The following is a 55304-nucleotide window of genomic DNA, read 5'->3' on the forward strand; positions in this document are numbered from 1 at the left end:
CGGCAGATCCACCGGTTCCGCGACCACGCGGAGATCGGGCTGGCGTACGCGAACCTGCCGTGTATCGGCGCGGAGGTCCAGTTGCCGTTCGGCGGCGTCAAGAAATCCGGCAACGGCTACCCCAGTGCCCGCGAAGTCATCGAAGCCGTCACCGAACGCACCGCCTTCACCCTCAACAACTCCAAAGAGATCGAAATGGCCCAGGGCCTCTCGGCGGACATCAAGACTGAGGGCGACGAGTAATCGGCGAGTACTGCAGAGCGTGTGCGAGCCGTGATCGCACCCGGAGACGGCGACGAGTGAGCGGTAAGAGCTGGTCGGGCCGTCACCGACCGGCGGTCTATCCTTCGTAGAATCCGACGGCTGAGCGGTGAAGACCCGAGCAAAGGTCGCGTCTGAACTGCGGTCTCGAACTCGCGGACAAAGAGAATCCACCGACGAGCACTGCGAAGGGCGTGCCAGCAATGCTCGTCCGACTCACGAGTCGGAGAGCTGCCAGGAGCGGACGGAGATGACCAAAATGACCAGATAGCTACGCACAGATGCGAACGCGCGGCGACCTCGCTCGATACCGCCGCCGGCGAAGTTACTCCGGGTCGTGTCGTACGGAAAGAGGACGAGGATGGAAGATGCGGTCGGGACGCCCCGGATCGGAACCGCCCGGGCGGTTCCGGAAGTGGACGTGGACGCGAGCGCGACGGGCTTGCCGGTTCGACGTGAAAAGCGTCGGATACCGGCATACAGGAGTACGGCATGAACCCCAATAAACCCACGGTCTTAGTCGCGGCGACGGTCGCGCAGGGCGGGGAACTCCGTTCGGACGCCTGTGACCGCGTCGGGGTCGGCGTTGGCGGTGACGAGCGTCGGATCGTCGTCGCTACTGGCGACCGGCGTGCCCCAGGGGTCGTAGACGGTCGACCGACCCAGTAGTTCCGCGTCGTCGAACGCGCCACTGCCGTTTATCGTCGCCACGTAGAACTGGTTCTCGATGGCGCGGGCCCGCGAGAGCGTCCGCCAGTGTTCGACCCGCGGATACGGCCAGGCGCTCGGGACGAGCGTGAGCGTCACGTCGTCGGCGAACTCGCGGTACAGCTCGGGGAACCGGAGGTCGTAGCAGGTGGTGACCGCGACCGTGTGGTCCTCGAAAGAGGCGACCTGGACGCGGTCGCCGGGGACGAGCAGTTCGTTTTCGGCGGATTCGTAGCCGAACAGGTGGTGTTTCCGGTAGACGAGGCGGCGCTCGCCGGAGCGGTCGAACAGGACGGACGTGTTGGCCAGCCCATCGTCGGCCGGGGTGTACGCTGTGTCCGTCGCTTCCAGGTCCTCAACGATACTCCCGGCGAGGACGCCGATGCCGTGGTCGTCGGCAGCGTCGGCTATCCGCGTGAGCGTCTCACCGTCGAGCGGCTCCGCGTGGCGGTGGTAGAGGTCGAAGGCGAAGTAGCCGACGTTGAAGATCTCCGGGAGCGCAACGAGGTCGGCGCCGTCAGCGGCGGCAGTCGCGATGGCCTGTTCGGCGCGCTCGACGTTGGCAGTCACCTCGCCGCTCTCGATCCGGATCTGTGCGAGCGCGACCTTCATGCTTCGACGCCGAAGTCGGCCCGGAGCGCCGTCTCCAGGTTGTCCAGTTCTTTGTCTAGGTTGCGTTCGAAGAAGCGCTCGACCCCGGGGAGGCGGCCGTCCACGATGAACGTGTTGATCAACCGGCTCCCGTTCTCGGTCGGCCGAATCTCGTGTTCGCCGCTAACGCGCATTATCTTGGACCGACCGACGAACTTCACGTACCGTGGCGGGTCCCGTTCGACGTCTTCCGTCCGAACCTTAGCCGACGCGTCGAGCAGGGGTATGGGGAGGTCGACGTACCAGAACGCCTCTCGGCCGTCGTTTTCTTTCAGTTCGAAGTCGGTGACGACGCTTATCGAGCGAGCGCGTTTCTCCGGGTCGGCGATGAATTTCCAGACGCGCTCGGGCGACACGTCGAACTCGAACGTCCGCTCAACCCGGACAGTCATGGTAGAAGGTCCGACCTGTAGTGATAAAAGTCCGCTGGAACGTTAGCTCTGGGTGACCTTCCACGTCGTCGAACGTGCCCGGCCCCACTTTTCGATATCGACCTCGTCGCTCTTCTCCGCGAGGCGCGGCAGACGCACACCGACCTGCTTCGCCGATAGCTCGATGGCGTCGGCGATGTTTTTCGCCCGGAAATACTGCTCACCCCGGGAGACGCTCTCGCGGAGGTAAGCGAGGATGCGTCGTTCCTCTTCGGTGTACTCAGTCATCGTATTCACTCCAATGTAGGGCAGTGATACGTATAACCATTTCTGTGGTTCGGACTCACCAGTAGAGGTGGATGTAAGCGATTGCGAGCGAAGCGAACAACATAGCGGCGGCAAAGCCCCAGGCGGCCGTCTGTTCCGGCGCTCCGGCGAACATGGCGACGGCCCCGCCCGCGGCGAGGAACGAGAACAACATCGCAAATCCGATCCCCTTGTCCGATACGACGGTATCTGTAGTCATACCCGTTCCTTCCAACGGCGGGAACTTAGTTCATACTATTGAGAAAGCATATACCGGACGGCGGCTATCCCCGGTACGATGGATAGTACCTGGCTCAAATCGGCGTTACTGGGTAGCAAAGCCCGGATCGCCGTGACAGCTGTCGGGGCTCTCGTGGTAGCCCTCGGTGCGACCGTCGGTCTCGGCGTGTTCGGGGTTCCGAGCCTCGAAAGCGTCGACAACGAGTTCGGCGAGACCAACGAGACGACGACGGTCGTCGCGACGGACCTCACGCTGGACAATCCCAACCCGTTCGGGACCGGGTTCGTGGGCGTCTCAGCCGAGTACGCGATTCGGATGAACGACGTGGAAATGGCGGAAGGAACGAAAGACGACATCGACATCTGTACCGGGAGGAGCACAGTTCATCTGGAGACGTACATGGACAACAAGCGGATCCCGGACTGGTGGGTCTCTCACGTCCGCAACGACGAGCAGACGGAGGTCGCTATCGACGCAGAGGTGCAAGCAGCAGGACAGGCCGTCCCCATCGAACGAGAGCGGACGATAAACACCAGCATGATAGAGCGGTTCAACTCCAACGAGACCCGTCCGATCAACGGTAGCACCCTGCTCGTCGACGACCCGGTGCTGTACGTCAACCAAACCCGCGGCGACTGGGGGGAAGTCACTGAATCGGAGACGCCTATCGATACGTCGTTCGTCGCGTACAATCCCAAATCCGTCCCCTACACCGTTACCGAGATGAGATACGAGATCACGATGAACGACGTGACGGTCGGCGAAGGGACGAGTCGGGAGGAGTACGTCATCGCGCCGGGAACGACCGAACGGATATCCACGCGCACCGCGATCCGGAACGAGAACCTCGACGACTGGTGGGTGACGCACGTCCGTAACGACGAGGTGACCGAACTCCGCATCGAGTTCGAGGCGACGGTCCAACTCGATGACCCGTCGTCGATAACTGGCGAGACGGTCGAAATCAGGGTGCCGCTGAACGAACTCACGCACGAAGAGACGATCGAAACGGACCTCCTCGGGAGCGAGAACGGAACCGACGACAGGACCGAAAACGTTTCGCGGAGTGTGCCCCGGGCGTAAACAACGGGCCGATAGAGTTTTAAGCATCCCCTCACGAACTACTGTTGCATGACACGGAGTACTTCCGCTCCTGATCGAGTTCTTCTCCGGCGATGAGGTATCGGTATCCACGACAGACGACGGCGAGTCGGTCGTAATCGAAGTCGACGACGACGAACACGAATTACCCCGTAGCGACGCTGTTGCGCTGCGAGAGGCCATCAGCGACGCGGTCACGGAGACCCGCGAGTTCTTCCGGACGGCGGGAACGTTCCGAGAGGACGGGTCCTACGAGGTGAGTCGCCGCAGTGCGGACTCCTCGGGCAACGCGAAAGTGTTCGAGAGCTTCGACGCCGTCAAACGCCTGTACGACCGCCTGCCCGACCAGTTCGACGCATCGGACGTCGAACACACCGGGATCACCGGGTCGCGCAGACACATGATGGTTCGGCATTTCGCCGAACATCCGGCGTTCGACTGCCAGATCGACCAGCGAAGCCCGCTGACCGCCGAAAAGACTGCCACGGAGTCCGACGAACCGACCGACCGATCGGACGCGGCGCAACCGAACGCGACGGCCGACTAGCCGTCACGCCGTTTTGCGGTGCGAGAGGAGAGCAGCGACTGGTAAAGAGAGCCAAACCACTCGGCCACGCTGGCGTCTGTGAGCGATAGCGAACAGCGCCAGCGGACGGGGAAGGGCAGGTACTCGGAGCGTGTCGCGGCGACCGCCGGCGTCTTCGCGAGCGGAGCGAGTGACGGTTCGGGAGAGCAACGCTCTCCCGGTGACTCGCGCAAACTGGCGGACCGTAGCGAGAATCACAAACCGATTTTCAACCGCCAGCCGCTCACGGGCTTTCTATGGCCAGTTCCCGGACTGCTCATACGCGTCCAGCACGCGCTGGATGGCGACGACGTAGGCGGCCGTTCGGAAGTTCGGAAGGTCGTGCGTCTCGAACGCGGTGGTCAGGTCGTCGAAGGCGTCGACGATGATCCCTTCGAGTTCGTCGTTGACCTTCTCCTCGGACCAGTAGAAACGCTGACGGTTCTGGACCCACTCGAAGTACGAGACGGTGACGCCGCCGGCGTTCGCGAGGATGTCGGGGACGACGGTAACGTCTTTCTCTGTGAGCACGTCGTCTGCCTCGGGAGTGAGCGGGCCGTTGGCCGCCTCAGAGATGAGATCGGCGGAGACCTCTTCGGCGAGGTCGCCGTCGATAGCGTTCTCGAGGGCCGCCGGAACGAGCAGGTCCACATCGAGGGTGAGGAGGTCGTCGTTGGAGATCTCCTCGTCAGCCTGGGGGAAGCCGACCACGCTGCCGGTCTCGCGCTTGTGGTCCTTGGCGGCGACGGGGTCGAAGCCGTCCTCGCTGTAGATACCGCCACTGGAGTCGGAGACGGCGACGACGGTCGCGCCGAGTTCGGCGACGAGCTTGGCCGTGATCCATCCGGCGTTCCCGTAGCCCTGGACGGCAACGGTGGCGTCCGAGATGTCGCGGTCGAGATACTCGAACGCCTCGCGGGCGGCGATGACAGTCGAGCGGCCGGTCGCCTCGACGCGGCCGGCGCTGCCGCCGCTGGAAATGTCCTTGCCGGTGATGACGCCCGGCGCGGTCGTGTTCTCCAGCGTCTCGTACGTGTCCTTGATCCAGTTCATCTCTCGCTGCCCGGTGTTTACGTCCGGAGCGGGGATGTCGCGGTCCTCGCCGATGAGCGGACGGAGTTCCTTCGCGAACGAGCGGGTGAGACGTTCCAGTTCGCTCTCGCTGTACTCGTTCGGGTCGATCGGGATTCCTCCCTTGCCGCCGCCGTACGGGATGCCGACGGTCGCACACTTGTACACCATCCACCCGGAGAGCGCCTTCACCTCGTCGCGGTTGACGCCCGGGTGGTAGCGGATACCCCCCTTGTACGGCCCGCGGTCGCCGTTGAACTGCGACCGGTAGGCGCGAAACACCTCGATGGACCCGTCGTCCATCTCGACGGAAAGGTTGGTCTCGAGGACGCGCTCCGGGTTTTTGAGGCGGGTTTGGATGCCCTCACTGATATCGAGATGCGCCGCGGCATCGTCGATTTGCTCCTGTAGACTTTCGAACGGGTTGGTTTCCCCTGTCATACTTTGATGGTCGGCCACTCCGGGTAAAAGGTATTGGGAACGCCATGAATATCGTACCTTCAACCCCAAATACGCATACCGGGACGTACGAGGTACAGAATCAATCAAAATCGACATCTCCGGCGGCGTGCGCCCGTTCGAGGACGCGTTCGGCTTGTTGTATAAGCGGTGCGTCGACCATCTCATCATCGACACGGACGACCCCGTCGTCCGCATCGCTCGTCGCCTCGACGATACGGCGCGCCCACTGAATGCGCCCCTCGTCCGGCGTGAACGCGTCGTTTATCGGGTCGACCTGCGACGGATGGATCGCCATCTTCCCGTCGTACCCCAGTTCGACGGCGAACTGCGTCGCCTCGCGGAGACCGTCGGCGTCCTCGATATCCGTGTGTACAGTGTCGATAGCGTCGATGCCGGCCGCGCTGGCGGCCAAGACTACGTGTTCACGAGCGTACAGCACTTCGGTCCCATCGCTCGTTCGCGTCGCACCCACGTCGGCGGACAGGTCTTCCGCCCCGAACAGTAACGCGTCCGTCGGGTCGGCAGCGGCGATCGACTCCGCGTGTAACACGCCGGCGGCCGACTCGACGAGCGCCATAACCGGCAGGGACCGGTCGTGTTCGTTCAGTATCCTGTCGAGCGTTCGCACGTCGTCTTCGTCGCTCACTTTCGGAAGCAAAACCCCGTCGACCCGTCCGATCGCCTCGTCGGAAAACACCGCTTCGATGTCGTCGTCGGCCTCCGTACCGACTGGATTGACGCGAACCCACACCTCACATTCGGGATCGAACTCCGGGTCGGCGAGAACGTCGTGGACTGCCGTTCGAGCGTCGGATTTCCTCGCCGGAGCGACGGCGTCTTCGAGGTCGAATACGACGACATCCGTGCCCGTTCCGGGCGCTTTTCGGAGAAGGTCTGGTTGGTCTCCCGGACTGAACAGGACGCTTCTTCGTGCCATATCTCCGATTCGCCGAGGAAGGCTATCAAACTATGCGGACTGTCGTGCGTTCTCGGACAGACATCGCAACTCAGCCAGTATAATTCCCTCCCCATTCTCGGATAAATCATCTCCGTTCATTATTAACAGATGAGGTATACTTACGTAGATCCGACACCTCAGTCTCGGTGAGATAGCAGACTGGCGAGGGTATCGAGCGACAGCGGGGGATTAAACGATATCAATGCCGCAGAGAGATAATGAGAGATACTAATTCGGCACAAATTTCGGACGACGGGACAGACCGGGCTACTGATACGATGACGACTGGCGGTGGCAGTTCCGTCGAATCGCTTCGGGACGCGGAACACGCACAGTCGTCAGTCATCGCTGTTGTCCTTCTCGTCGGTCTCACTGTTACCGGTGCCGCTACCGTCTTTCTCGTCGGGTCGACTGCGATATCGGAGTCGCAGGACGACGCGGAACTGGAGAACGCTGAGAACGCCCTCGCACAGATAGACTCCAAGGCGAACCGCGTCGCCGCGGGGTCGAACAACACGGAGGAGATTCAGGTCACGGACTCAGACGCCGGCGAGACGTGGGTCGAACCCCAGGCAGGCAGCGTAAATATCACCGTCGAAAACGAGACGACGGGCAATGTGAAACAGGTGCTACTCGACGAGGAACTCGGGCAGGTCGTTTACGAGATAGACGGCGAACGGATCGCCTACCAGGGCGGTGGCGTCTGGCGGTCGACTGAAAACAGCAGCCGAATGCTCTCCCGACCGGACATTCACTACGAGGGGGGCGAACAGGACAACCCGACCTCGACGATACCGCTGACGCTAATCGACGGGAACAGATCGTCGGGCGACTCGCTCACCATCTCCGATAACGGAACCGAACTCCGGTATCCGATTCGCGGTAACGAGAACCGCTCGAACCCCATCCTGAGCGGACAGATCAGACTCACCATCCAGAGCGAGTATTATCTGGCCTGGGGGGACTACCTCGAACAGTTGACCGGTGGGATCGCGGACTACGATCACGCAAACAAGGAGGTCAGTATCGTTCTCATTTCGCCTCGGGACCGCGATAGCCTCCAGCAGGGCCTGTTCCAGACCGGGTCGGACACGGACCTCACTATCGGTGCTGGGGGCGGGACTGCGACAGTCGACAGTTACAACTCCTCGAAAGCCACCTACGCCGCCCAGAACACTGAAAACGGGTCGATCCGGACGGCCGGCAACGTCGACGTCCAGAGCAACGGCGAGGTGTACGGAGACATCATCGTCGGCAGCGACATCGCGATCCAGGCGTCCGCCGCCACGATCACAGGAAACGTCTCCTACGGCGGCGTGAGAGGCAACAAGTTCAAGGCAGGTGCTGTGGACGGATGGATAGCGAACAACGCGTCGGTCAACAGCACCCCGACCATTCGAGCGTACGTGGAAGGTCGAGTCGACCAGTTCAGCAACGGGACAATCAACGACAACAACGAGGAAGGTTGGGCCTTTACGAGTAACGACCGACTCGACTTCGGGAACAACGGGGGCGATATAACGCTTCCCAGCGATCCTGACGGTCGGCGGTACTACGTCGACGGCGACCTGGCGATGAGCAACGGCGATAACCTGACCTTCGACACGACGGACGGCAACATCTACGTCGGCGTCGAGGACAGCCTCACGATGGACGAGGACGCGAACATCACCGTCGACGGTCAGGGAACCGTCCGCATCTACATCCTCGACGACTTGACGATGAACGATCAGGCGTCCGTGTACGTCCCCAAGGACAACTCCACCAAGATGTGGGTGTACGGAACGCCCGAGACGGACGTCGACTTCGACGGGAACGGGAACGGCAATAGCCCGGAGTACATCGGTGCGATCTACGCTCCGACGACCGGTGACGGATCCGGCGGCGTCAGCATCGACAACCACGTCGAAGTGTACGGCGGTATCGTGGGCGGTCAAGCGGACATCCGACAGGGATCCATTCACTTCGACGAGGCCCTGCGAGGCGTTGACCCCCTGCCGGTCGACGAGTCGATCCCGCGGGTCACTCACCTGCACCTGAGCATCAATCGCGTTCACGTCGAAGCCGACTGATTCTGTCGGCTCGTGATGACGGAGCCGTCACGGCGGAATCACTCACGGGCGGGCAACGGTATGAAAGTCGGTGCGCTTTTCTTCCCGGTTCCCGTCGGTCGGATCTATGCCCGGCCGGTACTACGAGCAGTTCGAGGTCGGCGAGACCATCGAACACGACAAGCGGCGGACGGTGAGCGAACGGGACAACCAGGCGTTCTGCGATATGACGATGAACCAGCAACCGCTCCATCTGGACGCCGAGTTCTCCGCGGACACGCAGTTCGGCGAACGCCTCGTCAACGGCCTGTATACGATGAGTCTCGCGGTGGGGCTGACCATCCCGGAAACGACCGACGGCACTATCGTCGCTAACCTCTCGTACGACGACGTAGAACATCCCGCTCCGGTTTTTCACGGCGATACGCTCCGCGTACAGTCGACGGTGACGGACAAACGGGAGACGAGCGACGGTGAGCGCGGCGTCGTCACCATGCACGTCGAAGCGTACGCGGTCAACCGCGAGGACGAACTCGTCTGTGAATTCGACCGGACCGTGCTGGCGAAAAAAGCGCCTGACGCCTGAGAGGGATCGTAATTCATCTCGGTCTTTCGCTGACCTGCATCGGGAATATCGGTCCACCGGTTTGCGACGCTCTGAGCGCCACTGACGAGTTCTCCGGACAGTTATGATCAGCGAGCGGTAGGTCCGCGATCTTTTCGCAGTCGGCGTGGTACTCGTACACCGCACCGAAAATGAGTGATCGACGGGAGGTACTGGCGGAGGAACGAGAGGCGATCGAGGAGATCGACCTCGACGAGCACGTCCCCTCGTTTCTCAGGTTAGAGGAGGAGACCGGGTTCCGGCAGTGGTTCCTGATCACGGGAAACCGCCTCGCCGTTGCACTCGTCTTGCTCGCCGTCGTGTTCATCTCGCTTTTCGCGTGGGGAATGTTCCGGCCGCTCGAGATGCGCACGCTACTGACCGAGACGACGACCGTCCAGACGCTGTTCAACACGATGCTTTCGGGGATCATCCTGCTGGTCTCCATCGTCGTCTCGGTCAACTCTATCGTCCTGTCACAGGAGCTAACGTCGCTGGAACAGCAACAGGGCCGGGTCGAATCGTCGATGGAGTTCAGCCGCAGTATCGAGGAGTACGTCAGCGAGGGCGTCGCGCCGACGACGCCGCCGGCGTTTCTCGACGTCTTGCTCGATACCCTCTCGGACCGGGTAACTGACCTACAGGAGATCTGCGCCGAGGTTCCGGACGACGAGCTACAGGCCGACGTTAACGCGTTCACCGCGAAAGTGCTCACTCACATCGACGAGGTGGATACCCAACTGGAAGGTGACTCCTCGGGCACGGCGGACATCCTTCTGGCCGGGTTGAGCTACGATTACTCCTGGCAGCTGTACGCGGTGCGACAACTACGCGCGAAACACGACGACGTTCTCCCGGAGGCAGCGGACGAGATAATCGGCGAGTTCCTCGAGGCGCTGAAGTATTTCGCGACCGGACGGGGGTACTTCAAGACGCTCTACTACGAGCAGGAGTTCGCGAACCTCTCGAACACGCTGTTGTACGTTTCGTTGCCCGCGATCGTCTTCCTGTCGCATTTCCTGCTTGCGCTCGACGCCGCCCAGATACCCGACGTACAGATACTCGGCGTCGACCCGCTGATGATCTACGTCATCTTCGCGTACACGTTCGCCCTGGCACCGTACATCGTCTTCACTTCGTTTCTCATCCGTAGCACCGTCGTCGCTCGCCGCACCCTCGGTGCCGGACCGTTCGTCGTGCGCCACGACACCGTCGAGTTACGGGGCGAGAAGTCCGGCGCGGAGGACGACTAGAGTATCGTCCCGTGTTTCTTGTCGGGGAGTTCCTTTTCGACGCCCTCGTAGAACGCGAACCGCGCGGCGAGTTCGTCGCGGAGTTCGCTCGGCGGGACGATGTCGTCGATGACGACCTCGCTCGCCATCCGGTGGGCGTCGATGTCGTGGCGGTACTCCTCGCGCTTTTCCTCGACGAACCGCTCGCGTTCGGCCTCGTCATCGATCTCGTCTATCTTCCGGCGATACACCGCGTTGATGGCCGCTTCGGGACCCATGACCGCGATCTCGCCGCTGGGGAGTGCGATCGTCGATTCGGGGTCGTAGGCCGGACCGCCCATCGCGTAGATGCCCGCGCCGTACGCCTTGCGGGCGACGACGGTCTGTTTCGGCACCGTCGCGGATGACGTCGCGTAGATGAACTTCTTGCCCTTCTCCAGGATGGCGTCTTTCTCTACCTGCGACCCGGCCATGAATCCGGGCGTGTCACAGAGGTACAGCAGCGGGATGTTGTACGCGTCGCACGTCCAGATGAACCCGGCGGCCTTCTCCGCAGCGTCCGGGAAGATGGCGCCTGCCCGGTGTGCCGGCTGGTTGGCGACGATGCCGACCGGTCGACCGTCGATGCGGGCGAACGCGGTGATGATCTCCTCTCCGTAGTCGCGTTGGAGGGGGAAGTAAGACCCGCTGTCGACGACGCGGTCGATGAGGTCCTCCATGTCGTACCCCTTGTTCGGGCTCTCCGGGATGACGGAGTCGATACCCTGCGGCGACAGCTTCGGGGGTTTCGGTTCGCTGCGCGGTGGGTCGTCGTCCGCACTGTCGGGGAGGTACGTGACCAACTGGGCGACGAGTTCCCGGGCGTGTTCCTCGTCGCGTGCCACCAGGTCCGCGCTGCCGGAGTGTTCGGCGTGGACCTTCGCTCCGCCTAGGTCCTGCATGTCGATGTCCTCGCCGGTGACCATCTTGACCATCCGGGGGCTGGCGATAGCCATCGCGCTCACGCCCTCTACCATCACCGTGAAATCGGAGAAGACTGGAGTGTAGGCCGCGCCGGCGATGCAGGGGCCGTAGAGCACGCAGATCTGTGGAACGCGCCCGGAGAGCATCGAGTGGTTGTAGTAGTACTTTCCGATCCCCTCACGGTTGGCGAAGAAACCCCGCTGCTGGTCTATCCGCGCGCCGGAGGAGTCCATCAGGTACAGCACGGGTCGCCCGCTCTTGAGCGCGCGCTGTTGCATCCTGAGGAACTTCTCGACGCCTTTCTCGGCCATGCTCCCTGCCTTCACGGTGAAGTCGTTGGCCATGAAGTGGAGGTCTCGGCCTTCGAACTCGGCCGCACCGGTCAGTAGACCGTCGCCCGGTAGGCGGTCGCCGTCGTCCTCGCTCCCGTCCGTTCCGTCGGGGTGCCAGGCGTCGAAGTTGGCGAACTTCCCGTCCTCGAAGTGGATACCGCCGGCGGCACCGGACCCGGTCTCGCCGCTGGTCCCGTCCGCGTCGTCCTCGTCGCCGAACCAGAGGTCGAGCCGGTCGCGGACGAACAGCTTCCCCTGCTCTTCGAGGCGGTCGCGGTACTTCTTCGGACCGCCCGCCTCGATGTCCGCTATCTCCTCCCGGATTTTCTCCTCGCGTTCCGTCGGTCCCAGGTCGTCCGTCTCCGCCGGCGCGTCGTCGCCGCTGTCGGTAACCTCGTGGCTAGCGACGAGTTCGTCGTCGTCGCCCGCGTACACCTCCACGGAGTCGCCGACGTGTTCCGCGAGCGCCGCCGCGATGGCGGAAGCCTCTTCCTCGCTGGCCGCCTGACCGATGCGGACTTTCATAAACGATCCTGCGACGGGTCGTCTGAAACCCTTTTCTATTTACAATATTTGCGAAACCCGCGGGACGCTCCCCGCCGGTGACGGGTCCGCTCGGGTCATACTGTTTGACGGAGCGTCGTGACGAGGTTCGATATCTCGGCGTGTCGACAGTCGTCGTGGACCTCCGTCCGACGGTATCACTGCTCCGCGCGGTACTCGACTTCGGGCGCGTCGACGGCGACGCCCAGTTCGGCGAGCACCGCGGCGGCACCCCCGAACGGCGACTCGTCCGGCACTTCGAACGGATCGGCGAACGACCGGGCGTGTCGAACCGTCCAATCGGAGTCTACCACGAACAGCGCCCGACCGGGGATGTCGCGGTGGCCGTGCCAGTCGTCCAGGCGGACGCCGTACGCGTCGGCGACGCCGGCGTGGAAGTCGCTGAGTACGGGATAGTCGAGCGCGAGGTCCTCGTACGCTCTCGCGTTCGCGAAGACGCTATCGCCCGTGAGAGCCCACACGAGCACGTCGTCTCTCTCGGCCCACCCCGACTCGCCGAGCGCCCGGAGTTCGTCCCGACAGACCGGGGCGTGGGCGGACGGAACGAACGCGAGAACCGCCCCCGCTACGTCCTCGACGAAGCGGACCAGTTCGTACATCTCCGGCTCGCGCCCCTCGACGCCGGAGAGCGTGAAATCCGGTGCCGTACCGCCGATAGGAACCATGACGGTGTATCCGCGCCCGGGACAAAGAACCTGCCGCTGAGACCGGAACGTCTCCGTCACTCGATAGGAAACCGGAGGAGTGCGCCGACGCCGCCGAAGGCCTCCGCGAAGCGCTGACCGCCCTCGAAGTCCGTCGAAACGACGACCGTCTCGCCCCCCTCTTCGGCCGCCGCCTCCTCCAGTTCGGTCACGTCTTCGACGGACATCGAATCGGCGAGCAGCATCGTCTCGACGGCTCCGAACTCCAGGGCCTCCTCGGTCACGTCGCGCCCGTACACGACCGTCTCGCCGTCCTCTTTCAGTGCGGTGTAAAACTCGTCTACGGCGTCGCGTGCGGCCCGCTGCTCGGGGTCGAGCAGTTCCTCTTCGGCCCGGTCGACGAGTTGGCGAAGCCCCTGCTCCGAGGCGTACTCGACCGGGAACGTGCCGCCCTCGATCCGCTCTTCGAGTCGGTAGTCGAGGTAGTCGCCCTCCAGAAACGCGTCGGCCGTTACCGTCGTTCCGCCGACTAGCAGGCGGTCGACCGGATCGTCGCCGAGGAACGCGCGCTTTGCCTCGTCGGCCACCTCGCCGAAAAAGGCCTCTTTCTGTCGCTCCCGCTCCCGTTCGAACCGGGCCGCCGACTGGCCGCCCGCTCGCGTCTTGCCCATCACCTGACTCTCCAGTCGCTCCTCGACGGTCAGGTCGTCGCCGACGAGACGGCCCAAGACGGCAGCGCCGCGTTCCACGACGACCAGACCGTCGGTCGATTCGGGCATCGTCGCGCCGTCAAGCGGGTCGGCGTCGAACTCGTTGTCGAACCCGTACGTCCACTCCGCGACGGGGTGTGGGAGGTCGTCGAAGACGTGCGAGACAGTCTCGCCGCCGACGTCGCCGGCGTACACGACGAGGCCGTTCTCCGGGAGCGCATCGTACTCCAGCAGGACCCGCCGAGCGCGTTCGAGAGCGTCCCGGTCCGCATGGCTAGCGTGGTCCGCGTCCAGGTATTCGGCCTCGGCGTGGTCCTCCTCTATCTCCTCGCGGACCGCGCCGAGTGACCGGTCCGGCGGAACTGCGAGCGTGAGCAGATCCGTGTCGCCGCTTTCGGCGGTTTCCACGCGTTCGATGCGCTCGCGGAGTTCGTGGTCAGTGGTCGTCATCGGAGTACCACTCGTACGCCACCCAGTGGTGTAACGCTCGGGAACTGTTCGGCGGGTGACCTGACTGTCTGTCGGGGAGAAAATCGGACAACGACTGCGGACGGATCGATCAGTCCAGTTCCGCTTCGAGGCGGTCGATCAGGTTCGCGTTACCGACGTGGACCGGCACGCGCTGGTGGATCCGCGTCGGTTCCACGTCGAGCAGCGACTGCTCGCCGTCCGACGACCGGCCGCCAGCGGCTTCGACAATGTAGGCGATCGGGTTCCCCTCGAACTGGAGGCGGAGTTTCCCCTCCGGGCGCGACTGGAGCGCGGGGTAACAGAACACGCCGCCGTACCCCATCACCTGGTTGACGTCGCCGACCAGCGCGCCGCCGTAGCGGAGTTTGAGTTCGGACTCGATCTCGTCGGCGTAGTTCTCGAACTCCGGAGTCCAGTCGGGCACGCGGCCGCCGAACCCGTAGACGGTCGGGTCGTCGCCGAGCGTCACGTCGCTTTCGATGGGGCGGCGCTCCCCGTCGACGATCTCGTACTCGGTCACGCTGTCGTCGACGGCGGCAACCATCGTCGTGATGGGGCCGTACACGACGTACGCCGCGGCGACGAGATCTCTGCCGTTCGCCGGCAGGTCCCCGTCGTAGACGGCGACGATGGTCCCGATCAGGTTGTTCGATTCGAGGTTCGAAGAGCCGTCCAGCGGGTCGAGCGCCACGGAGACTCCCTGTCCGCAGTCCGTCACGTCGTCCCGTTCCTCGCTGACGAACTGGCCGACGCCCTCCACGTCGGTGATGCGGTCCGCGAGGACGTCGTCGGCCCACACGTCGGCCGCGAGTTGGTCTTCGCCGCTTGCGTTCTCCGAGTCCACGCTCTCACGTCGGCCTCGGAGGCCGTCCCGGATCTCCGCCGTCGTCTCCGCGACGGCGTCGAACACCGTTTCGGCGACCGCTTCGCGCTGTAGCGTGCTCATTCTAGTGCGGCGTCGGCAGTCGCCCCCTCGTAGATGACCTGTTCCAGGGCATCGAGGATAGCCTCGGGGTCCTCTCGTTGCCAGACGTTTCGGCCGACAGCGAGGCCCGAACCGCCCGCGTCCATGACCGCTTCGACGCTCTGCAGGAACTCGTAGTCGGAAACCTTCGACCCGCCGCTCATGACGACTTTCACGTCGCCCGCGGCGTCGACGGCCCACTCCATTCCGTCCTTGCTACCGGGGTATTTCACCTTCGCGATGTCGGCACCGAGTTCCAGCGCGATCCGGGACCCGTAGGCGATCACTTTGTCCTTGGTGTCGTTTTTCAGCCCCTGTCCGCGGGGGTAGGACCACATGACCACCGGCGTGTCGTGGTCGTGGGCGGCCTCCTGCACGTCGCGGAAGTCCTCGTACATCTCGGGTTCGTGGTTCGACCCCGAGTACACCGTGTATCCGACCGCGTCGGCCCCGAGTTCGAGGGCGTTCTCGACGGTCCAGTTCTTCGGCGAGTACGGTTCGCCCATCCAGAGATTGCTCGTCCCGTTGAGTTTCGCCAGCAGCGACACATCGTCCTCGTACGACGGATAGTACGTCTCAGCGACGCCTTTCTGGACGGCCATCGACGTCACCGCGTCGTGGGTCGCGATGTCGAAGACAGTCTCCGGATCGAGCGTTTCCGGAACCGCCTCGAAATCGGTCGGTCCGTGCTCCAGTCCGTGGTCCATCGCCAGAATAAGTACGTTTCCGTCCCGAGTGATATCTGAGTCGGTCAGCGGGATCATCTGGTTCGGAATTCCATGAACATACATATATACTTGATGGAGGGGAACGAGGACCGGATAACGGCACAAGGAGAGCGTATCTTGACTGTATAGCCGTTCAAACGGGCTACTCCGAACTGCCAACTATTACTACTGAGATAGTAAATCAGTTCGCGAGGCGATTCCCCGCGGCAGCGCACCACTCCGCGACGCGTTCCTCGTCTATCTGGAGGAAGTCCGCGATGCTCTCCGGGTCAGCCGTAGCCAGGCGGCGGACCGACGATACGCCGGCGTCGGCCAGCATCTCCGCGTCGCCCTCGCCGACGCAGTCGAGGTCGGTCACCGGGTCGGGCCTGCTCCGCTCGCGCCACGCGGACTCCGCCGCTTCGGCCGCACCGCTGCCGTCGGCCTCCGCGTCGGCGGCCGCGTCCGTCCCGCCGTCGGACGGCGTCCAGTCCCCCGACTGTGTCGGCGACTCGTCCGAGTTCGTCGTCTGCCAGTCGCCCTGGCTCTCGGCGACCCAGTCGCGCTCCGCGTCCTGTAGGCCGCGGACCGTGTTCGAACGGTTGCCGAGGTCTTCGCCCTGCCCGCCCAAATTCCAGTGCAACGAGTGTTCCCGGCGTATCTTGGTCGCCACGCCGGGGTTGACCCCCGCGTCGACCAGCTGCCGGTACGACACCGTCTTCGCTCTGACGTCCGCGGCGTTCACGCCCAGTTCGCGTAACGTCGACGCCGTCGACTCGCCCACGAACTGCAGGTCGGTCAGGTCATCCGTGTCGGCCTCGCCGGCCGAGTCGTCGTTTTTACTCACGTAAACTCACTGATTTTCAGATACCTGTCACCAATCCCCCTTGAAAGTTGTTACTGATCGGTCATCTCTGGGACAAACGTCTGACGCGAGTACTGAGCCGGGTTCGAGTCGGTGCAGTCCGGCGTATTCGCGATCCGACTCAGTGCACAACACTACGAACGTGTTCTCTCTCCGGAACGACGCTACCAACGTGCTTCCCTCGCAGCACGATCCCCGAGCGGCCCTGTCTGAACCCCTACAGACGGTACCCATTCGGGTCGGTGCTGTCAAGTGGAAGCCGATTCGTCCGGGAGCAGCGGTCAGCGGCCGCCGAAAGGCGGCACACTTAGGTGGGATTCGCAAGGATTGCCAGTATGGTACGCGGACTCGACTCGATAGAACGCGTCGGCGTCGTCGGCGCGGGAACGATGGGAAGCGGTATCGCGCAGGTCGCCGCGACGAACGGCTACGATGTCGTGTTGCGAGACATCGAGCAAGAACTGGTCGACCAGGGGTTCGAAACGATAGACGATAGCCTCGCTCGGTTCGTTCGGAAGGAGACGATCACCGAGGACGACGCGGAGACGATCCGCGACCGGATCACCGGCACGACCGAGCTATCCCACCTGGAAACCTGCGACCTCGTGATCGAGGCGGTCGTGGAGAACATCGACGTGAAACAGGACGTGTTCGCGGATCTTGACCGGGTAACTGACGACGACGTTTGTCTCGCGACCAACACCTCGACGCTCTCTATCACCTCGATAGCGAGCGCGACGGGCCGGCCCGACCGGGTCGTCGGTATCCACTTCATGAACCCCGTTCCGGTGATGGAGGGGGTCGAAATCGTCACCGGCGAGAAGACGAGTTCCGAGACTGCCGATCTGGCCCACGAGTTCTCCGAGTCCCTGGACAAGACGACGTGGGAGTCCGACGACAAGCCGGGATTCGTGTCCAACCGGATCCTGATGCCGTGGATCAACGAAGGCATCCGCGCGTTCGACGAGGGCGTGGCCACCAAAGAGGACATCGACAACGGAATGAAACTCGGCACTAACGTCCCGATGGGTCCGCTCGAACTGGCCGACCACATCGGATTGGACGTTTGTCTCGACGCGACGGAGACGCTCCACTCGGAGCTGGGCGATCGCTACAAACCCGCCTACTTGCTGAAACGAAAGGTCGACGCCGGCGACCTCGGGAAGAAGTCCGGACGGGGGTTCTACGAGTACGACTAACCATCGCCGACACGGGACGTTACGAGTTCGACTGGTGTAATGGGCGCTCCGTCATATCGGCTCGGAGGCCCGAGAGCTCTTCTCTGTCGACGCCTTGACCGAATCGGGCGACGAGCGTTGTAACCTCCGCACGGGGGACTTTGACGGTCCCTTCGGTCACGACGTCGGCCGGGCGTTCGCGGAGTTCGCGGATCGTCGCTACCGCGAGCAGATACGGGATGGCCCACGCGGCGAGAGTGTTGCCGTCCGTCTCCGGGAGCGCTTCGAGATACGCCTGCGCGTCATCGAGATATCCTGCGGCGTGGTCGGTGACGCGTTCGACGACCCGCGCGACGTCCGCCGCTCGTTCGGGCTGGGCGACCTCCTCCGCGGTCAGGCCCTCCTCGCGTAACCACGTCGCGGGGAGGTACACGTTGTCCTCCTCGTCGTAATCCGCGGAGACGTCTTTCGCGACGTTTACCAACTGGAGCAACAGCGCGAACGACCGTGCGTTTTCCTCCAGCGTTTCGGCCTCTTTCGGGGCGGCGTCCTCGGCGAGGAGATTCGTTATCAGGTCGCCGACTGTCCCCGCCGCGTACCAGCAGTACTCCTCCAGTTCGTCGATAGTCTCGATCCGCAACCCACCGACGTCCGCGTATCGCTCGACGAACATCGCCATCCCGGAGACGAGTTCGCGAACCGGCCCGCGGAGCGCTGACTGGGCCTGGTCGGGGAGCGCGGAGAACGTACTGGTCACTCGTGGTGTCGCCGCGACCACGTCCCAGTCGGCGGTTCGCTCGTCCGGGATCCACGGTTCGACCGTCTCACTGAACTCCTCGACGGTCGTCTGGTCGTCCGGCGAGAGCACGCGGTCGTACTGGCGAAGCAGGTCGGCTTTCTTCTGGGCCGGCACGTGGCCGGCGTCCTCTACAGTGTCTGCGATCCGACACATTAGATATCCGACACAGATTCGCGACGACATCGGCTCTTTCAGCGCGTCTATCGTTATCGCGAACGTCCGCGATACCCCTTGAACGGCGTCGTGACACCAGTCGAGGTTCTCGGCGGCCGTCCGCGTGCTTCGGCCCGAATGCATTCCACTCGATAGCCATAGGAACCCACGGAGTAAAAGCATCCGGGGGACGCGGTCGTCACACCGATGCCGGGAAAACTAAAGCATCGTCCATCAAAGATACGTGCATGGACTTCACTCTCTCTGCGGAGCAGGCGCAGATCCGCGACATGGTCACCGAGTTCGTGGACGAAGAGGTCGTCCCCCGTGCCCGGGAGATAGACCACGATGACGAGTTCCCAGCCGACCTGGTCGACGAGATGGCCGACCTGGGACTCATGGGGATGCCGTTCCCCGAGGAGTACGGCGGCGCAGGCCTCGACTACCACTCCTACGCCATCGGGCTGGAACAGATAAGCCGCGGGAGCGGCGGTCTCGGGACTGTCGTCGCCGCACACATCAGCCTCGCCGGCAACATGGTGTACGAGTTCGGCGACGAGCGCCAGAAGGAGAAATACCTGACGCCGCTGGCCGCCGGCGACGACATCGGCGCGTTCGCGCTCTCGGAGGCCGGTGCCGGGAGCGACGTGCCCGCGATGGAGACTACCGCCGAGCGAACCACGGCGACGTCTCGCTCGGACGGAGACGAGACGACGGCGGAGAGGGAAGGCGACGAGTACGTCATCAACGGCGGCAAGCTCTGGATATCGAACGGCTCCGTCGCCGACACTGTCACCCTGTTCGCCAAGACGGACCCCGACGCCGGCAACAAGGGTATCTCCTCGTTCATCGTCCGCCCCGAGGAGGACGACGGCTTCATCGTTGAAGGAACTGAGGAGAAACTCGGCGACAAGGGCTGTCCCACTGCCGAACTGCGCTTCGACGACATGCGCATCCCCGCTGACCGCCGCCTCGGAGAGGAGGGCGAAGGGTTCGTCCACGCACTCAAAACGCTAAACGGCGGGCGGATAACCATCGCGGCCCGCGGCGTCGGTATCGCCCGCGCCGCCCTGGACGAGGCACTGGAGTACGGCCAGCAGCGCGAGCAGTTCGACCAGCCAATCGCCGAGTTCCAGTCGATCAAACACAAACTCGCGGACATGGACACCAAGCTCCAGGCCGCGAAGATGCTGATGCACCGCGCGGCGGACAAGAAGATCCGCGGCGAGAACTTCGTCAAAGAGGCCGCACAGGCCAAACTGTACGCAAGCGAGATCAGCCGCGAAGTCGCGAACGAAGGCATCCAGATCCACGGCGGCTACGGCTACACCAAGGATTTCCCCGCCGAACGGTTCTACCGGGACGCCAAGCTCAACGAGATCTACGAGGGGACGAGCGAAGTCCTGCGCAACACCATCGGCGACCAGCTACTGGACTGACCGGACTAGCTCGCCCACCCGGCGTACAGTCAAGCTCTCCGGTGTTCAGTCGACCTGCCCGTCGAGCCACTCCGCGTGGGCCGCGACCGCTCGCTCTCCCGCGTCCGTGAGCGCGTACACGTCGTGGAGACCGTCCGTATGCTTCTCCGCGTAGCCCGCCCTGACAAGCTTCTGCATCGCGCCGTAGAACCGGTCGGGGTCGACCCGGTCGTCGTAATGGGCTTCGAGCGCCGCTTTCAGTTCCTGCCCGCGCAGTTCCCCGCCGTACAGCAACGCACAGAGGTCCCGCCGCATACCGCTCTGGAGCCACTTGCTCATACGGAAGGCAAGGCATAGGCGGAGTCATGGCTTGCGTTTCCGAATCAGGCCTCGTCGCCGTAGGTGGTCGTGATGTACCGAAGCAGTTCGTCTACGATCGCCGCATCGTAGGTCCAGAATCCCGTATACTCGTCGTCCCGAACCTCCGTTCCCAGGAACGCGCACTTTCGCTCGTCGTCACCGTCGCCGTCGAAAACCACGAACCACGAGTCGGCTATCTCGTCAGCGTCCGATGGATACACCGAAAGCCCCTGCCGTTCAGGGGCGACGCCGTCGGGACGACCGTACACGTGCACACCGACCGCACTGTCCGCGAGCTTCGAATACACCTGATCCTGTGACGAGAGGAGGGGCAGTCGCTGGAATCCGACGTGTAACTGGCCGCCCCCCGCGTTCCACGCCTGCATCTCTATCTCTCTCGAAGCGATTATCATCCGCCGTTTGTCGTATCCCGAGAACGTCGTGTTGTCGACGTGGCGCAGTATCTCGGTGTACTCCACGTCGGCGACCGTCTCGCTCCCGTATATCCCCTTCTCGAAATCGAGCGCGACCGCCAGTTCTTCGATTCCGCTGGCGGCGATGAACTCCTCGTTCTCGTGTAACACTGCGAAATTACGCGGACAACCGTCGTCCGTGCTGGACCGGCGCAGTTGCACCTGTTGCGGGCGAAAGAACGCTTCGATCCCGTCGATACGTTCCTTCGGAACGTCGACGTTGTACAGGGACAGTGTCCGCTTTCGACCGTCTACCCGGTCGATGAACGCGGTGAAACTCATATATCGGGTGTTACGTCAGTAAGCAGATAAACGTGTTCACCGTCCGGCAGAACCGACAGGTTAGATTGCCTGGACGCCAAAGCGGCGGTATGACCGAGACGGCGACCGAGAACGATGTCACCGCCCGCTACTACGAGACCGATACGGAACGGGTTCTGGAGTTCGAACGCGACGGGCGTACGGCGGCCGTCGCACAGAACGTCGAGGGGTACGCCATGCTGAAAGTGCGACCCGCCGCCGACGGCGACGAACTCGAACGGTACTACGGGTTCGACATGGCGCTCGACCACGCCGCGGAACTGCTAGGAGCGTCCCCGAACGAACTCCCCGTGCCCGAACCCGCCGACGATATGGGTATGTAGAGCGAGCTTTTTCTGTGCGCGAAGCGCACCACTCGCGCGAAAAAGCACGGCCAAAAAAGCCCATTCGCTCGTTCGCCCCGCTCACTCGCTCGGGGTAACTCTTTCTTGGTTACCGGCCTGCCCTCCCCCGTCCTCGCGCGACGTTCGGTAGACCGCCTCGCGCCGCGCTCCCGGCCGCTCAGGTGACGATAGAGTACGTGAACAGGAACCCGAAATAAAGCAACACGAGGCCGCCGATAGCCTTCAGTCGGAACAACCGTATCTCCTCGCTCTCCTCGCTGTACGCGTCCTGAAACGCCTCTATCTCGGCGTCGGTGCACTCGTCGTGGTGGTCGAGGCCGACGTGGAGCGTGCGGTACTGCTCGCGGGCGAACGGTCGGCCACAGTAGTTGCAGTCGTACGTCGTCTCGTCCGCCGACGCGTCGACGTTCGTACTGGGCGATCCGTCGGTTGCGCTGGCGGGGCCGTCGTCCGTGTGGTTGTCAGTCGTCATAGGTATGGGGGAGTGACGCTCGGTTCCGAAACTATCCAGAGGCTCACCATCGTGTATATCACCATGACGAGGATGAACGGGTACTGGCTCCGGATGGCCTGCAAGCGACCCGGGAAAACGTCGTACGCTGCGGCGTGTGCGACCCAGATGGCGACGAGGTGGCCGACAAGCACGAACGTGAGTTCGAGGCCGCCGAACCACGACGGCATCACGTACGTCAGGGGGTTCGACGGCGGGGAGAACGGGTCCGAGAGGGCGGCGGTCAGCGGCGGGAGCAGCGAGAGGAAGTAGCCCAGAAAGTGCGCGAGATGATAGCCCGCGGCGATAGCCAGCAGCGGCGGCGCGAAGTTCCGTGCGAGCCTCGCGGGCCGGAGGTACGTCTCAGCCAGTCGCCGCGACGCGTACGAGGCGAGGACGTACGCACCGAAAAACAGGACGAACCCGCCGAGCAGGCTTCCGACGTACACCGCCTGAACCGGAAGGCCCGCGCCGACGGCCCCCCTCGTCGCGTCGGCCCAGGCCGGCACCGTCACGAGGCCGTCGTACGTCGTCACCCAAAGCAGCGCGACGATGAATGCGACCTCGGAGATACTGTCGACGCCGCGCGAGTCCGTCAGCGCCATGCCCGGCAGGCGGAGCGACAGGCCGTCGTCGATGCGTTCCACCGGTGCGACGCGGCCGTAGTAGCTGAAGACGCGTGAAACCGGATCGACGGTCGAGAACCAGCGCTCCGGGCCGAACGCCGCGCCGCCGACCACAGTGACCGCAGTGTAGGCCGCGACTACCTGTGCGAGCAACTGCGGGTCGTCGGCGAGTGGACTCACCACTTCGACCCAGATCAGCGCGATCAGGCCGGCGACGCTCGGCCACGACCCCAGGCGCTCCGGATAGGCCAGTTCGAGTGAGGGAAGGAGTTCGACGAGCGTCCGAAACGGGTTCAGCGTCGGCCACGTGTTGCCGACGAGATACACGGACATGACGTATCCGGCCCACCAGCCGACCCAGACGACGAGAACCGCGAGGTTTCGAAACGGGTCAGTCGGGCCTCGAACCCCGAACCAGAGGACCGCCGCGAGTCCGGCCACGCCGACAATGGACCCGAACACGTCGACCACTCGCGCTCGCGAGAGAGCAAGCGTCGACCCGTACTCGTCGATCCGCCGGACGAGAGTCCGGTCGGTGACCAGGCTGGCGAGCAGGAACGACGCTCCGACGACGCCGCCGCCCGTTGCGAGAAACAGCCACGTCGGTACGGCGAGTGACTCTCCCGAGGACCGGAGCGCGCCACCGTGGGCGAAGGCTCGGCCCGAGAGCAACGCCACCGCGACCAGCACTGCCGCCACGAGGCCACAAAACTGCCGACGTACGTGGCGTTCCATGATGGAACGAGCGCGGTCAGGCCGACGCGCCGGCGTACAGGACGACGACGAGGAAGATCCAGACGACGTCGACAAAGTGCCAGTACATCGAGACAGTACTCACCGAAACGTGGCGCTCTGCGGAGTACTGTCCGTTCAGGCCGCGGGCGAACACGACCGCGAGCATCACCGCGCCGAGCGAGACGTGGAGACCGTGTAGTCCCGTCAGCCCGTAGAACCCGTTCCAGTAGATGCTCTCGGTCAGCGTGTGTCCCTCGTGGACGATGAACTCGTAGTACTCGTACACCTGCCCGCCGATGAATATCAGGCCGAGCAGGAGCGTCAGGCCGAGCAAGAGGAGGAACCGGCGACGGTTGTTCTTCCGGAGCGCGACGTGCGCGTAGTGGATAGTGACGCTGCTAATAACCAGAATAATGGTGTTAGCGAGGACGAGTCCGGTCAGTCCCGGCACCTCGCCCGGCGGCCACTCGCCTACTCGGATGAAGAAGTAGTAGACGAATCCAGCGCCGAACGTCGCTATCTCGGAGCCGAGGAACGCGATCATTCCCCAGCGGAGTTTGCTCTCGCTCTGATGGTCCGCACCGCGTTCCCAGAACGCCTTGACGAAGGCGTGGTACACCCAGCCGTACAGGCCGAGGAGGAACACGAACGTGCTCGCGACGAACGCGTACGGGCCGACGCTCGACCCGACGAGTCCCGAACCGCCGAGCAGGTACAGTCCTGCGGCGACGTAGAACCCAGCGCCGCCCAGTGCGGTGATAAACGGCCACCAACTCGCCTCGCCGAACCCCTGGGGCCAATCCTCCACCGCCGGCAGGTGGTGCCCGTGATGGTCATCCGCCGTGTCGTCCGCTACGGTCATACTTGGCTGGTTTCGTTTGGACTACCAAAAATCCATCCAACTGCGTCGGCGACTGCTCGCACGCCGGCGACGCTGTTCGGAAACGGATCGAGGCGGAGAAAAGAACGGTCAGTACGCGGTCTGGTTCGCCGCTTCGGTGTCAGAGTCTTCCTGTTGCTCCTGGATCCACGCCTCGAACTCCTCCTGACTGACGACTCTCACTTCGAACATCATCTGCGAGTGTCCCTGCCCGCAGTACTCGGCACAGTACCCCTGGTAGGTGTTTCCGGGATTGGTCGCTTCAGTCTGTAGGACGTGTTGTTGGCCCGGAACCGCGTCCTGTTTCAAGCCGAGGTCGGGAACGTGGAACGCGTGTAACCAGTCCACGGTCCCGATCTCGAGGTACACCGTCTGGTTAGCCGGGAGGACTAACTGCCCTTGGTTGGAGTCGACGGTCACGTTGTGTTTCTCGTACTCGAAGGTCCAGTAGTACTTCTGGGCGGTGACGTTGATCTGTTCGTCCTCCGGCCCCGGATCGACCTCGGTCGGCGTGATGACGTCGTCCGCTCCCATCACGTTGTACGCGCCGACGCCGACGAACAGCAGGATGATCGCGGTCGCTATCGTCCACGTTATTTCGAGTCGGCGATTCTCCCGGGTCGGTTTGGGATCGTCGTTGTCCTTGAACCGAACTACCGTGTAGATGAGGATGCCCTCGACCAGCAGCGTGATCGGGACCGCGACGAACAGCAGTTCTTGGTTGAGATTGCTGATGAGGCGGTCCGTCGTGGACTCCGCGGCCGCTGCCGGTTGGGCGGCCAGCGCCAGCAACGCTACCCCGAAAAGCGTCACGGCGGTAATCCGCGTTCTCTTCATAACACGCTGGAAGTTAGGAATTCTCGGTTAAATACCTGCTGAATTTCCGGCAGACGGAGGTGTCACGACGGCGTCGCCGGATGGAGAAAACGGCGGGCCTAAGTGGACGGAAACGAACATTCAAACAGAGAGGATCCGACGTGGACAACTCGAACAGGGACCGCACTGAGAGAGACGGCGACGCATACCCTCGTCCCGTCCGCACTGACGAACGATTCACGGGACTCGTCGCAGCGACGGCGATGGGCGTCTACCTGCTCATCATCGTCGGCGCGACGACAGCTATCACGGACGCGGCCGCCGCCTGCTCGACCTGGCCTGCCTGTAACGGCCAGTGGCTCGTCGACGTTCGAAACCCTGACCTCGCCGTCGCCTGGGGTCACCGCGTCGCCGCCCTCGTTGTCGCCGGACTGGTTCTCGCCACCGGAATATTCGCCTGGCTCGGTGACCCGCCCCGACGCGTACGAGCGGCGCTCACCGCTGCCACGCTCGGCTATCCGATTCAGGTCGGACTCGGCGCTATCGCCGCAGTGAGCGGTCCGACCGCCGCTCTGTCCGGAGTTCACCTGTTGCTCGGGACCGGACTGTTCGCCTGTCTCACCCTCGCAGTCGCGTGGCTTCTGGAAGTCCAGACCGCGACCCCCGCCGACCGGGAGCCGGTCGGTGTAGTCGAGGAGGCAGACGCCACCGAAGTCGCGCCCGAGAACCCGACGTTACCTGACGCGCCGCTCGCGCGTGCAAAAACGTACGCAGGTGCCTACGTCAGCCTGATGAAGCCCCGGCTCATGTGGCTGCTCTGTCTCGTCGCCGCCGCCGGGATGGCACTCGCCGCCGGGCCGGGACTCACCGTCAGGACGGTAGTGCTGACGCTTCTCGGCGGCGTCCTCGCCATCGGTGCGAGCGGGACGTTCAATCACGTTCTAGAGCGCGATGTCGACCGCCGAATGAACCGCACCTCGGACAGACCGATAGCGACAGACATCGTCTCGGTCCGGAACGCGGTGGCGTTCGGCATCTCGCTGACCGCCCTGTCGCTGGTCGCGTTCCTGCAGTTGAACCTGCTCGCGGCCGCCCTCGGACTGTCGGCGATCCTGTTTTACAGCGTCATCTACACGGTGGTGCTCAAACCCAACACCGTCCAGAACACGGTCATCGGCGGCGCGGCCGGCGCGCTTCCGGCGGTCATCGGCTGGGCCGCGGTGACCGGGTCTGTCGGCGTTCCGGGGCTGGCGCTTGCGGGCGTCATCTTCCTCTGGACTCCCGCGCACTTCTACAACCTCGCGCTGGCGTACAAGGACGACTACGCCCGCGGCGGGTTCCCGATGATGCCGGTCGTCCGCGGTGAGGCCAAGACCAGAAAACACGTCGTCTACTACCTCGCCGCGACGCTCGTCAGCGCAACCGTGCTTTCGGCCGTCAGCGAACTCGGTCTGCTGTACGCGTTGACGAGCGTCGCGCTCGGCGGCGTCTTCCTCTGGGCCGTGATCCGTCTACACCGTGAACGGACCGAAACGGCCGCGCTGCGCGCGTTTCACGCGTCGAACGCCTACCTCGGCGCGCTCTTACTGGCCGTCGTCGTCGACTCCATCGCAGTATGAGCCGTAGCGCGACCTCGTTCCGGCCGTCGCCGCCCGAGCGGGACACCGTGGTGTACGGCGCGCTGGTTCTGAACACCGAGCTACTGATGATCCTGTTTTACCCGGGGTTCTGGCGGACGACCCTGAATGGGTTGTTCAACATCTTTCTCGCGTTCGTCTGGATCAACGTCGGCGTCTGGGCGCTCCTTCGGACGGACCCGCCCGACGCACCGCGGCGCCAGCGCAGGACCGCGCTCGGAATCGCGGTCGGATACTTCGCACTCATCGCCGTAGCCGGCGGGCTGGTATCCGTCGGGGACCTCTTTATCGACGTTCCCCTCCCCGAATCGGGGCCGCGTATCGCCTGGCTCATCCCCGGATGGGGTCCAGCGGTGACCTACGTCGGCGACCTGGTTCGCGTTGCGCTCCTGCCGTACCGCGTCATCGGGTATCTCGCGCTGTCGTATCTCGTGTACGCGACCGTTCTGGACGCTACCGGCTCCGCCGTCTCCGGCGCGCTCGGTCTGCTCTCCTGTGTTAGCTGTACGTGGCCCGTTCTGGCGTCGCTCGCGACCGGACTGCTCGGGAGTTCCTCGGCGGTCGCGCTCTCGGTGATGAACTGGTCTTACACGCTCTCGACCGTGGTGTTTCTCGTCACGGTCGCGTTATTGTACTGGCGGCCCTTCGCTCGATAGAGCGATGTACTCGCGCGAACACTTCGCCGTCGGGAGCGTCGTTTCGGGCCTCTCCGTCGCCGTTCTACGGGAATCGTTCCCGACACCCGTTCTGATCGGACTGTTGGCGTACGGCGTTCTCGTCTCGGTGTTCATCGACCTCGACCACTTCGTCGTCGCCCGCCGACACGCCGGCGATTGGTCGCATCTCCGCGCCTGCCTGACTGACCCAATTTTCGCCTTCACGGAGCAAGACGAGGTGTTCGAGGGCGTCCCAGGCATCCAGATGCGGTTAGAGCGACTGCTTAGCCACGCAGTGATCGGCGGTGTGTTGACGGCCGCACTGGCACTCGTTTCCGTTCCTGTCGCCGCGTTCACCGCGGTCGTCGTATACGCTCACGTCGTCGCCGATCTCGTTCGGGACGCCGGGTTCGCGTGACGCGCGAGGTACCCGTCAGTACGGGAAAGAGGGCGACAACGTGTCAGGCACGCAGCGGTTGGTGCAGTTCTCGGTTGAATCCTATGACTATCTTCTCCCCGCGTAGTATAATTACACTCAACCACGGCTATGTATTTACCAGAGGAGGTTGAACGAGTGTGTACGATGGAAAGAAACGACGAAACACTGTGGCCCTGTACGAACCAGAATCGGGGGGACGGCGGCGTTCACCAGCGGTTCCGCAGGTCCGGTCCGGACCAGTCCGGAACCGACGGACGGAGAGAGGACACCGAGAGGGCAGACGGGCCGAACGCGACGGCCTGCCCGGACTGTTCCGCCGCGACCGTCAACGTGCAGGGACTCCACAGCTGCGTCGAGTGTAGCTGGACCGGCTCCCGCTGACGGGGCGTGAGGTCCGGAACCGCTGAAGATCGAACGGCTTACCTCCGGGACCGGACTGTCTCCTCGTATGGACGCGCTCGTCGCCGAGAACGTCGAGAAACGTTACGACGAAACCGTCGCACTCGACGGCGTTTCGCTCTCCGTGGCGGAGGGTGAAGTGTTCGCTCTCGTCGGTCCCAACGGTGCGGGGAAGACAACGCTGGTCAGGGCGCTGACCGGAACGACCGCGCCGACTGCAGGCAACGTCACCGTGTTCGGCGAGAGCCCGGCGGCGGTCGACGAGTCCCGGCTCGGCGTACTCCCCCAGTCCTTCGCACCCCCGGCGCGACTCACCGCCCGGGAACTCGTCACGTACTACGCGGGCCTCTACGACCGGTCGCGCGACCCCGACGACGTGCTGTCGACGGTCGGCGTGGCGGCCGCGGCGGAGACCCGGTACGAGAACCTGAGCGGCGGACAGCAGCGCCGGACCTGTCTCGGCGCGACGCTGGTTAACGACCCCGACGTTCTCTTTCTCGACGAACCGACCACCGGTATCGATCCCGCGGGACGGCGAACCGTTCAGGAGCGGATCAACGACCTCGCCGACGGCGGCGCGACGGTGTTTCTCACGACGCACGACATGGCCGAGGCCGAACGCGTCGCGGACAGGGTTGGGTTCCTCGCGGACGGTCGACTAAAGGCGGTCGGCAGTCCGTCGGCTCTCGTCCGCGACCACGGCGGCGAGCGCCGCCTCGTCGTCGAGACCGATGCCGGTACTGACGGAAGTGACGCGACTTCTGCCGACACTGCGGCGGGCATGCTCTCCGAACTCGACTACGCCGCGCGGACCGACGACGACGAACTCGTCGTTTTCGGCGTCGAACCCGACGACATCGGCGACATCGTCGGCGCTCTGGAGTCGGCCGGCGTCGCCTACTCCGAGCTAACCTGGACCGAACCCGATTTGGAGGACGTGTATCTCGAATTGACTGACGGCCGGGACGCCCGCGCGCCAGCGGCCGCAGTCGCCGGAGGTGAACACTGATGGGAACCGCGACGCGCATCAACGCCGAGGCCGGTGCGGCGTGGCGTTCGTTCGTCCGGCGGCGGACTGCAGTCTTTTTCACCTTCTTCTTCCCGGTGATCCTCATCGTCATCTTCGGAGCGTTGGTGCGGACGGATCCCACGGGAACCGGCCTGTTCACGGAACCCGCTGGCTACTACGTTCCGGGGTACCTCGCTGTCGTGGTGCTTTTCACACCGCTTTCTCGGGTGGGAAGCACGGTCGCGCGACATCGTGAGGGGAACCGGTTCGAGAAACTCGCGACCACGCCGCTCTCGCGCGCAGAGTGGCTGGCGGCGCACACGCTCGTCAACGTGGGTATCATCGGCGTCGCCAGCGTTCTGTTGCTGGCGCTCATACTACTCATCACGGACGCTCAGTTCGAGTTCTCGCTCTGGCTCGTCCCGTTGCTCGTGTTCGGCGTGACGCTGTTTTGCGGTATCGGGGCGGCGCTCGGTCGGATCGCGGACTCGCAGGACGGCGTCATCGCCGCGAGCAACTCGATCGCCTTGCCGATGCTGTTTCTCGCGGAGACGTTCGTCACGCCCGACCTGCTCCCGGAGTACGTGTTGCCGCTCGTCGATCTTCTGCCGTTGACGTACTTCTCCCGGGGAGTTAGAGCGGCGACGTACTACGGCCGTTCGCCGGCCGTCGATCTGGCTATCCTGGCTGCGCTCGCTCTCGCCAGTTTCGCCGTCGGGGCGTACGCGATACCTCAGACGGACTGAGTCGTCCCGTCGTGGATGCGGACGGTGTTTCTGTCGCGGTCGAACTCCACGAACTCCGCGTCCGCGAGTTTGGGGACGTGGACGTGATAGAGCGAGATCTCTATCTCGCGGGCGAGTTCTTTCAGGTTCTCGTCCGACGGTTCGTCCGTCTCCCGTTCGGCTACGTCGACTGCCAGATCCGCGAGTGCGGTCGGCCCATCGCGGTTCCGGAGCGCAACGAGAGCGTGCCGGCGGTACCGGTGTGACAGCACGTCGAATAGCTCGTCCATCGTCCGTTCGCCCGGGATATCTCTTACGCCCGCGTGCAGTGCGTTTCTTACTGTCATAGGGGTTTCTAACACGGTTAGAACCCCCCTGTCGGTGAACGACTGACGGGACGGCCCCAGCGTCCGACTGGCGAAGTCTTCTCCGCATCGTTCAAAGCCATACTACTATCTACAACCACCCGCTCATAACGTTAGCCGTTGTCCACGTTCGGTTAGTAGTTAGATAATTGACTTTCTTCGCCGAAACGGACGTTTGAAGTAACAGATCATCTCGATTCCCGCGTTCGTCCGTTCGAGCAACGCTCGATATCGGGGGACATTTCTCAGAAACTTCCGTTAGAATCAAACTGTCGGGCGTCGAAACACCGGTCATGAGCGTCGACCAGACGCAGCGGTCAATTCGATGTCTCGTCGCCAAAGTCGGTCTGGACGGCCACGACCGAGGTGCCCACGTCATCGCGCGGGCGTTCCGCGACGCCGGGTTCGAAGTCATCTACTCGGGGCTCCACAAGGCACCCGACGAGATAGTCCAGGCGGCCGTCCAGGAAGACGTCGACGTTATCGGAATCTCCATCCTCTCGGGCGCGCACAACACGCTTATCCCCAAGGTCATCGACGGCCTGAAGGAGTACGACGCGTTCGATGACACGCTCGTTCTCGTCGGCGGCGTGATCCCCGACGAGGACAAAGAGGACCTCAAACAGATGGGGGTCGCGGAGGTGTTCGGTCCCGGAACCAAGATGGAAGAGACCATCGAGTTCGTCCGCGAGAACGTGCCGGAACGATGACCGTGGACGACGAAACCCTCGTCGACGAACTCCTCGGCGGGAAACAGCGAGCGCTCGCCAGGACGATCACGACGATAGAGAACCGCGAACCCGGCTACCGCGACCTGGTGTCGGCGCTGTACGAACACACGGGGAACGCGGAGGTGATCGGGATCACCGGCAGCCCCGGCGCGGGCAAATCGACGCTCGTCGACAAACTCACGAACACGTACCGCGACCGCGGCGAGACGGTCGGCGTCATCGCCGTCGACCCGTCGTCGCCGTACACCGGGGGCGCAGTACTCGGCGACCGCATCCGAATGGCGTCGAACGTGGGCGACATGGAGGTGTTTTTCCGGTCGATGAGCGCGCGCGGCAACCTCGGCGGTATCTCGACGGCGACGGCGGACGCGGTCAAGGCGCTCGACGCGTTCGGAAAGGACAAGATCATCGTCGAGACGGTCGGTGCGGGGCAAAACGAGATAGATATCGTCCGGACGGCGGACACCGTCGCCGTCCTCGTCCCGCCGGACAGCGGCGACGAAGTCCAGACCCTAAAAGCGGGAATTCTCGAAATCGGCGACGTGTTCGTGGTCAACAAGTCGGATCTTCCGGGGGCCGACCGAACGGTACAGGAACTGAAAGAGATGATCCAGTTACGCGGCGACACCGGCGTCTCCGGCGGCCATCACGGCCCGGACCACCACGCTCTGGGCGACGCCGACGCCGCGGGCGGTACCGACGCGGGAACCGCGAGCGCGGTTAGCGACGCGGCGGCCGCTGACGGTGAGGCGGGGAACTGGACACCCAGCATCGTCGAGACGGTCGCCACTGACGGAACCGGGATCGACGAACTGATCGACACGTTCGCCTCCCATCGCGAGTACATGGAGGCAAGCGGTCGCCTCGACGAGAAAGCCCGCACACGGACTGCGGAGGAGATACGGCTGTTGCTTCGCGAGGACGCGAGCGGTCTGCTGGAACGCGAACTCGACCGTCACGGTGGGATCGAGGCGCTGGTCGAAGCCGTCCACGCGGGTGATACGGACCCGTACGCTATCGCGGACGAGGTGGTCGACCCTATCGAAGAATGTCTGTCGGACCGGCAGGACGACCCCGCTTAAGTCGCTGGCCGAAGTATGTCAGTGTATGAAACTCCGGAACCTCGCCGCCGCCGCTGCGGGCGGTCTCGGCGTGACGGCTCTCGTGAACGAGGCGCTTGCGCGACGCGCTGACCCGCTCGACCCACCGCTCGCGGGCGATCAGGGAACGTATCGCTGGCGCGGAATGGACATCGCCTACACCGAGGGTGGCGACCCCGAAGACCCCGACCTGCTACTGCTTCACGGCGTCAACGCGGCGGGGACGAGCAGGGAGTTCGAAGCGGTGTTCGAGCGGTTCGCCGAGAACTATCACGTTATCGCGCCCGACCTTCCCGGATTCGGCCTGTCGAGTCGGCCGCCACTGCTTTACTCGGCCTCACTTTACGAATCGTTCCTAACCGACTTCGCCGGAGACGTAACCGAGGATGCGGTCTGTGTCGCCTCGTCGTTGACCGCCGCGTACGCCGTCCGGGCCGCGGCCGAAACCGACATCTCCCGGCTCGTGTTGATCTGTCCGACCGCGGAGTCGATGCCCGGCCGGAAGGTGTGGCTCCGGTCGCTACTCCGACTGCCGGGGATCGGCACCGCTGCGTTCAACGGCATCGCCAGCGAACGGTCGATCCGCTACTTCAGCGCGGACCACGGCTACTACGACGAATCGAAGATCCCGGAGGAAGAGGTCGACTACCAGTGGCAAAGCGCCCATCAGCCGGGCGCACGCTACGCGCCGGCGTCGTTCATAAGTGGTTTCCTCGACCCGGAGATGGACCTCGGCGCGGAACTGGCTGAACTCGATATCCCCGTGACGCTCGTCTGGGGCCGAGAGGCCGAGATAACGCCGCTCGCGGATGGTCGGGACCTCGCCGAAGAGGCAGACGCGCGCCTCGTCGTCATCGACTACGCCCGTCTGCTACCCCACGCCGAGCATCCGGACCAGTTCCTCGACGCCGTCGAGGCGGAGCTACCGCTGGCGAACCCCAAGTGAAGCGTCGACTCCGAACCGGCGAAAAAAACCGTGCCTGTGACTACCGCGGGCGGAAGCCGAGGAACCGCTCCGTCCCCGCCTCCGACCGGGCGGTCGTCAGTTCGACTGGAAGGCCTTCTTCTACGTTGTCCGGGTCTATGTTTCGGATCTGTCCCGTGACGCGTACAGCTCCGAACCGAGCGATGGCAGTGACGTACGGCGTGTCCTCGCTGAACGACGGCGTCGCAACGTGTGTGACGGTGTACGTTTCGATTTCGCCGGACTCGGGCAACGGCGTCTCCGTCAGGTCGTCGGTGCCGCAGTCGGGACAGACCCGCCGCGGCGGAACGGATCCGTGACCGTTCGCACACTCCAGATAGTATCCCGATCCGTCCTCGACCGCGTCCAGCAGGTCGTCGTAGCCATCGTCGCGAACCCCGGTTCCGGCCGAGTGAGACGATTCGTCGCTCATGCGACCACCTCCGGAGTCGCGCTCCGGCGTACTCGCATTCGGTCACTTCGTTCGCTCATGCGACCACCTCCATCACGTGAACCAGGCAACTCGCGACCGTGCCGCCCGCGTTGTGAGCCAGTCCGACCTCGGCGTCGGCCACGGCGTCACTGTTGACGTGGTCGCCACGTAGCAGTTCGGTGATCTCCGCCACCTGTGACGTTCCCGTCGCGCCGACGGGGTGACCCTTCGCCTTTAGGCCGCCCGAGAGGTTAACCGGAACGTCGCCTTCGGCGGTCGTCTCACCGCGGCGGGCCGCACCGATGCCCTCGCCTACCTCGTAGAAGCCGAGCGACTCCAGCGCGAGCACTTCCGCGATGGTGAAGCAGTCGTGGACCTCCGCGAAATCGACGTCGTCGGGGCCGATCCCCGCGTCGGCGTACGCCTCCTCGGCGGCGCGGTTGGACGCCGGCGTGCGCGCCAGATACTTGCGGTCCTGCAACGCCATGTCGTCGCCACCCTGTCCCGTTCCGGTGATGGCGACGGGCGCGTCGACGCCGTTTTCCTCAGCGTACTCGTCGCTGACCAGCACCAGCGCGCTCGCGCCGTCGCTGATCGGACAGGAGTCGTAGAGGCCGAGCGGCTCGGAAACGGGCGGTGCCTCTAACACGTCGGAGACGTCGATCCGACGCTGATACTGCGCGTGTTCGTTACCCATCGCGTGGTCGTGGTTTTTCACGGCGACGTGAGCCAGGTCCGTCCGGTCCCCTCCGTACTCGTCGAAGTACGCCTTCGCCATGAGGGCGTACGCTCCGGGGAACGTCATCCCCGAGCGGACCTCCCACAGTTCGTCCGCGGCGATGGCGAGCGCCTCCGTCGCGCCGGCCGTGCCGAGATTGGTCATCCGCTCCGCACCGCCTACGAGGATAACGTCCTCCTCGTCGTTCCGGATGTCCTTGACGGCGGAACGGAGTGCGGCACCGCTGGAGGCACAGGCGCTCTCGTAGCGCGTCGACGGTGCCCGCACTCCCGCCGCTTCGGCCATCAGCGGCCCCTGGTGACCCTGGCGTTCGGAGAGTTCTCCCATGAAGTTCCCGTATCGGACCGATTCGATGTCCGCCCGCGGCACGTCCGCGTCGGCGAACGCTTCGGTGCTGGCTGCGCCGAAGAGGTCGCGACCCGTCCGACTCGGTTCCTCCCCGAACTCGGTCAACCCTACGCCGGCCACTCGTACCTCGGTCATAACATACGATACGCTGCGCAGAGATTAAAGGGATCCGTCTTGCACAAAGCGAGGAGTTTCCGTGGGGTTTCTATACGGTCACCCCGTATGGACGGGCATGGAAGAGCAGCCAGGACTGAGCGACCAGTATCGGATGTCAAGCCCCTGGCCGATGCTCATCGCGTTCGGTCTGGCGATTGCCGAGGTGGGTATTATCTGGCCGCTCGCGCCGTTGGCCGTCGGCGGCTTGCTCCTGCTCACCGGGAGCATCGTCGGCATCGTTCGAGAGGCCGGATACGTCGAAAGCCCCTGGCCGCTTCTCTCCGGGTTTGCTCTCGCACTGGTCGCCATCGGTCTCGCGTTGTTTGCCTACAGCGGCGGCGCGTTCGCGGTGAACAGCGTCTCCGAGAGCCTGCGAACGAGCGGAAGCATCGGTCTCCGCGGCCTGTCGATAGCGTTTGCCGGCGTCATCGCACTGGTCGGTGCCCTCGTCGGGAAGTACTGGACGACGGCTAACGCTGGTCACTCGGTCTGATCGTCCGAACCGATCCAGTTCGGCCCCATCCGAAACCGACAACCTATTTGTGAACGGACCCGAAACCGCGGATACATGTCACCAACCGTCTTCGACCGGGAGACGCTCCTAGACCTGACCGTCAACGTGATCCCTCTCGGGATCCTCCTGTTTTTCGTCGGGGCCTTCGCGCTTTTCAATCCGTACGGCTGGGACTCGACGTACTCGGTCCTGCAGTTCGGGCTTATCAGTACGATGTTCGTCGCGCTCACTGCGCTGACCTACTACTCCGGAAAGCTCATCGCGGAAGACGAGAAGGCCCGGGAGGAAGTCGCCGACGAAGCCGAGTAACGCGGGGTTCTGACGGTCGGTCGTGTACCACAGCAGGGACCTTTTTGCCGGCGAATCACATCCGTTCGGTACCTAATCGTTTACCGGTAGCACGATCTTTGCGGACATGTTCGGGGAGAGAGTATTGATGGTACGTGACAAACAGCCCGCCGGAACCGTCCCTTTCTTTAGCCTGCAAACCTGAGATTTGCCCATGGCAATAGAAGGGCAGATAGCGCTAACCGTGCTGATGGGCGCCTTGCTCGTCGGGGTCGCAGTGTGGCTCACGCGCCTCGAAGACTGGCGCTCGTACACCCCATTAGCAGGCGGTGCTGGAGGTGCTATCGGCGACGAATCTGCACACGTACACGAGGAGAAGCCGGCGGGGATAATCCGCTGGCTGACGACGGTTGACCACAAAGACATCGGAATTCTATACGGGACGTACGCGCTTATCGCGTTCGTCTGGGGCGGTCTCGCCGCCGTCCTGATGCGAGCAGAACTCGCGACTGCGAGTCTCTCTCTGCTCAACAACACCCAGGTGTACAACGCTCTACTGACGAGTCATGGCATCACGATGCTGTTCCTGTTCGGGACGCCGATCCTCGCAGCGTTCTCGAACTACTTCATTCCGCTTTTGATCGATGCCGACGACATGGCGTTCCCCCGGATCAACGCCATCGCCTTCTGGCTACTTCCTCCGGGCGCGATCCTCATCTGGGCGGGCTTTTTCGTCGCGCCGTTCACCGAGGCGATGACCACGGGCGCGGCGACTTCCTGGACCATGTACCCGCCGCTATCGGTCGAACAGACGAACCCATCGGTCGACCTGATGTTGCTCGGACTGCATCTCACCGGCGTCTCCGCGACGATGGGTGCGATCAACTTCATCGCGACTATCTTCAGTGAGCGCGGCGAGGACGTTGGCTGGAGCAACCTCGACATCTTCTCGTGGACGGTCCTCACCCAGTCGGGGCTTATCCTCTTCGCGTTCCCGCTTCTGGGCAGCGCCATCATCATGCTCCTGCTCGACCGGAACTTCAGTACGGTGTTTTTCGCCGTGGAGGGCGGTGGGACGATCCTCTGGCAGCACCTGTTCTGGTTCTTCGGTCACCCCGAAGTGTACATCCTCGTCCTCCCGCCGATGGGTATCGTGAGCTACGTCCTGCCGAAGTTCGCGGGACGGAAACTGTTCGGGTTCAAGTTCGTCGTCTACTCGACGCTTGCCATCGGCGTCCTCTCGTTCGGCGTCTGGGCCCACCACATGTTCACCACGGGCATCGACCCTCGTCTTCGGGCTAGCTTCATGGCCGTATCGCTGGCTATCGCGATACCGAGTGCGGTCAAGACGTTCAACTGGATCACGACGCTGTGGAACGGCTCTCTACGCCTGAACACGCCGATGCTGTTCTGTATCGGCTTCATCTCGAACTTCATAATCGGCGGCGTCACCGGCGTGTTCCTCGCGGCTATCCCGGTCGACCTCGTGCTTCACGACACCTACTACGTCGTCGGTCACTTCCACTACGTCGTCATGGGTGCTATCGCCTTCGCCGGGTTCGCCGGCATCTACTACTGGTACCCGATGTACACCGGACGGATGTACCAGCGCACGCTTGCGAAGTGGCACTTCTGGCTCTCGATGATCGGGACCAACCTGACGTTCTTCGCCATGATCATCCTGGGCTACGCGGGCTTCACGCGCCGGTACGCGACCTACGACGGCCTCACCGTCGGTCCGGTCGAAGTCATCACTGCCATGCATCAGGCGGCAACACTCGGCGCGTTCCTGCTACTGATCGGCCAGATCATCTGGGTCTGGAACATGGTCAGTTCCTGGATCGATGGCCCGAAAGTCGAGGACGGCGACCCCTGGAACCTCGCCGAAACCAACATGAAAAGCCGCGAATGGGCCTGGTTCGAGCGGAAACTCGACACCACCATCGCAACCGACGGCGGCGCGGAAGAAGAACCGCTCGCGGACGGCGGTGAGCCGACAGAAAGCGAGGAGAGCTAGCTTCGACGGTTTCTCGCCGATTTCTCGGCTGTCTCCGGCCTTTCTTGTGAGATCGTATCACTCGTTCAGACGTAGTGGTGGAACGGCTATCGAGAATATTCTAGATAGTGATGGGTGAATTTAACAACGAGAAGGTTCTAAAATAGCGTATGACCGAGAAGAACGCCGTGGAGTTGGTCGAACAGTGGCAGACCGGCTTCTTCTTCGTAATCGGGAGTGCGTTATTCGGGGCCCTTCTTGCTACGCTTCTGTCTTCGATCAAGCCCCCGGTCGGAGGGTTGATAGGGTTCTTCGGTGGAGTGGCGCTTGCTTTCCTTGCGTTCTCGTATCTCAGCTACGGTCGGTGAGGCCGACGCCAGACCGTCGCCTTGCCGCGCTATCCGAGTACCAGCACGATACCCATCACGAACATCAGTACGGCGATACTGCCGAGGACGATCCCGAGGAGTTCCTTCTCGCTCATACCGATCGTTCGGACGGAGAGCGCAAAAGCCTAACCGTTACCGGCCCTAGCCACAGCCATGTCGACGCTTTCCAGCCGAGCCATCAGCGGTCGCCGAGCGGTACTGGTGATCTACGCTACCATCGTCGCGTTGGCCGCCCTGTTCGGCGCGCTGGTCGGCCTGGTGCTTCCCGGCAAGGAAAACGCCCCCGAAATGGCCGGGTTCGGCCCGTTCGTCTTCGAGATAACGCCGCTGAACTTCGCGGTGTATGGGGCCGTCAACGTCGGCCTCTTGCTCGGAGTACTATTGCTCCTGATGGCGGCCGTCTCGAAGAAGTACCCGAACGCCTGACGGTGTTCAGGGGACGGGATGAATCCGTTCCGGTCCTCCGGCGCCCGACATCGGCGCGTGTTCAGTCGCTCTGGACTTTCGCCTGGATGTCGTCGACGACACCGGGGTTCCGAAGCGTGGAGGTGTCGCCGAGGTCGTTCTCGTTGGCGATATCTTCGAGCAGTCGCCGCATGATCTTCCCCGACCGCGTTTTCGGCAGTTCCGGGGTGAAGATGACCTCCTCGGGCCGAGCGATCGGGCCGATGGCGTCCTCGACTCCCTCGACTATCTTCTGACGCAACTCCTCGCTTTCCTCGTACCCGTCTTCGGTGATGACGTATGCGTAGACGGCTTCACCTTTCACCTCGTGGTCGCCGCCGACGACCGCCGCTTCGGCGACGCCGGGAACGCCCACGATGGCCGATTCGATCTCCATCGTGCCGAGACGGTGGCCCGAGACGTTGAGCACGTCGTCGACGCGGCCGAGCACCGTAATGTAGTCGTCGTCGTCGATTTTCGCGCCGTCCTCTGGGAAGTACACCCACTCGTCCGAATCCTCGTCGGAGTACTCGGTCCAGTACTCCTGGACGAATCTGTCGTCGTTCCGGTAGAGCGTGCGGAGCATCCCCGGCCACGGTCGGTTCACCGTGAGATAGCCGGCTTCACCCGCCTCGACTTCGTCGCCCTCGGCGTCGACTACGCGGGCGTCGACACCGGGCAGCGGCGGCCCGGCTGAGCCGGGTTTCATGGTGTTGACCCCGGGGAGCGTGGTGATCATCATGCCGCCGGTTTCGGTCTGCCACCACGTGTCCACGACGGGGCAGTTCTCGCTACCGATATGTTTGTAGTACCACTTCCACGCCCGCGGATTGATCGGTTCACCGACCGTCCCGAGCAGTCGGAGACTGGAGAGGTCGTGCCGTTCCGGGTACTTCTCACCCCATTTCATGAACGCACGGATCGCCGTCGGTGCCGTGTAAAGAGTGTCGACGGCGTACTTCTCGACGATCTCCCAGAGCCGGTCCTTGTCCGGGTAGTCCGGCGTCCCCTCGTACATCGTCGTCGTCGTACCGAGCGCGAGCGGCCCGTAGACGATGTAGGAGTGGCCCGTGATCCACCCGATGTCTGCAGCGCACCAGTACGTGTCCTCGGGTTTCACGTCAAGTACCGCGTGGCTCGTCCAGGCGACGTACGAGAGGTAGCCGCCGGTCGTGTGTTTGACGCCTTTGGGCTCTCCGGTGGTCCCGGAGGTGTACATGAGAAACAGCATATCCTCCGCGTCCCGTTCGACCGGGTCGACGCGTTCGCCCTGCTGTGCGTCGACAAGGTCGTCGTAGTCGTACGCGTCGTCGCCGAGGAAGTGCGTCAGCTCGTCGCCGAGTCGGTCGACGATGACCGTCTGGACCTCGTGGTCGACGTCTCGAAGGCCTTCGTCCGCCTTCTGCTTGTGGTTCAGCGCGTCGCCGCGACGATAGTAGCCGTCACAGGTGATCAGGAATTCGGAGTCGGCGCTGTTCATCCGAGTCGCAAGCGCGTCCGCCGAAAATCCGGCGAACACGACGCTGTGTGGAGCGCCGATGCGGGCGCACGCGAGCATGGCGATGGGTAACTCCGGAACCATCGGCATGTACAGCGTCACCACGTCGTCTTCTTCGACGCCGAGGTCGCGCAGCGCCACGGCGAACTCGTTGACCTCGCGGTAGAGGTCCTGATACGTGTACGTCCGCGTCTCTTCGAGTTCGCCTTCCCACCTGATCGCCGCCTGATTCTTTCGACCGGCTTCCACGTGGCGGTCGATGCAGTTGTACGACGCGTTCAGCGTGCCGTCGCTGAACCACTCGTAGAAGGGGGCGTCGGAGTCGTCTAATACGGTGTCGTACTCCTCGTCCCAGTCCAGCAGGTCCGCGGCCCGTTCCCAGCAGTCCGGCCAGTCCTCCTCGAACTCCTCGTAGATAGACTCGTCGCTGACGTTCGCCTGCTCGACGAACGATTCCGGTGGTTCGAACTCCTCCTGTTCGGCGAGTCGAGCCTCCAGTTCCACCTCGCCGTTACTATCCGTGGTATCGTCTGACATGACGTTTGTACGTCGTACAGAACCGGTGATAAATGTTCCCAAAACAGTAATCGAAACCGCGGGAGGGTACCGAGAATCGCGTGTGGCTGCCCGGCTTATGCGATGCTGGCCGTCTCCTGATAAGAGCCGTACTGGCGCTCGAAGACGCGCATGATCTCGCCCATCGTAGCGTAGGCCTTTACGGCCTCGATGATCGGCGGCATCACGTTGTCGTCGCCCTCGATAGCGTCGTCGATCGCTGCCAGCGCGGTCTCGACCGCCTCGTCGTCGCGTTCGTCTTTGACCTCGTTCAGCCGGTCGCGCTGGCGCTTCTGAACCGTCTCGTCGACTTTGAGGATCTCCGGACGGGTGTCCTCCTCGATCGAATACTCGTTCACGCCGACGACGGTCTCGTCGCCTGCCTCGACGCGCTCCTGATACTCGTAGGATGCGTCCTGGATCTCGCGGTGGAAGTACCCGCTCTCGATGCCGGCGAGCACGCCGTCGCGCATCGACCCGTCGCCCATTTCCTTTATCTCTTCGAGGTAGGCCATCGTCTTCTCCTCGGTTTCGTCGGTCAGGCTCTCGACGGCGAAACTACCGCCGAGCGGGTCGACGATGTCGGCCGCGCCGCTTTCCTCGGCGATGATCTGCTGGGTGCGAAGCGCGACTCGCACCGCCTTTTCAGAGGGCAGGGCGAGCGCCTCGTCGAAACTGTTCGTGTGAAGGCTCTGGGTGCCGCCGAGAACGCCCGCAAGCGCCTGAATGGTGACGCGGACGACGTTGTTCAGCGGCTGTTGGGCCGTCAGCGACTGACCGGCGGTCTGCGTGTGGAACTTCAACTGCTTCGACTCCGTTCGTTCGGCGTCGTACCACTCCTCCATGACGGTGGCGTAGATCCGCCGGGCGGCGCGGAACTTCGCAACCTCTTCGAAGATGGCGTTGTGGGAGTTGAAGAAAAAGGAGAGCTGAGGGGCGAACTCGTCGATGCCGAGGCCGCGGTCGAGGCAGTCCTCGACGTAGGCGAACCCGTCTGCGAGAGTGAAGGCGAGTTCCTGAATCGCGGTCGACCCGGCCTCGCGGATGTGATAGCCCGAGATGGAGATCGGCTTGAACTTCGGCGTCTCTTCGACGGCGAACTCGATAGTGTCAGTGACGACGTCGAGACTCGGTTCCGGGGGGACGACCCATTCCTTCTGTGCGATGAACTCCTTCAGCATATCGTTCTGGAGGGTTCCGCGAACCGCTTCGCGGGGAATTCCCTGTTTGTCCGCCAGCGCGACGTACATCGCGTAGATGACGGGCGCGCTGGGGTTGATGGTGAACGAGGTGGAGACTTCGCCGAGGTCGATCCCGTCGAACAGGATCTCCATGTCCCGGAGGGTGTCGACGGCGACGCCCTCCTTGCCGACCTCGCCGTCGGAGAGGGGGTCGTCCGAGTCCTTGCCCATCAGCGTCGGCATGTCGAAGGCCGTCGAAAGGCCGGTCTGGCCCTCGTCGGTGAGGTAGTGGAAGCGCTCGTTTGTCTCCTCGGCGGTGCCGAACCCGGCGAACTGCCGCATCGTCCACGTCCGCCCGCGGTACATCGTCGGGTAGACGCCGCGGGTAAAGGGCGGTTCGCCGGGGAAGCCGAGGTCCTCCTCGTAATCGGTGTCGGCGACGTCTTCGGGCGTGTAGAGGCGGTCCACGTCCAGGTTTGACACGGTAGCGAAGCGGTCCTTTCGCTCGCCGAAACGGTCCAGTACCGGGTCGAGTGTGTCGGACTCCCATTCCTCCCTGGCCTCGCGGATCGACGCGAGGTCGTCATCGTCGTACATGCTCGTAAATATTGCTGGCCCGGTCATTAATGATGTGGGTCGTTCAGGGGGGAGAAAAATCCCGTCGCGGGGCGCTTATACTGTCGGCTGGAACACCGGGAAAAATAACCCGGCCCCGGGAGGTCCAATATGCTCCAAGAGAGTACGGCCGCCGGTGTCAGTAGTGGCCCATCACGCCTCTGCGCCGCGCGAGTCGTTGGGCGCGGTCGAAGACGAAATACCCCACGGCGAGATAGCCCACGCCCGTCCCGACGAGTATCGCAATGTCGGCGGCCGGGAACTCCCACAGTTTGTCCCCGTCTTGCATGGCGCGCTGGAGCATCGCGCTCCCCTGAACGAGCGGAAGCGCGCGGAGCGCCTGGGTCTCCGCCAGCGGAGCCGAGATGAGACCGATGAGGACGAACTGCATCAGTTGCGAGATGTTCTGGACGCGTTTGTACAGGATCGCAGCGCCCGCGTAGACGAATCCGAGACCGATCACCGAAAGCAGCGCGAACACGCTGATACCGCCGACGGTGAGGACGTTCACTGCCAGGTCGCGGTTGGTCGTCAGGAGCATCAGCGGGAGGATGATAGCACCCCACAGCAGACTCTCCAGCAGGAACGCCACGACGCTCGCACCCATCACGGTGCCGAACCCGTACGGCGACATGAACAGTTGTTCGAGCGTCCCCCACTGTGACTCGCTGGTGATGCTCTGGCCCAGGCTAAAGTAGGCCGCCAGCGACATCGTCCAGAGAAACCACCCGACGACGAGGCCGTCGAACGTCCCGCCCAGCGCGCCAGCGCCCCCGCCCACGTTCTCGGCGGCGGCCTTGCCGCCGAAGAATATCACCGCGAAAAACAGGTAGACGGTCACTATCGTGGCCAGAGTGTTGATCGGGTACCGCGCCAGCAACAGCGCGCGCTTGTACAGCACCGCGCCAAGCAGCGTCGGCAGTCCGGCGACGTCGACACTCTCTGCGGCGTCCGTCTCCGTCACGACTCGTCACCCCCGTTTTCGGTTATCCGGAGGAACACCTCTTCTAAGTCCGGGTCGACGGCGTCGACGGACGCGACCGTGTGGCCGGACTCCCGAAGCGCGTCCGTCAACGCGTAGAACTCGTCGCCCGTGACGGCGGCGACGAACCGCTCCCGGTCGCCGCGGCGGTCGAACCCGTCGGCGTCGAACTCCCGTTCGAGTCGCGTCCGCGTCTCGTCGGACAGCGTCCCCGACACCTGCATCTCGTAGGCCTGCGTTCGAAAGAGGTCGAGCAGGTCCTCGACGGTGTCGTCGGCGACGATACTCCCCTCGCTCATGATGATCACGCGGTCGCAGACGGCCTCGATGACGTCCATATCGTGACTCGACAGCAACACGGTCATCCCCTCGTCGTCGGCCAGCGTGCGTAGCTCCGACCGAAGTTCGAGCGAACTCTCCACGTCCAGTCCCAGCGTCGGTTCGTCGAGAAAGACCACGTCGCCGTCCCGGGCGAGGGTACACGCCAGCGACACCTTCTGTTTCATGCCGCGAGAGAGTTCGCGTACCGCCGTGTCGGCTTTCTCCGTAAGGGCGAACTGCTCCAGGAGTTCGTCGTGACGCTCGCGCACCGCCGACGGCCGACGCCCAGCGAGCGCGGCGTAAAACCACAGGTTCTCCCGAACGGTCAACCGCCAGTAGACGTTTCGAGCCCCTTCGAGCATCGCGCCGACGTGGCGGTACGCCTCCGCCGGACGGTCGTGGACGTCGACGCCGCAGATGCGGGCCGACCCTTCCGTGGGCACGATCAGCCCTAGCAGCGACTTGATCGTCGTTGTCTTCCCCGCTCCGTTCGGGCCGAGTAAGCCGACAACCGTGCCCGGTTCGACTGAGAAGCTTACGTTGTCGACTGCGGTAACGGCGTCCTCACCGTCGCCGTAGGCCTTTCGCAGGCCTTCGACGGCCACAGCCGGGGTCCCGATACCGGTCAGTCTCGTTGCCGTGTCCGACTCCGTCGTCGGGTCTGTGTCAGCATCCGTCATCTGCTCGGTGTTCGTATCCGGTCGTGCTTTCGGCGGCATTCGTTACGTCCTTATCGGGAGACGGGGTTAGTCCTTTCCAGAACGGCGCTTCGGTAATAAATATAACACGTTCGCTCACGGATTTGTCCGGTGGGCTGGCAGTGATGCGAGGTATCAGATGACAGAGAGCCACCGACGGACGCGTTCGAGACACTCGGCAACGAAACACGACTCGCGATCGTCCAGACGGTAACCGAGAAACGACGGACGAACTGGATCCCGGCGAGAATGACGTTCCCGGAGGTGCAAGCCGGTAGGCGTCGGCGATGCAGGGAAGTCCAACTACCATCTCGGTGTACTGTTCGGACGTTCGGGGCGAGAGACACACCACAGTGCCGGCGACTCCGTCCGAGCGGAGTTGTTCCGGGGCTTCCCGGCTACTGTAACCGCTCGGTCGTCTCGACGAGCGGATGACGGGCGTAGTCGACGACTTCGACGTCTTCTAGATGCTCTAACCCCTCCTCGTCGGCAGTGCGTTCCATCCCGAGTTCCACGTCCTCGTCGACGACGATGACGTAAGCGTCCATCTCGTCGATTTCGAGGCTGTCGGCGGCGAGTACTCGGTGATGTCCGTCGGCGAGCAGAAGCTTCTTCTCCGCTGATCCGTCGTCGTTCGACGCCGATCTCTCGCTGTCGATGACGACCAGCGGTTCCGCCAGCCCCCGTTCGAGTTCGTAGCGCCGACCTTCCAGTTCGTCGGCGTACACGCGACCCTGTGTCGGAGTGAGGTCGTCGAGTTCGACCTCCCGTCGCTCCTCGCGAAGGTCGATATCGTGAATGCTTTCCAGAGTCCGCCGAAGCTTTCCCACCTTCTCCGGAGTCGCGCGCTCTATCTGGCTCCGAATGACATCGGCGTTGCTGATGATCCCGACCAGATTGCCCGCGTCGTCGACGACCGGGAGCTTCTGGATGCCCGACCGGAGGATGACCCGTGCGGCGTCGGTCACCTTCATCTCAGGGTGGGCAACGATGAGGTCGTTCGTCATCACCTTGAAGATAGGTTCGTCGTCGTCGGCGAGCAGCAGGTCGCGGGCGCTGATGAACCCCTCTACGCGTCGGCGGTCAGTGACGGGGAACCCGTTGTGTTCCTCGCTTTCGTCGATGCGTTCCGCCACCGACCCGACCGTGTCGTCCGGTGACACCGTGGCCACGTTGTGGGTCATGTACTCGCGGACCCGCGGGTTTCCCTCGTCAGCATCGCTCATGAAGGATCCGTCGTCTTCGCCGGGCAAAAACCTCCCGTCCTCGTGGTTCGACCGGCTGACGGTCCGTCTCATACGTCGTGATCCCCCATCTCTTCTTCGGAGTCGGCGGACACGAAGGGGAACTCGAACTGGCCGCTTTCCGCGCTGAACGGACTCCCCCTGTCGACGCGGCGTTCGCGCACTGCGTCGAAGAAGCGGTCAGTGACGACGTTTCTGATCACGTCTTCGAGACGTTCGTCGTCCTCCACCTCGCCGATGACGCCGAGCGGTATCTGCGCTCCCGCCATGTCGGCGTGGCCGCCCGCGCTGCCTATCTGGTCGTAGGCCGACCGGAGCGTTTCGCCGAGGTCGAGGTCCGTGCCCCGCGACCGCGCCGAGAGATAGACGACGCCGTCCGATAACCCGTACACGACTGTGGCGTTGATCCCTTCCATCTCTAGCAGTTTGTCAGCCGCCTGCGCGAGCGCGTCCCGTTCCACGGCGTCACCGACGTACGAGCAGAGGACGTCGTCCTCTATCACCTGATGTCGGATCGCCTGCGCGATAGTGTCGAACGTGTCCTGGCTGATCGACGGCATTTCGACGCGTTCGAGAATGCCTGCGTCGGCGTGGGGCAACAGCGTCGCCGCCGCTTGAAAGTCAGCCGCTGACACCTCTCGGCTGAAATCTGCCGTATCGACCCGGATCCCGTATAAAAGCGCCGTCGCAACCGTCGTATCCAACTCTAACCCGAACTGGTTCAGATAGCCGGTGAGAAGGGTGCTCGTCGCGCCCACGTCGCTCCGGAGGTCGACGAACTTCGCCTCGACCGGTGCTCGCGGCGGGTGGTGGTCGATGACTACGTCTACTTCGGTGTCTTCGGGCAACTGGTCGTTCACTCCCGGTCGAGAATGGTCGACGAGCGCCACCCCGTCGAACTCGCTCACCCCCTCGTCCGGCGCGAGTTGACGGAGGTCGAGGTCGAGGAGGTTCACGAGCGCCCTGTTTTCCTGATGGCTGATCTCTCCGTAGTAACACAGCGTCGACTCGACTCCGATCGACGCGGCCAGCCGAGATAGCGCAACGGCGCTGGCGATGGCGTCCGGGTCCGGGTTGTCGTGCGTGACGATCGCGAGTCGTCCACCGACCCGCCGGAGCGTCCGGCGGAGTCGTCGGGACTGCGTCCCCGCCTCGCTGGCGACCAGGTTGGCCACGTACTCGGCCATCACTCCACCCGGGTCGACGAGCGAGTCCACGGCCTCCGATATCTTCTCTCGCTGAGCGTCGGTCGCGTCGACGCCGGCGTACGCCATCCGGAACGCGGCGGGGAACGCCACCTCCGCCAGTTGGGCCATCTGCACGTTGTGCTCGGGGTCGTCGCCGGCGATAAGTACGACGTCCGGGTCCGACGCTATTTCCTCGACCACCGCGGGGTCTGTCGGATCGGCTCCCTGTGCGCGGACACTCTCGTTGCGAAGGGTCTCGACGCGGTCGCTGTCGCCACAGATGACGTCGAGGTCCCCCTCGCGGAGCGCTACCTTCTCGACCAGACGCTGGCCAACCGCTCCACACCCCAGCACCAGTCGAGAGACCATACGCTCACTCACGACTCCGGTCGGTAAAACGTGCCGTTCCGAGCTAACAGCGAGTTCGTCAGGGCAGCAGCGACGACGCTGCGCTGACGGCGGTGTCGGAGACGGGGCCGAACGCGGGCAGCAACGCGACGGTCGCGACGGCCGCGAACAGGATCGCCGCGTACAGTCCAACGGGCTGGTTCGCGATGCCGACCTTCCCCACGTCGTCGCTCGGGTCCTCGAACCAGAGGGCCTTGACGACCCGCGAGTAGTAGTACAGCGACAGCGCGCTGTTGACCGCACCGACGGCGGCGAGCCACCAGAAGCCGGCGTTGACCGCGCCCATGAACAGGATGTACTTGCTCGCGAACCCGCCGAACGGCGGCAGGCCGGCGAGGCTGAACATGAACACCGTCATCGCGAGCGACGCGACCGGCGCGCGGGTCGCCAGGCCGTTGTAGTCCTCGAACGTCCGGCCGACGTCCCAGTACTCGACCAGCGCGACGAAGAGGAACGCACCGGTGTTCATGAAGCCGTAGACGACCAGATGCATCATTCCGGCACCGAGTACGATCTCGCTGTTCGAGCCAGTGATTGCGGCGAGACCGATGAGCGCGTAGCCGGCGTGTCCGACCGAGGAGTACGCGAGCATGCGCTTGACTTCGGTCTGGGTCGCCGCCGCGAAGTTACCCAGGGTCATCGTGACGACCGCGAGGATCTGGACTGCAAGCACCCAGTCGACGCCGAGGTCGAGGAACGTCTCGAACGGGAACGCGAGGGTGAACACGCGGAACGCGACGACGAACCCGGCCGCCTTCGACGCGGACGAGAGGAACGCGCTGATCGGCGCGGGAGCCCCCTCGTACGCCTCCGGTGCCCAGAAGTGGAACGGCACGACGGCGGTCTTGAACGCGATACCGCCGAGTACCAGTATGACGCCCAGTCCGAGAACGCCGACGAGTTCGGTCCCGGCGGCCGCCTGTGCGACGGCAGCCAACTGGAGCGACCCGGTGACGGCGTACACCAGACTGATACCGTAGACGAACACCGCCGACGACAGCGCACCGATGAGGAAGTATTTCAGGCCCGCCTCGACGCTGCCGCGGTTTTTCTTCAGGAACGCGACGAGCGCGTACGACGAGAGCGACAGCAGTTCGAAGCTGACGAACACGGTCGCCAGACTCGCCGCGCTGGCCATCAGCGACATCCCCGTTGCGGCCAGCATGACGAGCGAGTAGTACTCGGCCTGATAGCTGTGGCCGCGCAGGTAGTCGTAGCTCGCGACGGTCACCATCGCCGTCACGCTCGCGAAGATGAACGTGAACAGCAGGCTCATCTGGTCGACGACGAGTTGGCCGCCGAACACCGTTCCGTCGACCTGCGCCGTTCCGAACAGCGAGACGATACCGCGGCCGTTCGGATCACCGACGCCGGCGACGAGATACCAGCCCGTGACCGCGAGTGCGAGCAACGCGCCCGTCGTCGCAGTTCCGGCCAGCATCGGGCGGTTCGTCGAATCGGGGTCGATACTATCGATGACGAGCAGGGCCAACGACGTCGCGGCGAGGACGAACGTCGGCGCGAGCGCGGCCCACTCCGGTAGTTCGAACAGAGCCATTAGTGACCACCTCCAACGCCGGCCTCGACGGCCGGGATATGGTTGACGGCGTCACGGATCATGTCGAAGAACAGCTCCGGCGCGACGCCGAGCGCGATGACTAACAACAGGAGGGCGAAAAGCGGCGCGACGTCGTGTAGCGGCGCGCGGCCCACCTCGTAGTCAGTGTCGAGCCTGAACGGCCCGAACAGCGTGCGCTGCATCGCGAACAGCAGATAGCCGGCGACGATGACGATGCCGAACATCGCCACCCCGGTAAACACCGGTGCGCCCGATATCGTTCCCGAGCGGAACGCGCCGAGGAACACGAAGAACTCGGCGGCGAACCCGGACATCAGCGGCAGGCCCATGTAGCCGAACGCGCCGCCGATGAGGATGCCGACGGTGATCGGCATCCGGTCGGCCAGCCCGGACATGTCCGTGACCATCCGGGTGTGCGTCGTGTTGTAGATGACGCCGACGGCCATGAACATCAGTCCCGAGATGAGACCGTGCGAGAGCATCTGGAACGTCGCGCCGCCGACGCCGAACGTCGTGTACGCGACGAGACCCAGAAGGACGTACCCCATCGACGAGACGGAGGAGTACGCGACGATGCGTTTCAGGTCCTGTTGAGCCAGTGCGAGCAGGGCCCCGTAGATGACGCTCACCACGGCGAAGATGGCGATTATCTCCGCGTTCGCGGTGGCGACGTCGGACATCATCGTGAAGTTGAACCGCAGCAGGGCGTACGTCCCCATCTTCAGGAGGACGCCCGCCAGCAACACGGACACCGGGGTCGGCGCTTCGACGTGAGCGTCCGGAAGCCAGGTGTGGAACGGGACGACGGGAACCTTCACGGCGAACCCGGCGAACATCGCGATGAACGCGCCGGTTTTCAGCGCGCTCGCGCTCGTCCAACTCGGCGACTGGAGTTCGCCCGCGTTGAGCGACTGTGCGACCGTTGGCAGGTCGAACGTGTCGACGGGGAGGTTAAACACCAGCGCGACGAAGCCAATGAACATCGCGAGGCTGGCCACGTTGGTGTAGACGAACACCTTGATCGCCGCGTACTTCCGGCGCGGACCGCCCCAGACGCCGATGAGCAGGTACAGCGGCACGAGGACGGCCTCCCAGAAGACGAACCAGACGAAGAAATCGAGCGCGCTGAACACGCCGAGGAGGCCCGCCTCCATGAAAAGCACCAGCCCGTAGAACTGGGACTGTCGCTCGTCGATGGGCGTCCACGCCGAGACGATGGCGAGCGTCGTCAGCACCGTCGTCAACACGATCAGCGGGAGACTGATCCCGTCGAGGCCGACGTGCCAGTTGAGCGAGTACGCACCGAGGGATATCCACTCGGCGGAGTTCTCGAAGGCGAGTTGGCCCCCGTCCATCAGGGCGTTCCCGCTTCCGTCGAATCGACTGTACAACACGAGGCTCCCGACGAGCGGAAGCGCACTGATTCCGAACGCGAGTTCGCCGGCGTAGCGGTCGGGTGCGATAAAGGCGACCAACGAGCCGACGAACGTGACTGCCATGAGTGTCTCTATGATCATACGAACCACCCTCCGTAGAGGCCGACAACGACGAGTAACGCCACGAGTCCGAGCGTCAGCAACGCCGCGTAGTTCGTGACGATGCCGGTCTGAATGCGCTTGACACGCCGCCCGGAGCCGAGACTGACGCTGCTGATGCCGTTGACCGCGCCGTCGACCACCGTCTGGTCGAACTTGTTCGCGGCGCGAGCGATCGGCTGCGTCACGCCCTCGGCGAGCCAGACCTGATACTCGTCCTGGTAGTAGTTGTGTTTCAACAGCATGCGGATGCTGCCGAGCTTTTCAGTGTGGGGCTCCGGATCGGGCACGTTGTACAACTTGTGCGCGAGGCCGGCACCGGCGAGCGCCAGCGCCAGCGATATCGCCCCCGGCAGGTACGGGCCGATGTCGGACGCGACGTAATGTGCCGCGTTCTCGTTGTGGAGCAGTTCCTCGTAGTGGTGGACCGAGGTAATGGTCTCCTCGGGCCCGTCGAGCCACTGGTGGAGGAACTCGATGTCAGCGTTGAGTAGCTCCGCCACCGGAACCATGTTGACGAAGCCGATGAACGTCGCCAGCAGGCCGAGGACGACCAGCGGGACCTTGACCGACCAGCCGACCGGGTGCGGGTCACGCGCGTCGTCCGAGCGCGGTTCGCCGTGGAACGTCAGGAACACCATCCGGAACGTGTAGAATCCCGTGAAGAACACGGCGATTAGTCCCATCGCGTACGCGCCGAGCAGTAACGGCTGGTTGCCGAGGCCGTAGTGCAGCGCCTCGAACAGTATTTCGTCCTTGCTCCAGAAGCCGGAGAACGGGATGATGCCCGCGAGCGCGAGCGACCCTGCGAGGAACGTGTAGTAGGTGACGGGAGCCTTGTCCTTCAGACCGCCCATCTTCCACATGTCCTGTTCGTGGTGCATCAGGATGATGACCGACCCCGACCCGAGGAACAGCAGCGCCTTGAAGAAGGCGTGGTTCATCAGGTGGAAGGAGCCGGCGACGAAGCCGCCGGCCCCCAGGCCGAGCATCATATACCCGTACTGCGAGATGGTCGAGTACGCGAGTACGCGCTTGATGTCGTCTTTCACGACACCCATCGTCGCCGCGAACAGCGCGGTGAATCCGCCGACGAAGGCGATGATTCCGAGTGCCGTCGGTGACAGCGCGTAGAACCCGAACATCCGGGCGACCAGGTAGACGCCGGCCGCCACCATCGTCGCCGCGTGGATGAGCGCTGAGACGGTCGTCGGACCCTCCATTGCGTCGGGCAGCCAGGTGTGAAGCGGGAACTGGGCGGACTTGCCGATGACGCCGCCTAGTACCAGCAGGCCGAGAACGGTGACCCACGCCTGCTCGCCGAGGCCGAGGAACGTATCGATCGAGCCCTCGCCCTCGACGAGTGCGTGTTCGGCCAGAACCGGGAACGACCCCTCGCCCGCGAACTGCGCCGTACCGAACGTGGCAATGATGCCGACCACGCCGATGAGGAAGAAGTAGTCACCGAACCGAGTGACCAGAAATGCCTTCTTCGCCGCGCTCGCCGCACTCTCCGTGCGGAACCAGAACCCGATGAGGAGATACGAACAGAGACCGACCAGTTCGAAGAACATGAACGCCATCAGCAGATTGCTGGCGTACACGAAAGCGAGCATGCTGAACGAGAAGAGGCCGAGCTCGGCGTAGTAGCGCGGCAGTCCGGTTTCGCCCTCGTCGTTCATGTACCCGAGACTGAACACGTGCACGAGGAGCGAAACGAGACTGACGATGATCAGCATCATCGCCGACAGCGGGTCGATGAGGATGCCGAACTGGAGGGTTATCTCCTCGGCGGCGACCCAGGTGTAGAGGTCAGGTGCGTTGTACACCTCACCGCCGCTGACCCGGAGGAACGCCCACACCGAGAGGAGCAGCGACCCTCCCATCGCGACGATACCTGCGAACGCTCCCTTCTTGGGCATGTAGTTGCCCACGGAGAGCGCGACCAGAAACGATACGAACGGAAGCAACGCGATAGCCGGCGCATATTCGAACATGTAGTTACCACCTCATCGTTGCTGGTTTGGTTACGTCCATATCCTGGAAGTTGCGGTAAAGGACGAGGATGATGCCGATACCGACGGCGACCTCCGCGGCGGCGAGCGCCATCGTGAACAGGCTAAACACCTGCCCCGTGAGGTTGCCGTGGTGGAACGAGAACGCGATGAAGTTGATGTTCGCCGCGTTCAACATGAGTTCGACGGACATCAGGAACATCAGCGCGTTCCGGCGGGTGAGAATCCCGAACAGGCCGATGCAAAACACCGCGGCCGACAGGAACAGGTAGTACTCGACCGGCGGTGCCATCAGTCGTCACCCCCCGGACGGCCGCCGTCAGCGGCCGTCGTCTCGTCGTCCGCCTCGGACCGAAGCGGGTTGACGACTTCCCCTTCCTCCTCGCGCTTTGCGAGCATGATCGACCCCTCCAGCGCGGCGTCGAGGGCTATCGCGACGACGAGAAACGCGACGAGAAAGCCCTCCGCCTCGATGGTCTGGAGCGACGCCAGGTCGAACATGGCCAGCCCGAGGTTCTCGGTGATCGATTGGCCGCCCGGGAAGCCCTGCGCCTCGCCGAACGACGAGTTCAGGAACGTCATCGCGAAGACGGCAAACAGTGCGACTGCCCCGAGGCCGGGCAGGAGATGCTTCCCGAGTCGTATATCCGATTTGTTGCTCATGTCTCGGCCACCTCCTGTGGACCCGGTTCGCGTGTGAGCATCACGGCGAACGTGATGAGGATGAGGACCCCGCCCACGTAGACGAGGACCTGCATCGCCGCAATGAACTCCGCTTGCAGCATCACGTAGTGCACCGCGACGCTTAACAGCGCGACGCCGAGCAGTAGTGCGGAGTGCCACACGTCCCGCATCAGCACGACGCCGATACTGCTCCCCACCGTGATAGCGGCGAACAGCGCGAACGCGATGGTCTCGTGTAGTGCCATTGCTTATACTCTCTCTCCGGATGCCCTTTCAAGATTTCGAGACTGTTGCGAGGTCAGGGGACCTGATAGCTGGGGCGCTCGGGATCTCTCGCCCGAATTCGTGTGTGATGTTACCGAGTAACGTGCCACTCACGTTCCGGCCGCTGTCGTCGTCACTGGACGTGTTACCGTGATATCGACCGAGAGCAACGAAAAGGATCGTTCGCGTCCGGTGAAATGGTTTCGCCTCGCGGCGCACACCGTATGCTCACCGCGATTACTGGTAATCCAGTTCGCCTTCGCCTTCCCCGATCCAGGCACCGCGGTCCGGTTCGCGGGATTCGAGCGGGTCGATGTCCTTGTACCACGGAACGTTTTTCAGCTGTTCCTTGTTGTACACGAGGTCGTCTTTGGTGTCGCCCGTGAACTCGAAGTTCTGCGTGAGCAGGATGGCGTCGACGGGACAGACCTCCTCGCACAACCGGCAGTAGATGCACTGACCGATGTGGAGGTTGTACTGCTCGCCGTTGCGCTGGTCGTCAGTGACGATCTGGATCGTATCGTTCGGACAGACGTTCTCGCACTGTCGACACCAGATGCACCGCTCCTGGCTGAACTTGTGGACGCCGCGGAACCGCGGGCTTACTTCGGGCGCGGTTTCCGGATACTCGACGGTGAACGTGTTGCCGTCGAGCGCGTGTTTCATCGTCGTCGCCATGGATTTGAGAAGTCCGATCATACTATCACCCCCACGATGATGGCCGTGAGCACCAGGTTCGCGAAGCTCAGTACGAGCATGCCTTTCCAACCGATCTGAATAAGCTGATCGATCCGGACGCGCGGGATGGCCGAGCGGAACCACTGGGTCAGCAGGAAGACGGCCCAGATCTTGATGGTGAACCAGACGATACCGAGCGCCGCCGGACCGGGGCCGGCGGGACCGCCGAGGAACACCGTCGCGATGATGGCTCCGCCGAGGAAGATGTGCAGGAACTCGCCCAGGTAAAACAGGACGAAGTAGACGGAGGAGTACTCCGTCTGGTATCCGGCGACGATCTCCGTCGGAGCCTCGGGCGTGTCGAACGGGTTCCGGCCGACTTCCGCGAGGTTCGCGACGACGAACAGCACGAACGCGAACGGGTTGACGAACGCGAACCACGACGGGATCGTGATCCCGGCGACAGTCACGAGCGGATCGGCCTGCTGTGCGACGATCTCGCTCATCTGCAGCGTCCCGGTGAAGATGACCACGGACGCCCCGGTGATGACCAGTGGGATCTCGTACGCGATGTTCTGTGCGATGGCGCGGAGGCCGCCCAGCAGCGAGTACTTGTTCGCCGAGGCGTACCCGCCCATCGCCAGACCGATGCTCGCGATCCCAGCGACGGCGAACACGTAGGCGAGGCCAACCTCGGGGTCGGCGAGGTGGATGCCGGTCCCCATCGGAATGACCGCGAATCCGAGCAGCGCCGACGACGCGACGACGATCGGCGCGAGGTCGAACGCCGGGCGGTCGGCGTTCTTGGGGATGATCAGTTCCTTCGACAGCAGGCGGACGGCGTCGGCCACGATGATGAACAGGCCGAACGGTCCGATGCGGTTGACGGCGATCCGGTCCGTGAACGCGGCCGTGATCTTCCGTTTCGCCCACGGGCCGGCGACGCCGGTCATCGCCAGCATCAGGTTACCGACGAGGAAGGCCGCGAGAAAGGCGGCGACGAGGTCGCCGGCGACGCCGTACTGACCGAGGCCCAGCAGGCCACTGACTCGGTCGGGCAGCAGCGTCTTCTGCTGGGCGATCATTAGCGGTCCACCTCCCCGAGGATGATGTCGAGGCTACCGAGCGACGCG

The 55304-nt window shown here is 63.6% G+C and carries 60 protein-coding genes (1 of these 60 running past the window's edge); 23 read left to right on the top strand and 37 right to left on the bottom strand.

The features are described 5' to 3' along the window. Window positions 1-243, top strand: a 243-nt coding sequence (locus SM753_RS18595; RefSeq protein ID WP_323192656.1) for an aldehyde dehydrogenase family protein, incomplete at its 5' end; no start/stop codon positions are given. A 534-nt stretch (window positions 244-777) separates the two neighbouring features. On the opposite strand, the gene SM753_RS18600 is transcribed toward SM753_RS18595, so the two are convergent. Genes SM753_RS18600 through SM753_RS18615 form a run of 4 tightly spaced genes read right to left on the bottom strand, consistent with a single transcriptional unit; the run spans window position 778 to window position 2517 of the window. Beyond that, window positions 778-1581, bottom strand: coding sequence for a nitrilase-related carbon-nitrogen hydrolase (locus tag SM753_RS18600; RefSeq protein WP_138797176.1), 804 nt, complete (start codon window positions 1579-1581; stop codon window positions 778-780). Continuing rightward, entirely contained in the window at window positions 1578-2012 is a 435-nt protein-coding gene (locus tag SM753_RS18605) for an SRPBCC family protein (protein ID WP_323192657.1), read from the bottom strand. The genes SM753_RS18600 and SM753_RS18605 overlap by 4 nt, the downstream gene beginning before the upstream one ends. A gap of 42 nt (window positions 2013-2054) precedes the next feature. Then, window positions 2055-2279 carry a hypothetical protein gene (locus SM753_RS18610; protein ID WP_121819898.1) on the bottom strand — a complete coding sequence of 75 codons (225 nt, stop codon included), beginning with the start codon at window positions 2277-2279 and terminating at the stop codon, window positions 2055-2057. Window positions 2280-2334: 55 nt separating this feature from the next. Then, window positions 2335-2517 carry a hypothetical protein gene (locus tag SM753_RS18615; protein ID WP_135535615.1) on the bottom strand — a complete coding sequence of 61 codons (183 nt, stop codon included), beginning with the start codon at window positions 2515-2517 and terminating at the stop codon, window positions 2335-2337. A 78-nt stretch (window positions 2518-2595) separates the two neighbouring features. Between SM753_RS18615 and SM753_RS18620 the strand changes: the two genes are divergently transcribed. Continuing rightward, entirely contained in the window at window positions 2596-3621 is a 1026-nt protein-coding gene (locus tag SM753_RS18620; protein WP_323192658.1) for an LEA type 2 family protein, read from the top strand. A 136-nt stretch (window positions 3622-3757) separates the two neighbouring features. Continuing rightward, window positions 3758-4186 (top strand): hypothetical protein, encoded by a 429-nt coding sequence (locus SM753_RS18625; RefSeq protein ID WP_369335383.1) that lies wholly within the window; start codon window positions 3758-3760, stop codon window positions 4184-4186. A 273-nt stretch (window positions 4187-4459) separates the two neighbouring features. On the opposite strand, the gene SM753_RS18630 is transcribed toward SM753_RS18625, so the two are convergent. Together SM753_RS18630 and SM753_RS18635 are read right to left on the bottom strand one after the other, a co-directional pair. After that, window positions 4460-5716 (bottom strand): Glu/Leu/Phe/Val dehydrogenase, encoded by a 1257-nt coding sequence (locus SM753_RS18630; protein WP_323192660.1) that lies wholly within the window; start codon window positions 5714-5716, stop codon window positions 4460-4462. Window positions 5717-5816: 100 nt separating this feature from the next. Next, entirely contained in the window at window positions 5817-6674 is an 858-nt protein-coding gene (locus SM753_RS18635) for a CoA ester lyase (protein ID WP_323192661.1), read from the bottom strand. A 239-nt stretch (window positions 6675-6913) separates the two neighbouring features. Here SM753_RS18635 and SM753_RS18640 point away from each other — a divergent pair, with 239 nt between their 5' ends. The 3 genes from SM753_RS18640 (at window position 6914) to SM753_RS18650 (ending at window position 10603) form a co-directional block, all read left to right on the top strand. Beyond that, window positions 6914-8767, top strand: coding sequence for a hypothetical protein (locus SM753_RS18640; protein ID WP_323192662.1), 1854 nt, complete (start codon window positions 6914-6916; stop codon window positions 8765-8767). Between the two features lie 106 nt (window positions 8768-8873). Then, the gene (locus SM753_RS18645) at window positions 8874-9332 is read left to right on the top strand and encodes a MaoC family dehydratase (protein WP_135535609.1); all 459 of its coding nucleotides are present in this window, start codon (window positions 8874-8876) and stop codon (window positions 9330-9332) included. Between the two features lie 170 nt (window positions 9333-9502). Next, a complete protein-coding gene (locus SM753_RS18650) occupies window positions 9503-10603 on the top strand; it encodes a hypothetical protein (protein ID WP_323192663.1) in 1101 nt (366 codons plus the stop codon). Here SM753_RS18650 and SM753_RS18655 read toward each other — a convergent pair. The 6 genes from SM753_RS18655 to SM753_RS18680 all read right to left on the bottom strand — a co-directional run bounded on the left by SM753_RS18655 (window position 10600) and on the right by SM753_RS18680 (window position 16784). Beyond that, window positions 10600-12402: an acyl-CoA carboxylase subunit beta gene (locus tag SM753_RS18655; RefSeq protein ID WP_323192664.1), complete on the bottom strand. Its 1803-nt coding sequence runs from the start codon at window positions 12400-12402 to the stop codon at window positions 10600-10602. The two genes, SM753_RS18650 and SM753_RS18655, sit on opposite strands and share 4 nt — an antisense overlap. A gap of 176 nt (window positions 12403-12578) precedes the next feature. Next, window positions 12579-13106: a redoxin domain-containing protein gene (locus SM753_RS18660; RefSeq protein WP_323192665.1), complete on the bottom strand. Its 528-nt coding sequence runs from the start codon at window positions 13104-13106 to the stop codon at window positions 12579-12581. Between the two features lie 56 nt (window positions 13107-13162). Continuing rightward, window positions 13163-14245: a Vms1/Ankzf1 family peptidyl-tRNA hydrolase gene (locus SM753_RS18665; RefSeq protein ID WP_323192666.1), complete on the bottom strand. Its 1083-nt coding sequence runs from the start codon at window positions 14243-14245 to the stop codon at window positions 13163-13165. Window positions 14246-14354: 109 nt separating this feature from the next. Further along, window positions 14355-15212 (bottom strand): class 1 fructose-bisphosphatase, encoded by an 858-nt coding sequence (locus tag SM753_RS18670; RefSeq protein WP_323192667.1) that lies wholly within the window; start codon window positions 15210-15212, stop codon window positions 14355-14357. After that, entirely contained in the window at window positions 15209-15994 is a 786-nt protein-coding gene (locus SM753_RS18675) for a class I fructose-bisphosphate aldolase (RefSeq protein WP_135535603.1), read from the bottom strand. Before SM753_RS18675 ends, SM753_RS18670 begins: the two co-directional genes overlap by 4 nt. 145 nt (window positions 15995-16139) lie before the next feature. After that, complete coding sequence (locus SM753_RS18680; protein ID WP_323192668.1) at window positions 16140-16784, bottom strand: helix-hairpin-helix domain-containing protein; 645 nt, start codon at window positions 16782-16784, stop codon at window positions 16140-16142. A 353-nt stretch (window positions 16785-17137) separates the two neighbouring features. Between SM753_RS18680 and SM753_RS18685 the strand changes: the two genes are divergently transcribed. Further along, window positions 17138-18001, top strand: coding sequence for a 3-hydroxyacyl-CoA dehydrogenase NAD-binding domain-containing protein (locus SM753_RS18685; RefSeq protein WP_323192669.1), 864 nt, complete (start codon window positions 17138-17140; stop codon window positions 17999-18001). Window positions 18002-18020: 19 nt separating this feature from the next. Here SM753_RS18685 and SM753_RS18690 read toward each other — a convergent pair whose 3' ends face one another. Then, window positions 18021-19076 carry a phytoene/squalene synthase family protein gene (locus tag SM753_RS18690; protein ID WP_135535600.1) on the bottom strand — a complete coding sequence of 352 codons (1056 nt, stop codon included), beginning with the start codon at window positions 19074-19076 and terminating at the stop codon, window positions 18021-18023. A gap of 104 nt (window positions 19077-19180) precedes the next feature. Between SM753_RS18690 and SM753_RS18695 the strand changes: the two genes are divergently transcribed. Continuing rightward, window positions 19181-20371, top strand: coding sequence for an acyl-CoA dehydrogenase (locus tag SM753_RS18695; RefSeq protein ID WP_323192670.1), 1191 nt, complete (start codon window positions 19181-19183; stop codon window positions 20369-20371). 45 nt (window positions 20372-20416) lie between these two features. Here SM753_RS18695 and SM753_RS18700 read toward each other — a convergent pair whose 3' ends face one another. Then, complete coding sequence (locus tag SM753_RS18700) at window positions 20417-20689, bottom strand: PadR family transcriptional regulator (protein WP_135535598.1); 273 nt, start codon at window positions 20687-20689, stop codon at window positions 20417-20419. A 44-nt stretch (window positions 20690-20733) separates the two neighbouring features. Next, a complete protein-coding gene (locus tag SM753_RS18705) occupies window positions 20734-21465 on the bottom strand; it encodes a DICT sensory domain-containing protein (RefSeq protein WP_323192671.1) in 732 nt (243 codons plus the stop codon). A gap of 89 nt (window positions 21466-21554) precedes the next feature. Between SM753_RS18705 and SM753_RS18710 the strand changes: the two genes are divergently transcribed. After that, window positions 21555-21827: a hypothetical protein gene (locus SM753_RS18710; RefSeq protein ID WP_135535596.1), complete on the top strand. Its 273-nt coding sequence runs from the start codon at window positions 21555-21557 to the stop codon at window positions 21825-21827. Between the two features lie 178 nt (window positions 21828-22005). Here SM753_RS18710 and SM753_RS18715 read toward each other — a convergent pair whose 3' ends face one another. From SM753_RS18715 to coxB, 4 genes are all read right to left on the bottom strand, one after another. Next, window positions 22006-22320 carry a C2H2-type zinc finger protein gene (locus tag SM753_RS18715; RefSeq protein ID WP_323192672.1) on the bottom strand — a complete coding sequence of 105 codons (315 nt, stop codon included), beginning with the start codon at window positions 22318-22320 and terminating at the stop codon, window positions 22006-22008. After that, complete coding sequence (locus SM753_RS18720; protein ID WP_323192673.1) at window positions 22317-23699, bottom strand: hypothetical protein; 1383 nt, start codon at window positions 23697-23699, stop codon at window positions 22317-22319. The genes SM753_RS18715 and SM753_RS18720 overlap by 4 nt, the downstream gene beginning before the upstream one ends. A gap of 16 nt (window positions 23700-23715) precedes the next feature. Next, entirely contained in the window at window positions 23716-24561 is an 846-nt protein-coding gene (locus SM753_RS18725) for a heme-copper oxidase subunit III (protein ID WP_323192674.1), read from the bottom strand. Window positions 24562-24669: 108 nt separating this feature from the next. Continuing rightward, complete coding sequence (coxB, locus tag SM753_RS18730; RefSeq protein ID WP_135535594.1) at window positions 24670-25416, bottom strand: cytochrome c oxidase subunit II; 747 nt, start codon at window positions 25414-25416, stop codon at window positions 24670-24672. Between the two features lie 140 nt (window positions 25417-25556). Here coxB and SM753_RS18735 point away from each other — a divergent pair, with 140 nt between their 5' ends. From SM753_RS18735 to SM753_RS18760, 6 genes are all read left to right on the top strand, one after another. Then, window positions 25557-27014 (top strand): heme o synthase, encoded by a 1458-nt coding sequence (locus SM753_RS18735; protein ID WP_323192675.1) that lies wholly within the window; start codon window positions 25557-25559, stop codon window positions 27012-27014. Next, a complete protein-coding gene (locus tag SM753_RS18740; protein ID WP_323192676.1) occupies window positions 27011-27688 on the top strand; it encodes a hypothetical protein in 678 nt (225 codons plus the stop codon). Before SM753_RS18735 ends, SM753_RS18740 begins: the two co-directional genes overlap by 4 nt. Before the next feature lie 4 nt (window positions 27689-27692). Then, a complete protein-coding gene (locus SM753_RS18745) occupies window positions 27693-28106 on the top strand; it encodes a hypothetical protein (protein ID WP_323192677.1) in 414 nt (137 codons plus the stop codon). 165 nt (window positions 28107-28271) lie between these two features. Further along, window positions 28272-28508, top strand: coding sequence for a hypothetical protein (locus SM753_RS18750; protein ID WP_323192678.1), 237 nt, complete (start codon window positions 28272-28274; stop codon window positions 28506-28508). A gap of 67 nt (window positions 28509-28575) precedes the next feature. Then, complete coding sequence (locus SM753_RS18755; protein ID WP_323192679.1) at window positions 28576-29535, top strand: ABC transporter ATP-binding protein; 960 nt, start codon at window positions 28576-28578, stop codon at window positions 29533-29535. Next, entirely contained in the window at window positions 29535-30281 is a 747-nt protein-coding gene (locus SM753_RS18760) for an ABC transporter permease (RefSeq protein WP_323192680.1), read from the top strand. The genes SM753_RS18755 and SM753_RS18760 overlap by 1 nt, the downstream gene beginning before the upstream one ends. Here the strand turns inward: SM753_RS18760 and SM753_RS18765 are convergent. Further along, entirely contained in the window at window positions 30269-30607 is a 339-nt protein-coding gene (locus SM753_RS18765) for a hypothetical protein (protein ID WP_323192681.1), read from the bottom strand. The genes SM753_RS18760 and SM753_RS18765 overlap by 13 nt on opposite strands. Before the next feature lie 311 nt (window positions 30608-30918). Between SM753_RS18765 and SM753_RS18770 the strand changes: the two genes are divergently transcribed. The 3 genes from SM753_RS18770 to SM753_RS18780 are packed head-to-tail and all read left to right on the top strand — an operon-like array spanning window position 30919 to window position 33402. After that, complete coding sequence (locus tag SM753_RS18770; RefSeq protein WP_135535586.1) at window positions 30919-31335, top strand: cobalamin B12-binding domain-containing protein; 417 nt, start codon at window positions 30919-30921, stop codon at window positions 31333-31335. After that, window positions 31332-32438, top strand: a complete 1107-nt coding sequence (gene meaB, locus SM753_RS18775; RefSeq protein WP_323192682.1) for a methylmalonyl Co-A mutase-associated GTPase MeaB — start codon at window positions 31332-31334, stop codon at window positions 32436-32438. The genes SM753_RS18770 and meaB overlap by 4 nt, the downstream gene beginning before the upstream one ends. 25 nt (window positions 32439-32463) lie before the next feature. Beyond that, window positions 32464-33402 (top strand): alpha/beta hydrolase, encoded by a 939-nt coding sequence (locus SM753_RS18780; RefSeq protein ID WP_323192683.1) that lies wholly within the window; start codon window positions 32464-32466, stop codon window positions 33400-33402. 40 nt (window positions 33403-33442) lie between these two features. Here the strand turns inward: SM753_RS18780 and SM753_RS18785 are convergent, their stop codons facing one another. Both SM753_RS18785 and SM753_RS18790 read right to left on the bottom strand, forming a co-directional pair. Then, window positions 33443-33853 carry a Zn-ribbon domain-containing OB-fold protein gene (locus SM753_RS18785; protein WP_138797202.1) on the bottom strand — a complete coding sequence of 137 codons (411 nt, stop codon included), beginning with the start codon at window positions 33851-33853 and terminating at the stop codon, window positions 33443-33445. Window positions 33854-33908: 55 nt separating this feature from the next. Continuing rightward, window positions 33909-35075, bottom strand: coding sequence for a beta-ketoacyl synthase N-terminal-like domain-containing protein (locus SM753_RS18790; RefSeq protein ID WP_323192684.1), 1167 nt, complete (start codon window positions 35073-35075; stop codon window positions 33909-33911). Between the two features lie 97 nt (window positions 35076-35172). Here SM753_RS18790 and SM753_RS18795 point away from each other — a divergent pair, with 97 nt between their 5' ends. The 5 genes from SM753_RS18795 (at window position 35173) to SM753_RS18815 (ending at window position 38709) form a co-directional block, all read left to right on the top strand. Beyond that, window positions 35173-35589 carry a cox cluster protein gene (locus SM753_RS18795; RefSeq protein ID WP_135535581.1) on the top strand — a complete coding sequence of 139 codons (417 nt, stop codon included), beginning with the start codon at window positions 35173-35175 and terminating at the stop codon, window positions 35587-35589. 75 nt (window positions 35590-35664) lie between these two features. Beyond that, a complete protein-coding gene (locus SM753_RS18800) occupies window positions 35665-35919 on the top strand; it encodes a DUF6684 family protein (protein WP_135535580.1) in 255 nt (84 codons plus the stop codon). 193 nt (window positions 35920-36112) lie between these two features. Continuing rightward, a complete protein-coding gene (locus SM753_RS18805) occupies window positions 36113-37915 on the top strand; it encodes a cbb3-type cytochrome c oxidase subunit I (RefSeq protein WP_323192685.1) in 1803 nt (600 codons plus the stop codon). Between the two features lie 149 nt (window positions 37916-38064). After that, window positions 38065-38262 (top strand): hypothetical protein, encoded by a 198-nt coding sequence (locus SM753_RS18810; RefSeq protein ID WP_323192686.1) that lies wholly within the window; start codon window positions 38065-38067, stop codon window positions 38260-38262. Between the two features lie 174 nt (window positions 38263-38436). Continuing rightward, the gene (locus SM753_RS18815) at window positions 38437-38709 is read left to right on the top strand and encodes a hypothetical protein (protein ID WP_135535577.1); all 273 of its coding nucleotides are present in this window, start codon (window positions 38437-38439) and stop codon (window positions 38707-38709) included. Between the two features lie 61 nt (window positions 38710-38770). Here SM753_RS18815 and acs read toward each other — a convergent pair whose 3' ends face one another. The 15 genes from acs to SM753_RS18890 form a co-directional block, all read right to left on the bottom strand. Further along, window positions 38771-40762, bottom strand: coding sequence for an acetate--CoA ligase (acs, locus tag SM753_RS18820; RefSeq protein WP_323192687.1), 1992 nt, complete (start codon window positions 40760-40762; stop codon window positions 38771-38773). Window positions 40763-40857: 95 nt separating this feature from the next. Next, entirely contained in the window at window positions 40858-42558 is a 1701-nt protein-coding gene (locus SM753_RS18825) for a methylmalonyl-CoA mutase family protein (RefSeq protein ID WP_135535575.1), read from the bottom strand. 157 nt (window positions 42559-42715) lie between these two features. Next, a complete protein-coding gene (locus tag SM753_RS18830; RefSeq protein WP_135535574.1) occupies window positions 42716-43540 on the bottom strand; it encodes an ABC transporter permease in 825 nt (274 codons plus the stop codon). Beyond that, on the bottom strand, window positions 43537-44598 hold the full coding sequence (locus SM753_RS18835; protein WP_323192688.1) for an ABC transporter ATP-binding protein: 1062 nt from the start codon (window positions 44596-44598) through the stop codon (window positions 43537-43539). Before SM753_RS18835 ends, SM753_RS18830 begins: the two co-directional genes overlap by 4 nt. 377 nt (window positions 44599-44975) lie before the next feature. Further along, on the bottom strand, window positions 44976-45803 hold the full coding sequence (locus SM753_RS18840; RefSeq protein WP_323192689.1) for a CBS domain-containing protein: 828 nt from the start codon (window positions 45801-45803) through the stop codon (window positions 44976-44978). Between the two features lie 68 nt (window positions 45804-45871). Further along, entirely contained in the window at window positions 45872-47377 is a 1506-nt protein-coding gene (locus SM753_RS18845) for a DHH family phosphoesterase (RefSeq protein ID WP_323192690.1), read from the bottom strand. Window positions 47378-47435: 58 nt separating this feature from the next. Then, entirely contained in the window at window positions 47436-48974 is a 1539-nt protein-coding gene (locus SM753_RS18850) for an NADH-quinone oxidoreductase subunit N (protein WP_135535570.1), read from the bottom strand. Then, complete coding sequence (locus SM753_RS18855) at window positions 48974-50512, bottom strand: NuoM family protein (protein WP_135535569.1); 1539 nt, start codon at window positions 50510-50512, stop codon at window positions 48974-48976. The genes SM753_RS18850 and SM753_RS18855 overlap by 1 nt, the downstream gene beginning before the upstream one ends. Continuing rightward, window positions 50509-52527, bottom strand: coding sequence for an NADH-quinone oxidoreductase subunit L (gene nuoL, locus SM753_RS18860; RefSeq protein ID WP_323192691.1), 2019 nt, complete (start codon window positions 52525-52527; stop codon window positions 50509-50511). The genes SM753_RS18855 and nuoL overlap by 4 nt, the downstream gene beginning before the upstream one ends. Window positions 52528-52531: 4 nt before the next feature. Then, window positions 52532-52837, bottom strand: coding sequence for an NADH-quinone oxidoreductase subunit NuoK (gene nuoK / locus SM753_RS18865; RefSeq protein WP_135535567.1), 306 nt, complete (start codon window positions 52835-52837; stop codon window positions 52532-52534). Further along, window positions 52837-53208, bottom strand: coding sequence for a hypothetical protein (locus SM753_RS18870; RefSeq protein WP_135535566.1), 372 nt, complete (start codon window positions 53206-53208; stop codon window positions 52837-52839). The genes nuoK and SM753_RS18870 overlap by 1 nt, the downstream gene beginning before the upstream one ends. Further along, a complete protein-coding gene (locus SM753_RS18875; protein ID WP_138797208.1) occupies window positions 53205-53474 on the bottom strand; it encodes an NADH-quinone oxidoreductase subunit J in 270 nt (89 codons plus the stop codon). The genes SM753_RS18870 and SM753_RS18875 overlap by 4 nt, the downstream gene beginning before the upstream one ends. A gap of 256 nt (window positions 53475-53730) precedes the next feature. After that, the gene (locus SM753_RS18880) at window positions 53731-54192 is read right to left on the bottom strand and encodes an NADH-quinone oxidoreductase subunit I (protein WP_135535564.1); all 462 of its coding nucleotides are present in this window, start codon (window positions 54190-54192) and stop codon (window positions 53731-53733) included. Next, entirely contained in the window at window positions 54189-55256 is a 1068-nt protein-coding gene (locus SM753_RS18885; protein WP_323192692.1) for a complex I subunit 1 family protein, read from the bottom strand. The genes SM753_RS18880 and SM753_RS18885 overlap by 4 nt, the downstream gene beginning before the upstream one ends. Beyond that, window positions 55256-55304, bottom strand: the end of a protein-coding gene (locus SM753_RS18890) for an NADH-quinone oxidoreductase subunit D (RefSeq protein WP_135535562.1). It continues 1616 nt past the right edge of the window; only the last 49 of its 1665 coding nucleotides appear in the window; its start codon lies beyond the right edge, outside the window; it ends in the stop codon at window positions 55256-55258. The genes SM753_RS18885 and SM753_RS18890 overlap by 1 nt, the downstream gene beginning before the upstream one ends.

Source organism: Halostella sp. PRR32, assembly GCF_034808085.1.
Taxonomy (GTDB): Archaea; Halobacteriota; Halobacteria; order Halobacteriales; family Natronoarchaeaceae; genus Halostella; species Halostella pelagica.

Bases quoted from the DNA above. Each gene is read 5' to 3' on its own strand.
- SM753_RS18840 (WP_323192689.1), bottom strand. From the start codon at position 45,803: ATGAGCGATGCTGACGAGGGAAACCCGCGGGTCCGCGAGTACATGACC.
- SM753_RS18715 (WP_323192672.1), bottom strand. From the start codon at position 22,320: ATGACGACTGACAACCACACGGACGACGGCCCCGCCAGCGCAACCGAC.
- SM753_RS18695 (WP_323192670.1), top strand. From the start codon at position 19,181: ATGGACTTCACTCTCTCTGCGGAGCAGGCGCAGATCCGCGACATGGTC.
- coxB (WP_135535594.1), bottom strand. From the start codon at position 25,416: ATGAAGAGAACGCGGATTACCGCCGTGACGCTTTTCGGGGTAGCGTTG.
- SM753_RS18670 (WP_323192667.1), bottom strand. From the start codon at position 15,212: ATGAGCACGCTACAGCGCGAAGCGGTCGCCGAAACGGTGTTCGACGCC.
- SM753_RS18750 (WP_323192678.1), top strand. From the start codon at position 28,272: ATGGAAAGAAACGACGAAACACTGTGGCCCTGTACGAACCAGAATCGG.
- SM753_RS18685 (WP_323192669.1), top strand. From the start codon at position 17,138: ATGGTACGCGGACTCGACTCGATAGAACGCGTCGGCGTCGTCGGCGCG.
- SM753_RS18745 (WP_323192677.1), top strand. From the start codon at position 27,693: ATGTACTCGCGCGAACACTTCGCCGTCGGGAGCGTCGTTTCGGGCCTC.
- SM753_RS18835 (WP_323192688.1), bottom strand. From the start codon at position 44,598: ATGCCGCCGAAAGCACGACCGGATACGAACACCGAGCAGATGACGGAT.
- SM753_RS18875 (WP_138797208.1), bottom strand. From the start codon at position 53,474: ATGGCACTACACGAGACCATCGCGTTCGCGCTGTTCGCCGCTATCACG.
- SM753_RS18645 (WP_135535609.1), top strand. From the start codon at position 8,874: ATGCCCGGCCGGTACTACGAGCAGTTCGAGGTCGGCGAGACCATCGAA.
- SM753_RS18635 (WP_323192661.1), bottom strand. From the start codon at position 6,674: ATGGCACGAAGAAGCGTCCTGTTCAGTCCGGGAGACCAACCAGACCTT.
- nuoK (WP_135535567.1), bottom strand. From the start codon at position 52,837: ATGGCACCGCCGGTCGAGTACTACCTGTTCCTGTCGGCCGCGGTGTTT.
- SM753_RS18610 (WP_121819898.1), bottom strand. From the start codon at position 2,279: ATGACTGAGTACACCGAAGAGGAACGACGCATCCTCGCTTACCTCCGC.
- SM753_RS18660 (WP_323192665.1), bottom strand. From the start codon at position 13,106: ATGGTTCCTATCGGCGGTACGGCACCGGATTTCACGCTCTCCGGCGTC.
- SM753_RS18845 (WP_323192690.1), bottom strand. From the start codon at position 47,377: ATGGTCTCTCGACTGGTGCTGGGGTGTGGAGCGGTTGGCCAGCGTCTG.
- SM753_RS18855 (WP_135535569.1), bottom strand. From the start codon at position 50,512: ATGATCATAGAGACACTCATGGCAGTCACGTTCGTCGGCTCGTTGGTC.
- SM753_RS18880 (WP_135535564.1), bottom strand. From the start codon at position 54,192: ATGATCGGACTTCTCAAATCCATGGCGACGACGATGAAACACGCGCTC.
- SM753_RS18700 (WP_135535598.1), bottom strand. From the start codon at position 20,689: ATGAGCAAGTGGCTCCAGAGCGGTATGCGGCGGGACCTCTGTGCGTTG.
- SM753_RS18725 (WP_323192674.1), bottom strand. From the start codon at position 24,561: ATGACCGTAGCGGACGACACGGCGGATGACCATCACGGGCACCACCTG.
- SM753_RS18785 (WP_138797202.1), bottom strand. From the start codon at position 33,853: ATGAGCGACGAATCGTCTCACTCGGCCGGAACCGGGGTTCGCGACGAT.
- SM753_RS18810 (WP_323192686.1), top strand. From the start codon at position 38,065: ATGACCGAGAAGAACGCCGTGGAGTTGGTCGAACAGTGGCAGACCGGC.
- SM753_RS18795 (WP_135535581.1), top strand. From the start codon at position 35,173: ATGGAAGAGCAGCCAGGACTGAGCGACCAGTATCGGATGTCAAGCCCC.
- SM753_RS18705 (WP_323192671.1), bottom strand. From the start codon at position 21,465: ATGAGTTTCACCGCGTTCATCGACCGGGTAGACGGTCGAAAGCGGACA.
- SM753_RS18655 (WP_323192664.1), bottom strand. From the start codon at position 12,402: ATGAAAGTCCGCATCGGTCAGGCGGCCAGCGAGGAAGAGGCTTCCGCC.
- SM753_RS18615 (WP_135535615.1), bottom strand. From the start codon at position 2,517: ATGACTACAGATACCGTCGTATCGGACAAGGGGATCGGATTTGCGATG.
- SM753_RS18600 (WP_138797176.1), bottom strand. From the start codon at position 1,581: ATGAAGGTCGCGCTCGCACAGATCCGGATCGAGAGCGGCGAGGTGACT.
- SM753_RS18800 (WP_135535580.1), top strand. From the start codon at position 35,665: ATGTCACCAACCGTCTTCGACCGGGAGACGCTCCTAGACCTGACCGTC.
- SM753_RS18760 (WP_323192680.1), top strand. From the start codon at position 29,535: ATGGGAACCGCGACGCGCATCAACGCCGAGGCCGGTGCGGCGTGGCGT.
- SM753_RS18690 (WP_135535600.1), bottom strand. From the start codon at position 19,076: ATGCATTCGGGCCGAAGCACGCGGACGGCCGCCGAGAACCTCGACTGG.
- SM753_RS18650 (WP_323192663.1), top strand. From the start codon at position 9,503: ATGAGTGATCGACGGGAGGTACTGGCGGAGGAACGAGAGGCGATCGAG.
- SM753_RS18825 (WP_135535575.1), bottom strand. From the start codon at position 42,558: ATGTACGACGATGACGACCTCGCGTCGATCCGCGAGGCCAGGGAGGAA.
- SM753_RS18805 (WP_323192685.1), top strand. From the start codon at position 36,113: ATGGCAATAGAAGGGCAGATAGCGCTAACCGTGCTGATGGGCGCCTTG.
- SM753_RS18870 (WP_135535566.1), bottom strand. From the start codon at position 53,208: ATGAGCAACAAATCGGATATACGACTCGGGAAGCATCTCCTGCCCGGC.
- SM753_RS18710 (WP_135535596.1), top strand. From the start codon at position 21,555: ATGACCGAGACGGCGACCGAGAACGATGTCACCGCCCGCTACTACGAG.
- SM753_RS18620 (WP_323192658.1), top strand. From the start codon at position 2,596: ATGGATAGTACCTGGCTCAAATCGGCGTTACTGGGTAGCAAAGCCCGG.
- SM753_RS18640 (WP_323192662.1), top strand. From the start codon at position 6,914: ATGAGAGATACTAATTCGGCACAAATTTCGGACGACGGGACAGACCGG.
- SM753_RS18665 (WP_323192666.1), bottom strand. From the start codon at position 14,245: ATGACGACCACTGACCACGAACTCCGCGAGCGCATCGAACGCGTGGAA.
- SM753_RS18815 (WP_135535577.1), top strand. From the start codon at position 38,437: ATGTCGACGCTTTCCAGCCGAGCCATCAGCGGTCGCCGAGCGGTACTG.
- SM753_RS18630 (WP_323192660.1), bottom strand. From the start codon at position 5,716: ATGACAGGGGAAACCAACCCGTTCGAAAGTCTACAGGAGCAAATCGAC.
- SM753_RS18850 (WP_135535570.1), bottom strand. From the start codon at position 48,974: ATGGCTCTGTTCGAACTACCGGAGTGGGCCGCGCTCGCGCCGACGTTC.
- SM753_RS18765 (WP_323192681.1), bottom strand. From the start codon at position 30,607: ATGACAGTAAGAAACGCACTGCACGCGGGCGTAAGAGATATCCCGGGC.
- SM753_RS18740 (WP_323192676.1), top strand. From the start codon at position 27,011: ATGAGCCGTAGCGCGACCTCGTTCCGGCCGTCGCCGCCCGAGCGGGAC.
- SM753_RS18605 (WP_323192657.1), bottom strand. From the start codon at position 2,012: ATGACTGTCCGGGTTGAGCGGACGTTCGAGTTCGACGTGTCGCCCGAG.
- SM753_RS18885 (WP_323192692.1), bottom strand. From the start codon at position 55,256: ATGATCGCCCAGCAGAAGACGCTGCTGCCCGACCGAGTCAGTGGCCTG.
- SM753_RS18755 (WP_323192679.1), top strand. From the start codon at position 28,576: ATGGACGCGCTCGTCGCCGAGAACGTCGAGAAACGTTACGACGAAACC.
- SM753_RS18720 (WP_323192673.1), bottom strand. From the start codon at position 23,699: ATGGAACGCCACGTACGTCGGCAGTTTTGTGGCCTCGTGGCGGCAGTG.
- SM753_RS18790 (WP_323192684.1), bottom strand. From the start codon at position 35,075: ATGACCGAGGTACGAGTGGCCGGCGTAGGGTTGACCGAGTTCGGGGAG.
- SM753_RS18675 (WP_135535603.1), bottom strand. From the start codon at position 15,994: ATGATCCCGCTGACCGACTCAGATATCACTCGGGACGGAAACGTACTT.
- SM753_RS18770 (WP_135535586.1), top strand. From the start codon at position 30,919: ATGAGCGTCGACCAGACGCAGCGGTCAATTCGATGTCTCGTCGCCAAA.
- meaB (WP_323192682.1), top strand. From the start codon at position 31,332: ATGACCGTGGACGACGAAACCCTCGTCGACGAACTCCTCGGCGGGAAA.
- acs (WP_323192687.1), bottom strand. From the start codon at position 40,762: ATGTCAGACGATACCACGGATAGTAACGGCGAGGTGGAACTGGAGGCT.
- nuoL (WP_323192691.1), bottom strand. From the start codon at position 52,527: ATGTTCGAATATGCGCCGGCTATCGCGTTGCTTCCGTTCGTATCGTTT.
- SM753_RS18780 (WP_323192683.1), top strand. From the start codon at position 32,464: ATGAAACTCCGGAACCTCGCCGCCGCCGCTGCGGGCGGTCTCGGCGTG.